This is a genomic window from Paenibacillus sp. FSL H8-0537 (assembly GCF_038051995.1).
GTDB lineage: Bacteria > Bacillota > Bacilli > Paenibacillales > Paenibacillaceae > Pristimantibacillus.
In genome coordinates this window covers 72,547-122,500 of the sequence record NZ_CP150290.1, presented here as the reverse complement: position 1 = coordinate 122,500, position 49,954 = coordinate 72,547, and the positions used below count along the sequence as shown (strand labels likewise).

At 50.5% G+C, this 49,954-nt stretch carries 44 protein-coding genes (1 of these 44 cut by a window edge); 2 read left to right on the top strand and 42 right to left on the bottom strand.

Annotated elements, in window-relative coordinates; translation table 11 throughout:
* Positions 1-66: 66 nt before the first annotated feature.
* The 37 genes from MHB80_RS00575 to mazG all read right to left on the bottom strand — a co-directional run bounded on the left by MHB80_RS00575 (position 67) and on the right by mazG (position 41,525).
* The gene (locus MHB80_RS00575) at positions 67-3,963 is read right to left on the bottom strand and encodes a glycosyltransferase family 39 protein (protein WP_341280367.1); all 3,897 of its coding nucleotides are present in this window, start codon (positions 3,961-3,963) and stop codon (positions 67-69) included.
* 227 nt (positions 3,964-4,190) lie between these two features.
* Entirely contained in the window at positions 4,191-5,714 is a 1,524-nt protein-coding gene (lysS, locus tag MHB80_RS00570; protein ID WP_341280366.1) for a lysine--tRNA ligase, read from the bottom strand.
* Positions 5,715-5,799: 85 nt separating this feature from the next.
* Positions 5,800-6,276 (bottom strand): transcription elongation factor GreA, encoded by a 477-nt coding sequence (gene greA, locus MHB80_RS00565; RefSeq protein ID WP_046234453.1) that lies wholly within the window; start codon positions 6,274-6,276, stop codon positions 5,800-5,802.
* 576 nt (positions 6,277-6,852) lie between these two features.
* Positions 6,853-7,851 (bottom strand): tRNA dihydrouridine synthase DusB, encoded by a 999-nt coding sequence (gene dusB, locus MHB80_RS00560; protein WP_341280365.1) that lies wholly within the window; start codon positions 7,849-7,851, stop codon positions 6,853-6,855.
* Positions 7,852-7,899: 48 nt separating this feature from the next.
* On the bottom strand, positions 7,900-8,121 hold the full coding sequence (locus MHB80_RS00555; protein ID WP_341280364.1) for a helix-turn-helix transcriptional regulator: 222 nt from the start codon (positions 8,119-8,121) through the stop codon (positions 7,900-7,902).
* Positions 8,073-8,624, bottom strand: a complete 552-nt coding sequence (folK, locus tag MHB80_RS00550) for a 2-amino-4-hydroxy-6-hydroxymethyldihydropteridine diphosphokinase (protein ID WP_046234450.1) — start codon at positions 8,622-8,624, stop codon at positions 8,073-8,075. Before folK ends, MHB80_RS00555 begins: the two co-directional genes overlap by 49 nt.
* Positions 8,602-8,988 carry a dihydroneopterin aldolase gene (folB, locus tag MHB80_RS00545; protein ID WP_341280363.1) on the bottom strand — a complete coding sequence of 129 codons (387 nt, stop codon included), beginning with the start codon at positions 8,986-8,988 and terminating at the stop codon, positions 8,602-8,604. The genes folK and folB overlap by 23 nt, the downstream gene beginning before the upstream one ends.
* 31 nt (positions 8,989-9,019) lie before the next feature.
* Positions 9,020-9,892, bottom strand: a complete 873-nt coding sequence (gene folP, locus MHB80_RS00540; protein ID WP_341280362.1) for a dihydropteroate synthase — start codon at positions 9,890-9,892, stop codon at positions 9,020-9,022.
* A 61-nt stretch (positions 9,893-9,953) separates the two neighbouring features.
* The gene (locus tag MHB80_RS00535) at positions 9,954-10,910 is read right to left on the bottom strand and encodes an aminotransferase class IV (protein WP_341280361.1); all 957 of its coding nucleotides are present in this window, start codon (positions 10,908-10,910) and stop codon (positions 9,954-9,956) included.
* Complete coding sequence (gene pabA, locus MHB80_RS00530) at positions 10,907-11,488, bottom strand: aminodeoxychorismate/anthranilate synthase component II (RefSeq protein ID WP_046234446.1); 582 nt, start codon at positions 11,486-11,488, stop codon at positions 10,907-10,909. Before pabA ends, MHB80_RS00535 begins: the two co-directional genes overlap by 4 nt.
* Positions 11,489-11,502: 14 nt before the next feature.
* Positions 11,503-13,134, bottom strand: coding sequence for an anthranilate synthase component I family protein (locus tag MHB80_RS00525; protein WP_341282815.1), 1,632 nt, complete (start codon positions 13,132-13,134; stop codon positions 11,503-11,505).
* A gap of 299 nt (positions 13,135-13,433) precedes the next feature.
* Positions 13,434-14,372, bottom strand: coding sequence for a cysteine synthase A (gene cysK / locus MHB80_RS00520; RefSeq protein ID WP_046234444.1), 939 nt, complete (start codon positions 14,370-14,372; stop codon positions 13,434-13,436).
* Between the two features lie 307 nt (positions 14,373-14,679).
* Complete coding sequence (locus MHB80_RS00515; protein ID WP_341280360.1) at positions 14,680-15,651, bottom strand: peptidyl-prolyl cis-trans isomerase; 972 nt, start codon at positions 15,649-15,651, stop codon at positions 14,680-14,682.
* Between the two features lie 18 nt (positions 15,652-15,669).
* Positions 15,670-16,569 (bottom strand): Hsp33 family molecular chaperone HslO, encoded by a 900-nt coding sequence (hslO, locus tag MHB80_RS00510; protein ID WP_341280359.1) that lies wholly within the window; start codon positions 16,567-16,569, stop codon positions 15,670-15,672.
* A 3-nt stretch (positions 16,570-16,572) separates the two neighbouring features.
* Positions 16,573-17,343: a type III pantothenate kinase gene (locus MHB80_RS00505; RefSeq protein WP_338553855.1), complete on the bottom strand. Its 771-nt coding sequence runs from the start codon at positions 17,341-17,343 to the stop codon at positions 16,573-16,575.
* Positions 17,340-18,224: a carboxylating nicotinate-nucleotide diphosphorylase gene (nadC, locus tag MHB80_RS00500; protein WP_341280358.1), complete on the bottom strand. Its 885-nt coding sequence runs from the start codon at positions 18,222-18,224 to the stop codon at positions 17,340-17,342. Before nadC ends, MHB80_RS00505 begins: the two co-directional genes overlap by 4 nt.
* Complete coding sequence (gene nadB, locus MHB80_RS00495; RefSeq protein ID WP_341280357.1) at positions 18,217-19,833, bottom strand: L-aspartate oxidase; 1,617 nt, start codon at positions 19,831-19,833, stop codon at positions 18,217-18,219. Before nadB ends, nadC begins: the two co-directional genes overlap by 8 nt.
* A gap of 38 nt (positions 19,834-19,871) precedes the next feature.
* Positions 19,872-20,810, bottom strand: coding sequence for a quinolinate synthase NadA (gene nadA / locus MHB80_RS00490; protein WP_046234439.1), 939 nt, complete (start codon positions 20,808-20,810; stop codon positions 19,872-19,874).
* Between the two features lie 417 nt (positions 20,811-21,227).
* On the bottom strand, positions 21,228-22,190 hold the full coding sequence (locus tag MHB80_RS00485; protein ID WP_341280356.1) for an ABC transporter permease: 963 nt from the start codon (positions 22,188-22,190) through the stop codon (positions 21,228-21,230).
* Position 22,191: 1 nt separating this feature from the next.
* Positions 22,192-23,286, bottom strand: coding sequence for an ABC transporter permease (locus MHB80_RS00480; RefSeq protein ID WP_341280355.1), 1,095 nt, complete (start codon positions 23,284-23,286; stop codon positions 22,192-22,194).
* A 5-nt stretch (positions 23,287-23,291) separates the two neighbouring features.
* Entirely contained in the window at positions 23,292-24,839 is a 1,548-nt protein-coding gene (locus MHB80_RS00475) for an ABC transporter ATP-binding protein (protein WP_341280354.1), read from the bottom strand.
* 117 nt (positions 24,840-24,956) lie between these two features.
* Positions 24,957-26,027, bottom strand: coding sequence for a BMP family protein (locus MHB80_RS00470; protein ID WP_341280353.1), 1,071 nt, complete (start codon positions 26,025-26,027; stop codon positions 24,957-24,959).
* A gap of 470 nt (positions 26,028-26,497) precedes the next feature.
* The gene (gene ftsH / locus MHB80_RS00465; RefSeq protein ID WP_341280352.1) at positions 26,498-28,492 is read right to left on the bottom strand and encodes an ATP-dependent zinc metalloprotease FtsH; all 1,995 of its coding nucleotides are present in this window, start codon (positions 28,490-28,492) and stop codon (positions 26,498-26,500) included.
* Positions 28,493-28,595: 103 nt separating this feature from the next.
* Positions 28,596-29,135: a hypoxanthine phosphoribosyltransferase gene (gene hpt, locus MHB80_RS00460; RefSeq protein WP_338553848.1), complete on the bottom strand. Its 540-nt coding sequence runs from the start codon at positions 29,133-29,135 to the stop codon at positions 28,596-28,598.
* 49 nt (positions 29,136-29,184) lie between these two features.
* Entirely contained in the window at positions 29,185-30,615 is a 1,431-nt protein-coding gene (gene tilS, locus MHB80_RS00455; protein ID WP_341280351.1) for a tRNA lysidine(34) synthetase TilS, read from the bottom strand.
* 78 nt (positions 30,616-30,693) lie between these two features.
* Entirely contained in the window at positions 30,694-31,617 is a 924-nt protein-coding gene (locus tag MHB80_RS00450; RefSeq protein WP_341280350.1) for a serine/threonine protein kinase, read from the bottom strand.
* Positions 31,601-32,326, bottom strand: coding sequence for a VWA domain-containing protein (locus tag MHB80_RS00445; RefSeq protein ID WP_046234430.1), 726 nt, complete (start codon positions 32,324-32,326; stop codon positions 31,601-31,603). The genes MHB80_RS00450 and MHB80_RS00445 overlap by 17 nt, the downstream gene beginning before the upstream one ends.
* A 400-nt stretch (positions 32,327-32,726) precedes the next feature.
* On the bottom strand, positions 32,727-35,219 hold the full coding sequence (spoIIE, locus tag MHB80_RS00440) for a stage II sporulation protein E (RefSeq protein ID WP_341280349.1): 2,493 nt from the start codon (positions 35,217-35,219) through the stop codon (positions 32,727-32,729).
* Between the two features lie 364 nt (positions 35,220-35,583).
* Complete coding sequence (locus tag MHB80_RS00435; protein WP_099517810.1) at positions 35,584-36,135, bottom strand: S1 domain-containing RNA-binding protein; 552 nt, start codon at positions 36,133-36,135, stop codon at positions 35,584-35,586.
* 103 nt (positions 36,136-36,238) lie between these two features.
* The gene (locus MHB80_RS00430; RefSeq protein WP_341280348.1) at positions 36,239-36,556 is read right to left on the bottom strand and encodes a septum formation initiator family protein; all 318 of its coding nucleotides are present in this window, start codon (positions 36,554-36,556) and stop codon (positions 36,239-36,241) included.
* 69 nt (positions 36,557-36,625) lie between these two features.
* Complete coding sequence (gene yabQ / locus MHB80_RS00425) at positions 36,626-37,228, bottom strand: spore cortex biosynthesis protein YabQ (protein WP_341280347.1); 603 nt, start codon at positions 37,226-37,228, stop codon at positions 36,626-36,628.
* Positions 37,225-37,509 (bottom strand): sporulation protein YabP, encoded by a 285-nt coding sequence (gene yabP, locus MHB80_RS00420; RefSeq protein ID WP_046234426.1) that lies wholly within the window; start codon positions 37,507-37,509, stop codon positions 37,225-37,227. The genes yabQ and yabP overlap by 4 nt, the downstream gene beginning before the upstream one ends.
* Positions 37,510-37,717: 208 nt before the next feature.
* Positions 37,718-38,485: a DUF817 domain-containing protein gene (locus tag MHB80_RS00415; RefSeq protein ID WP_341282814.1), complete on the bottom strand. Its 768-nt coding sequence runs from the start codon at positions 38,483-38,485 to the stop codon at positions 37,718-37,720.
* Between the two features lie 91 nt (positions 38,486-38,576).
* The gene (locus tag MHB80_RS00410; protein ID WP_341280346.1) at positions 38,577-39,185 is read right to left on the bottom strand and encodes a histidine phosphatase family protein; all 609 of its coding nucleotides are present in this window, start codon (positions 39,183-39,185) and stop codon (positions 38,577-38,579) included.
* 108 nt (positions 39,186-39,293) lie between these two features.
* Complete coding sequence (locus MHB80_RS00405; RefSeq protein WP_046234424.1) at positions 39,294-39,575, bottom strand: RNA-binding S4 domain-containing protein; 282 nt, start codon at positions 39,573-39,575, stop codon at positions 39,294-39,296.
* A 3-nt stretch (positions 39,576-39,578) separates the two neighbouring features.
* On the bottom strand, positions 39,579-39,851 hold the full coding sequence (locus MHB80_RS00400) for an HU family DNA-binding protein (protein WP_046234423.1): 273 nt from the start codon (positions 39,849-39,851) through the stop codon (positions 39,579-39,581).
* A 192-nt stretch (positions 39,852-40,043) separates the two neighbouring features.
* Positions 40,044-41,525, bottom strand: a complete 1,482-nt coding sequence (gene mazG, locus MHB80_RS00395; protein WP_341280345.1) for a nucleoside triphosphate pyrophosphohydrolase — start codon at positions 41,523-41,525, stop codon at positions 40,044-40,046.
* 195 nt (positions 41,526-41,720) lie between these two features.
* Here mazG and MHB80_RS00390 point away from each other — a divergent pair, with 195 nt between their 5' ends.
* Complete coding sequence (locus MHB80_RS00390) at positions 41,721-41,894, top strand: hypothetical protein (protein ID WP_341280344.1); 174 nt, start codon at positions 41,721-41,723, stop codon at positions 41,892-41,894.
* Positions 41,875-42,261 carry a hypothetical protein gene (locus MHB80_RS00385; RefSeq protein ID WP_341280343.1) on the top strand — a complete coding sequence of 129 codons (387 nt, stop codon included), beginning with the start codon at positions 41,875-41,877 and terminating at the stop codon, positions 42,259-42,261. Before MHB80_RS00390 ends, MHB80_RS00385 begins: the two co-directional genes overlap by 20 nt.
* Before the next feature lie 132 nt (positions 42,262-42,393).
* Here MHB80_RS00385 and spoVT read toward each other — a convergent pair whose 3' ends face one another.
* The 5 genes from spoVT to uca form a co-directional block, all read right to left on the bottom strand.
* Positions 42,394-42,936 (bottom strand): stage V sporulation protein T, encoded by a 543-nt coding sequence (gene spoVT / locus MHB80_RS00380; protein ID WP_341280342.1) that lies wholly within the window; start codon positions 42,934-42,936, stop codon positions 42,394-42,396.
* Between the two features lie 538 nt (positions 42,937-43,474).
* Positions 43,475-43,711, bottom strand: a complete 237-nt coding sequence (locus tag MHB80_RS00375) for a hypothetical protein (protein WP_341280341.1) — start codon at positions 43,709-43,711, stop codon at positions 43,475-43,477.
* 22 nt (positions 43,712-43,733) lie between these two features.
* The gene (locus MHB80_RS00370; RefSeq protein WP_341282813.1) at positions 43,734-44,480 is read right to left on the bottom strand and encodes an ABC transporter ATP-binding protein; all 747 of its coding nucleotides are present in this window, start codon (positions 44,478-44,480) and stop codon (positions 43,734-43,736) included.
* 268 nt (positions 44,481-44,748) lie between these two features.
* On the bottom strand, positions 44,749-46,584 hold the full coding sequence (gene atzF / locus MHB80_RS00365) for an allophanate hydrolase (protein WP_341280340.1): 1,836 nt from the start codon (positions 46,582-46,584) through the stop codon (positions 44,749-44,751).
* A protein-coding gene (gene uca, locus MHB80_RS00360; RefSeq protein ID WP_341280339.1) for an urea carboxylase crosses the window boundary here: on the bottom strand, positions 46,581-49,954 show its 3' portion. It continues 376 nt past the right edge of the window; 3,374 of the gene's 3,750 nt are visible here — the last part of the coding sequence; its start codon lies beyond the right edge, outside the window — the gene reads right to left on this strand; its stop codon occupies positions 46,581-46,583. The genes atzF and uca overlap by 4 nt, the downstream gene beginning before the upstream one ends.

The following is a 49,954-nucleotide window of genomic DNA, read 5'->3' as shown; positions in this document are numbered from 1 at the left end:
TGTTGCCGCTCCTTTGTCTTCCTAAACTTCTTCGTTTAAATGCTTGCATAACTCAGCTTTCTGGCACTAACCACTATAAAACACCCAACTTGGGAACCAGCGCAGAATATGAGCCACATAGGTTTTGCTGAAAGGCAATCCAGATAGAACAGGATAAAACATAATGAACAGCACGACTGCTGCCGCGACGTAGATGCCTAGATATTTTCTCCACTTCTTATTTTTTTCCTCTGCCGTCTGGAACATATAGAGTATCGCCATGATCATGAACGGCACCATCGCAAAATAATGATAAATAAACGTCAGCCTTGGCACAAGCATCCACGGCAAGTATTGCGACAGATAAGCGATCCAGACTATATACATACGTTTATCCTTGCGCTTAAGACTTATATAGAAGGCGCCTAGTAGCGCGAACAGCCCCGTCCACCAAATAAGCGGATTGCCGAATGCGGAAATCGACGACACATCATTAGGGTTTTCTAAATCCTTGCCGCTGTAATACCATACCGGCCGCTTCATAAACGGCCATTCCCACCACTGCGAGGAATAAGGATGCGTAGCAACCAGCTCGCTGTGATAAGAGTACATATGCTCCTGCTGACTTACAAGGCCTTCAATTGTATACTTGCCATCGCCTGCGTTCAGCACCGGCATAAAGGATAGGCTGTAAATGACAACTGGAATAGCGATGTACGTAATCAAACAGCTCGCGAGCGTTAACAGCGCATTGCGCGGGAAAGCCTTAATGACGCGCTTATACGTTTCCTTCTGCTCAGCACTCGCCGTACCAGATGCAAGCGCACGCTTGGAGGCTGCATACTGCTTATACCGGTCGAACAAGGATAATCCAAGCATAATGGCAAGCCCTGCCCCGCCGTAAATGACGATCCATTTGGACGCTGCGCCGATGCCGAATACGACCCCCGCAAGCGAAAGCGGAACAAGTGTCTTGCTTAACGCTTCTATATAGAAGTTCATTCTATAGTAACGGTACATGAAGTAGAACATCAGCATAATGAAAAATACGGCGTACACATCGATCGTCGCAATGCGCGTCTGTGTGAAATGCATGAAATCGGCTGCCAGCAAAATCGCGCCAGCGGCTGCATAAACCGTGCGGTAGCGGAACAACCGCAGCACGAATATATACATAAGCGGAATCATCGCAATGCCGAACAGCGTTCCAATGATCCGCCAGCCGAATGGGCTGAGTCCGAACAGCTTGATGCCGATGGCGATGAGTATTTTGCCCAGTGGCGGATGTGTATTTTCATATACTGTCAAATCCTCAAGGAACTCATACGCAGTACGTGCATGATAAATTTCATCGAAATATGAGCCGTTCCAATAGGTCGACTTGTAAGCTGCCGAGCTTTGCTCATCAAATAGATGCTCCACAGGCCCAAAACGCTGGTCCTCGGCTGCTGCCGCATTAGAGCCGATATAAACAATGTCTCCAATAGGCAGCGGCTGATCGCTTCCACTTGGATAAAAGGCCATTTCCTGCAGCGAGAAACCCGTTGAGGCAACTGTAACCTTGGCATATCTCGCGCTCACGTTAAGCGGCTGGACGACCCATTTTAGATTATCGCCGATTTTCAGCTCGACATCTACGCCGCCGCTCCAGGCATCCGGTGCATTTCCAAACTCCAGCTTGAGCTTGCCGGAGCCCACGCCGCCGAACATGTTGACCCGCTCCAGCTGCTGTGTTTGACCAAGGTCAACATAAAAGCTCTGGCCATTCTGCTGCGGCTTCCAGCCTGTATTCAGGCTGTTAAACGAGCCCAAATTAAGCAGCGCCACAATTGCATAGACAGCGGTAATGCCGCCCATCCACCACCAATCCTTGCGAGTGAGCTTATTGCCGCTCTTATCAGAGGAAGAAGCTTGAAGTTCCTTGCCCTTAGGGGCGCTCTGCTGCTCCAGCTCCTGCAGTGCCTGACGGTCTGCTTCGCGCAATTCTTCCTGTGTGAGTGGAGGAACTGGTTTTTGATCATTTTTCACATAGAGTGAATAGCCAACATAAAGCAAATAGGCGAACAAGCACAAATTCGTAATTGAGCACAAAATGACAATGCCGTCGGTCACCGTATGCTGGCCCGCCTCGCTAAATGCAAGCACGTAGCCTACATTAATGAAATGCGTGACGCTGAAGCCCATTAATAGGTGGAGCAGTCGCCGATCCTGAGACTCGATATAGGCGAAAACATACAGCAAAATGACGGGGAACAGGTAACGCTCATGCATTTTCGTCGCAAACAGAAAGACGATTGTGATGAGAATGATCGCAATAAAATAAGAGATGCCCAGATTGCGCTTTGGCTTGCCTTTAAAGGAGAACCAAAGTGCGGCTATAACCGCTAGTGCTATGGCTATGTTGCCCCAAGTTTTATAGGACAGCGCAAGCCAGCTGCTCTCCAGCGGTGCCCAATTCCCTCCCGTAAGCGCATATAGGTTGAACGCATTCAGCGTTGCGTAAGGATAGGAGGACAGCGTCGCTTTGTAAAGCTCAATAACACCGATCAAACCGCCATTGGTTAAGAAAAACGGAGCGGCAAACACCAGAAAAGCGATTATGCCATAAGCGACGCTCAGCAAGGCACGCTTCCAATCCCGTTTGTGCCAGTAAGCGAGCAATACGACCGGGGCGAAAATCAACGCCTGCGGTTTAATAAGTACGGCAAGTGCGAACCAGATGCCGCCTCGTTCCAAACGCTCCCCTGCCATGCTGCTAATGGCCATAATAAGGAACAGGGTGAAGAAGGAATCCACCTGTCCCCAGCCCGCTGAATTGATCCAGATCGCCGGGTTCCAGACATAGAGCAGGGCAAGACCTGCCGCTGCCGCTGGATTGAGCTTTGTTTTGGCAAAACGGTAAATGAGCCAGCTGGAAACCAAATCAGCCACAATGGCCGGCAGCTTGAACAGCAGCGTTGCTCCGCTTGTATCCGGATTTATGCTAAACCATGACTTGATGGCAGCAAGAACATACAGAATATAGACGTAGCCTGGCGGGTAATCTGCAAAGACCCCTTCTTCATAAAAATGCTGTACGCCATTCTGATAGGCGCGATCCGCCCAGTACATAAAGGTTTTAATATCGTTGACGTAGCCCGGCACCTTAATCGCAACCCATAGCCTGAAAATAAGGGCCGCCGCCATAGCGGCAATCAGCCAGCTACGGTAGGAGATGCGAGGCTTGCCGAGTGGCTGTGTCCGAAGCATTTTTCGATAAAGAAAAACAAACAAGAGGCCGAATAGGGCCGATATCGATAATACGGGAAAAGCAGATATCTTTTTCGGGTCCAGATTATCAGTTCCAGAAGCTGCTCCCCCGCCGCCTGTCAGCTTCGATGGTTCGAAGGAGATGATTTGGACGTTTTCTGGCTTTGCTGGAAGCTGCTCCATTTTCAAATCGTCAAACAGCGCTGTTCCCGTATTCAAGCTTCCGTAGCCGCCTAGACTGATGCCCATTTGCAGCTCTTTTTGCTCCGGGCCTGTCCGGCCGTAAAATTCAAGCAGCTTCCATTCGCCCGCAGTATCGGTCAACTGAGGAAATGGATCGCCAACTCCTACAATAAACAAATTAGCGCCGATTGCATCGCTCTTTGCATCTGAAACCTTGACCCAGCCACTCACATGGTAATAGGCGTCCGGACTAACCGTCAGCTTCTGTATCCACTTGGCATGGTTCGGTTGAAAATTTTGAATTTTAGCTGCGCCGGTACCCGCATAAACATCGGACTGCTCCAGCGTGAAGCGCGAGATGCTCTCGCCCGCTTCCCATACATCCTGCGTCCATGACAAGGGCACGCCAGACTCCGTACTTTCGAAGCCAGCATTATGTATAATATTAAATTCCTCCGCGAACACCTGCTTGCTGCCATAAGGCAAAAAACTGAATAAGAGCATTACCATGCATATGACCAATCGCAAACTTCTCATCGAACCTTTCAGCAACGTCTGTTCACCTCTGTTTTCTATAGTTAATACCTCGCTAAGATAGCTTTTTTTGTCTGAAAATACATATTCACTTTAAAGGAAAATAAGGCACGGGTCAATGGATGGAGGCGGCATCAGCCTATTGCCTAGCCTAAAGCACGCTCAAACAGCTATTCTAGCCTATTTACAGAAAAAAACCTGCTGAAGCCCTAGGCCTCAACAGGTTAGTAGAAAACTATGATTGGCTATTCGCCTGCCAGATTGCGCATATGCGGGAACAGCAGCACGTCGCGGATGGAAGGCGCATCGGTCAACAGCATGACCAGACGGTCGATGCCGATTCCTAGTCCGCCAGTTGGCGGCAAGCCATACTCAAGCGCGCGGATGAAATCATCATCCATCTCATGCGCCTCGTCATTGCCTTGCTCCTTCTCCAGCAGCTGTGCCTCAAAGCGTTCGCGCTGATCGATCGGATCGTTCAGCTCTGTAAACGCATTGGCATGCTCGCGCGCCACGATAAACAATTCAAAACGATCGGTAAAGCGCGGATCAACCGGGCTTTTCTTCGCCAGCGGCGAAATCGCAACCGGATGTCCCGTAACGAAGGTCGGCTGAATGAGCGTATGCTCGCAAAACTCTTCAAAGAATGCATTCAGAACATGACCGAACGTCATATGCGGCTCAACTTTGACGTTATGCTCCTTCGCAATGGCATGCGCTTCTTCATCCGTCATTTGAACGCTGAAATCAACGCCTTTGATTTCCTTAACCAGATCAACCATTGATATACGGCGCCATTGCGGCGTCAGGTCGACTTCCTGGCCTTGGTACATGATTTTGGTTGTGCCGAGCACATCCTGTGCGATATGCGCGATCATGTTTTCAGTCAATGCCATAATGTCCTTGTAGTCAGCGTAAGCCTCATACAGCTCCAGCATCGTAAACTCTGGATTATGGCGTGTCGACATGCCTTCGTTCCGATAAACGCGGCCAATTTCGTAAACTTTCTCCATGCCGCCAACAATGAGGCGTTTCAAATGCAGCTCAATCGCGATACGCATGTACAGCTGCATATCAAGCGCATTATGATGCGTGATGAAGGGGCGTGCGGATGCTCCGCCTGGAATGGTATGCAGCGTCGGCGTTTCCACTTCCAGATAGTTCTGGCCATCCAGGTAACGCCTCATCGATTGGATAATGCGGGAGCGGGAGATGAACGTCTGTTGAACATCAGGATTCACAATTAGATCAACATAACGCTGACGGTAGCGCAGCTCGACATCCTTCAGTCCATGGAACTTGTCCGGCAAAGGCAGAAGTGATTTCGTAAGTACGATCACTTCCAGCGCTTTTACCGATACTTCGCCGGTATTCGTCTTGAATACCGTTCCCTTCACGCCGATGATATCGCCGATATCAAGCAGGGTGAACGCTGCGAATTGATTTTCCTCAACCGTATCCTTGCGCGCATAAATTTGAATTTTGCCGCTTAGATCCTGAATGTGGGCAAAGCTCGCTTTCCCCATGCCGCGCTTCTGCATTATCCGGCCCGCAATGCTTACCTGTTCGGCTTTCTCCTCCAGCTCTTCCTTCGTAAACGACTCATAAGCGGACACGATGTCCTTCGCATTATGCGAACGCTCGAATTTGCTGCCGAATGGATCAATGCCGAGTCCTCTCAGCTCGTCCAGTTTGTCACGGCGGATTTGCAGCAGCTCGCTTAGCTCTTGTTCTTGTTCATGACCTGTCTTGGTGTTCTGATGTTCCAACTTGATTTCATCTCCTAAGGCACCGCTTTAACGTTCAAAAAGCTTCCGCTTAAGGAAGCTTTCTGAATCAGACACAGTGCAAACCTTATTTTTTAATATCGACGATTCTATACTGTATAACGCCGGCAGGTACGCTGACATCAACGACCGTGCCTTCCTTTTTACCCAAAATCGCTCTGCCAACAGGGCTCTCATTGGAAATCTTATTGTTAAGCGGGTCCGATTCAGCAGAACCGACAATCGCATATTCCATTTTATCGCCAAATTCTAAATCTTCTACAGTTACCGTGGAGCCGATGCTGACCACGTCCGTATCGATTTCATCGCTATTGATGATCCGAGCGTTGCGGAGCATCTTCTCCAACGTAATGATACGACCTTCGATGAAGGCCTGCTCATTCTTAGCATCTTCATACTCGGAGTTTTCGCTAATATCGCCGTAGCCAATCGCGACCTTGATCCGCTCAGCTACTTCGCGACGCTTGACCGATTTCAGCATCTCCAGTTCGTCCTCAAGCTTTCTCAAACCTTCCTGAGTCAGAATGATCTCTTTATCGCTCATCTTTCCGATTCTCCCGTCGTGTGACCAATTTTCATACCAGGTATGAATTCACTGTTAATTAATATATTACGCTCCTCTTGCCTCAGACCAGCTGAGGGAGCAGATAAGCCGTGTTGACTATAGTCATTAAGGTTATATTGCACGATTATATGCAATGTTCTCCTGAATGTCAATCAAAGCCAAACGACTGGAACGACTTTCGCATTAGGCCCCTTGAAAGCGTTGCCCACCATATATGTATACCTGTCTGCAAGGAACGCGCCGCTTGTAAAAGCGCCTGTGTCTGTGCCCACTATTGCAGTTGGCGGGACAGCCGCACGGCCCTTCTTTTTTATTCGTTATAAAACCGCACATTCCTTCCTAACTCGTTTACAAAAAACACAAAGTTCCAAATATATAAGCTTTTTTACATAACCTTTCCATTTTAAGGAGAAGCGCCTTTACCATCTTATATTTTGAAAAAAGGCAGGCCTCTGAACGTTCTCAGATAACCTGCCCGTTTATTTCATTTGCAAATCAAGTTTGAGACTGCTCGGCATGGCACACAGCCGTATCTGATCAGCCCGCTATTTCAGACTACAGGCTCGCAGCAGCAAGGCCCTGCTCTTCAAGCGACAACACATATCGATCCAAAATGTCCACCATCCGGTCGCGGCCGGTTTCTTCCATAATAACATCCTTGACACGCGCACCGCCCGGCAAGCCTTTCAAATACCAAGCCAAATGCTTGCGCATTTCCCGTACGGCAACCGCTTCGCCTTTTAGATCAATGAGACGGTCCAGATGCAAGGTAGCGACCAGCATCTTCTCACGCGGCATAGGATCGGGCAGCAGCTCGCCATTCGTCAAATACTGAATAGTGAGGTACAGCATCCAAGGGTTTCCAAGCGCACCGCGTCCGATCATGACGCCGTCACAGCCCGTATGCTCCAGCAAGCGTTTGGCATCTTCAGGTGAAAAAACATCCCCGTTGCCGATTACCGGAATCGACACCGCCTGCTTCACATCGCGAATGATGTCCCAATTCGCTACGCCTGTGTACTGCTGCTCGCGCGTACGACCGTGAACGCTGACCGCTTTACCGCCAGCACGCTCAACGGCGCGCGCATTTTCCACCGCATAAATATGCTCGTCATCCCAGCCAATACGCATTTTCACCGTTACCGGCTTATCAACGGCTTCCACTACGGCAGAAACCATCTCGTAAATTTTGTTCGGGTCAAGCAGCCAACGTGCTCCGGCATCGCATTTCGTTACTTTCGGTACCGGGCAGCCCATATTGATATCAATAATATCAGCATTGGTTTGCTTATCCACGACCTTCGCCGCCTCGACCAGCGATTCACGGTCACCGCCGACAATTTGCAAGCTAAGCGGCTTCTCACGCTCGTCCACGAACAGCATTTCCATCGTCCGCTTATTGCCGTGCAAAATCGCCTTGTCGCTCACCATCTCCGCGCATACAAGACCTGTTCCAAATTCCTTTGCAATTAGACGGAAAGCGGGATTACACACGCCGGCCATCGGTGCAAGCACAACCCTGTTCTTCATCTCGATGTCTCCGATTTTCAGCATGTTTCTCCGCACTCCTCCTTCTGGTTTGTTTCCTAGTACGTTAGTTTCTTACACGTTTCCGTTCGATCCCGAATCCGTCAACTCTTCATAGCTAATGCCAAGGGTGTTTGATATATGAATCAATAACTTGGCGTCCGCCTTGCGGGTTCCACGCTCAAGGGAGCCTAACACCGCTACCGACACGCCTAGTACTTTTGCTAATTCCTGTTGTGTGTAGCCCTTTAGCTTACGAAATGCCCGGACTCGCTGTGCCAATTGATGATTTTCCATAACATGATGCCTTCCTTTCCATCCTGAAGCGCTGAAGCCGCGGCCGCAGCCACCTGTTCCTTAAGCGGATGGGACTGCTCGATCACATCACCAAGCGGAACGAGCACGAAGGAGCGTTCCATCATTCGTGGATGCGGAAGCGTCAGCTCCTCGCCATCCATCACGACATCAGCATACAACAGCAAATCGAGATCTATAGTGCGCGGCCCCCAGCGAATATCTCTGACACGCCCAAGCTGCTGCTCGGTATCCAGCAGAACGTGCAGTAAAGCAAGCGGGGACAGCGTAGTTCGCACGGCGATAGCCATATTCAGAAAAGGGGGCTGATCCGTATAGCCGACCGGATCGGTCTCGTACACGCCCGAAACGCGAAGCACTTCGATGTCTGGGCGGCCACTTAACTGCTGGATCGCTTGCAGCAAAAGCTGCTGCCGATCACCTACATTTGAACCTAGAGCCACATAAGCATATGCGGGCGAGTTAAACGGTGACAACGCGTCCATCAGCATCCCGCTTTCTGCGCAGCTCTACCGTCACGCCATCAAAATGAATGTCGAACGGCGGGTTCGGCTTCGTCACACGAACCGTTACTTCATTTATCATAGTATAAGCCGACAGCAACTGGGTTGCAATGCTACCTGCTAAAGCTTCAATCAATTTAAACGGCGTTCCTTCGACAATTTTCTTCGTTAACGCATGCAATTCGGCATAATTCACCGTAGCTTCCAAATCATCCATCGTTGCCGCCTTCTCCAAATCCAGCAGCAGCTCCAGATCGACGCCAAACTTTTGGCCCAGCCTGTTCTCTTCTGCAAAAACACCGTGATACCCGTAAAACTGCATGCCCTTCACAAGCATTCTATCCATAAGCTTACGCCCCTTATACTTATATCTGAATCTATGAATAACGCGGATAGATAATCGCATCCGACATCACAGCTGTTCTTTTATTCGCGCGGACATCATGCACCCTAACGATTTGGCAGCCTTGCGCAATGCCAAGGGCCGTTGTTGCTGCCGTACCCTCTACTAGCTCTTCTCTTGGCAGATCCAGCGTCTGCCTAATGAAGCTCTTGCGTGAAGTACCCAGCAGAACAGGATAGCCAAGAGCATGCAGCTCGGCGAGCCGTCCTAGCAGCTCCATATTTTGCTCATAGGTTTTGGCAAAGCCAAGGCCTGGATCGAGCCAGATCTGCTCTTCATTCACGCCGGCATGTCTTGCTATTTCCATGCTTTCTTTCAAATCAGCAATAACGTCCTCTACAAAATCAGCGGCTAGGTAGACGGGATTCGTGCGATTATGCGTTAAAATAACCGGGCAGCCGTATGCTGCTGCGGCTGCCGCCATATCTGCATCGTATTTGAGTCCCCAAATATCGTTAATGATCGTAGCTCCTGCTTCGAGCGCATGGCGCGCTGTCTTTGCTTTATACGTATCTATCGATATCGCGATATGCGGCAGCGCGGCGCGGACAGCTTGAATGACCGGAATCACGCGGCGCAGCTCCTCCTCGGCATCGACCGGGACAAAGTTTGGACGTGTGGACTCGCCGCCGATATCAATAATATCCGCGCCCTCTGCGGCCATCTCCACAGCGCGGCTGACAGCCGCCTCCACTTCATTAAATTTCCCGCCATCAGAGAAAGAATCCGGCGTCGCATTCAATATGCCCATAATCAGCGTGCGCTTGCCCAGCTCCAGCCGATTGCCGCAAGCCAGCCCATAGCTCCTGCTGTAATATTCAAGCTTGCCTTCTCTTGCTGTATTCATAAGCTACGCTCACACCTTTAGCTATACTAGTCTTGATATGCAGTCGCCTGACGCTCCCGCGTTACTTGCTTCTCATCGTATCGGAGCGATAGGCCTTTAAAAGCTGACGAGTAATCGGACCAGCTGCAGTCCCAGCTTCTGCATCGACTTCAAACCTAGCCGCATTTCTTGCCGATTCGTAGCCCACGCCGATTCCCGCACCTGTCCCTTTGCCGACCTGCACCCGAGTACCGTCGGTACCAGATAACCGCGTCACCGGCACCAGCTCCTGTACGGAGCCCGTCAGCCATATTTCATCTGCCCCCAGCAGTTGATTCCAGCTGTAGTGTCCTTCTTCTGCCTGAAAGCCAGCCGCACGGGCCAGCTCCAGAACGCGCTCTCGCGTAATGCCGGGCAGGATGCCCGTATCTACCGCAGGCGTACGAATAATACCATCCTGGGCGAAAAAAAGATTGCTGACGATGCCTTCCGTCAGCAGGCCGTCGCCGCTCAGCATCAATCCTTCTGCTCCCGGCGAGGCATCGCTCGCGGCAAGCTCGCGCTTCGCTATAATATTATTCATATAATGCAGCGATTTAAGTCGAATCTCGCCCTCTGGCGTATTGCGCTTCGTATGCAGCAGCCTAAGCTCTCGGCCATGCTCATAAAGCGCCGCCTGATAGGGCGGCAGCGCCTTCATCAGGATCAACTCCTGCGGCTGCTCGTAATCGCCCACTGGCAAGCCTAGCCCGCCATCGCCCGCTGTAACGGTCAGCCGGACATAGCCGTCCTTCAGCTCATTCGCCTGAAGCAGTTTGGCAATGCTCGCCTCCAGCGCGGTTTGATCCGCTTTGTAGCGGATGCCCAGCGACAAACAGCCCGCTTCCAGACGCCGCAAATGCCGCTCCAGCAAATAAGCGCGGCCGCCATAGGTTCGAAACGTCTCGAACAAACCCAAACCGTACAAAAAGCCGTGATCATATATTGAGATCACAGCTTGCCCGGCATCCATGACAATGCCGCCCAACGCTACCTTCATCGCGGCGCGCCTGTACGAATTTTCAAAAAGTTGCGCAGCAGCGTCAGCCCATGCTCGGAAATAATCGATTCCGGATGAAATTGCACCCCTTCAATCGGGTATTCTTTATGGCGAAGCGCCATAATTTCGCCTTCCGCTGTTTCTGCGCTGATTTCAAGACAGTCTGGCAGGGTTTCTTTTTTCACGATAAGGGAATGGTAACGGGTTGCGGTGAATGGTGAAGGGATTCCTTCAAAAATCGTCTTGCCGTCATGCACCATTTGCGAAGTTTTGCCATGCATCAGGCGCTCTGCGCGAATGACATCGCCGCCAAACGCTTGTCCAATCGCCTGATGGCCAAGACACACACCGAAAATCGGAATTTTCCCTTTAAAATGCTCAATGAGCGACAGGCTGATGCCTGCCTCGTTCGGGGAGCAAGGTCCCGGAGAAATCAAAATATGGTCAGGCGCCAGCTGCTCAATGTCCGCCAGCCCCAGCTCATCATTTCTTTTGACCACAATGTCCTCGCCAAGCTCGCCTAAATATTGCACCAGGTTGTAGGTAAACGAATCATAGTTATCTATTACGAGAATCATCGCATGCGCCCCCTCTATTGTTTGCGCCCGCTTGGCGCAGCCTGCCTGAACCGCTCACTATACTCAATCGCCTTCCACAGCGCCTTGGCCTTGCTTAGTGATTCCTTATATTCGCGCTCCGGCTTGGAGTCAATGACAATGCCTGCTCCAGCCTGGATATGCACCATGCCATCCTTGACGACCATCGTTCGTATAATAATATTAAATTCCATATCGCCATTATAGTCAATCCATCCGAGCGACCCGGTATAAGGACCGCGCCTTACAGGCTCCAGCTCTTCAATAATTTCCATCGTGCGGATTTTGGGAGCGCCTGTAATGGTGCCGCCTGGGAAAGTCGCCGCAATGACATCATAAGCATCCTTGCCCTCGGCAAGCCGCCCCTCGACTTGGGATACCAAATGCATCACATGCGAATATTGCTCAATAACCATCAGCTCTTCCACTTTCACCGTGCCGTAAGCCGAAATCCGGCCCAAATCGTTGCGCTCCAGATCGACCAGCATAATATGCTCGGCGCGCTCCTTCTCGCTAGTCCGCAGCTCTTCCGCCATGAGCTCATTTTCTTCTTCTGTTCGGCCGCGCCTGCGCGTTCCGGCAATTGGACGGGCTGCAAGCAAGTCGCCGCGGCGCTCAACCAGCAGCTCCGGCGAAGCCGACACGAGTTGAAAATCAGGACAGCGCAGAAAGCCCATATAAGGAGAAGGATTAATGAGACGCAGCCACTCGTACAGCTCTTCCGGCTGCGCAACCAGCGCCCGGCTCTGGCGTACCGATAAATTCACCTGAAATACATCGCCTTGTCCGATGTAACGCTGAATTTGCCGAACTGCCTCTTCAAAAGCTTCCTTCGAAAAACGCGTGCTGATCCCATCCAGCGCGTCCCCCTTGCTGTGAAGGGAATCATCGTCAGCGAGCTGCTGCCGCTCTTGCCGCACCCGGCGGCTATCGCTTGTGCTTTCAGCATTATTCTCGCCTCGCTGGCCGTTCGCTGCGCTCCCGAACCGCTGCTGCCAATAAGCGGCCATCTCGCCGGTCCGCGAGCAAGCTTGCGCATAAAGCAGTCGCAGCTCCTCTTGACCTGCTTCACTTGGCACAGGTGTATGCACAGCGCAATATAGCTTCTTGTCGCTATGATCGACAATCCAAAGTTCATTTAAACGCAAAAATAAATAATCCGGCACATTCAAATCATCTTCCGTCAGCTCCGGCAGCCGTTCAATCGAACGAATGACGTCATAGCTCCAAAATCCGACGCACCCGCCCGTCCATTTTGGCGTGCCCGCTGCTTCAAGCTTTGGCGCGCGATATGGCTCCATCCAGCTCCGCACCACTTCAAGCGGCTTGCCCTGGTAGCGCAAAGCCGAATTAGCATCATCTGAAGCTTCAGCTCCATCTGTCCGCAGCGTCCGGGCTTCCGCCTCCAAACCTTTGCCGCGAATAACGCTTTCCGGCTGCAAGCCGAGATACGTATAGCGCCCGCCCTTACCGCTCTCCAGTACAAAAGCATACGGCGATGCATCCCGCCATGCCTCTTCCCATGAAGCAACACCTTCTTCTCCAAGCGGCAGCTCCCGCAGCAGTGGAAAAGTCGTATACTTCCGCTCGGCGTGCCACCCTAACCAATAGTCAAAGGCGGTGAACATCACCTTCCAACCCCCGATCGACAAGCATGTTTATTTTGCCTAGTATACAGAATACCCGCCCAAAAGGAAAGAGCGCTGCCGCCATATTCCCATGGCTATTTACGCACATCAAGCGTAAACGGCTGCAGCCGTCCTCTGGCGGCAAAGCTACCGTTTCGAGGGTGAATGATAAGCGATTTATAAGGGTGAAACTTATAAACGGCTTATAATTGAAAAAAGCCCCCCACTCAAATGAATGGAAGGCCAGTCAAACGGTATACCGATCCTACTAAAGGCACGGCCCCGATTGGACATAAGTGTTAGTTCTCGAAGTTGAACAGCGGCGTACTGAGGTAACGCTCACCATTACTTGGAACAACCGCGATAACGCGCTTGCCTTTGCCAAGCTCCTTCGCCACTTTCAAAGCAGCATAGATCGCAGCACCGGAGGAAATTCCGCACAAGATGCCTTCTTCTTTCGCAGCACGGCGTGCGTAGTCGAATGCATCATCATTTTCAACCGTAATGACTTCGTCATAAATTTCGCGATCCAAAATCGTCGGCACAAAGTTAGCGCCAATCCCTTGGATTTTGTGAGGTCCAGGCTGTCCACCCGAAAGCAGTGGGGAAGCCGCAGGCTCAACCGCGTAAATTTTAATATCTTTAAAGTTCTTTTTCAGCACTTCGCCAGTACCCGTAATCGTACCGCCAGTACCAATACCCGCTACGAATGCATCCAGCTTGCCGTCCAGGGAGTTGATCGCCTCAACGATTTCCGGACCCGTTGTCTCGCGATGGATTTTTACATTGGCTTGGTTATTAAACTGCTGCGGGATAAAATAGGACGGGTTTTCTTTCGCCAATTCCTCGGCTTTGCGAACAGCTCCGTTCATGCCTTCCGAACCCGGCGTCAGAACCACTTCTGCGCCATAAGCACGAAGCAAGTTGCGGCGCTCAATACTCATCGTCTCAGGCATAACAAGAATCGCTTTATAGCCTTTAGCTGCTGCTACCAAGGCAAGACCGATACCCGTGTTGCCGCTCGTAGGCTCAACAATTGTATCGCCTGGCTTGATGATGCCTTCCTGTTCAGCTACTTCGATCATGCTGATTGCGATACGGTCTTTTACGCTCGCACCTGGATTTTGATATTCAAGCTTTACATAGATTTCAGCGCTGTCCTCAGGAACAAGACGATTCAAGCGAACTAGCGGTGTATCACCAATTAGATCAGTAATGCTTTGCACGATTTTTGCCATGTGTCATACTTCCTCCTTATTCCGACTAATTCAGTTGGTTTTTAAACTAATTCCATCTTATCAATGAGTTGTATTCGTTGTCAATACCTTCATTTCCTTCATGCGAATACGGCTGGCTAACGCCATCCCTGACCGATAAAGCATCAATTTGCGCTGAAATATAAGCCTGATATAAGTGGAAGCCTTATAAATGCTTACATTTTGAAAAAGAAGGATTGTTCGCCCATTTTCCAATCGTCTGGCGAACATGACTATATGATGCTCCAATATAATGGAAGCTTATAAACAAACCTAGAATTTCTTATATTTATGGAAAGGTGACAGCGTCATATTTCTCCAATAGCTGCTGCTCAATTTGGCTTAGGGAAGGAGCCTGTGATAATGCCAGCTCTTTGCGGACCAGCTCATACAGCTGCTGTCCCTGTGGCTTATCCGTTGTGTGGCGCTCCATCAAACGAATGATGGCATACCCTTCGGCAATCGATATCGGGCCAGCGATCTCTCCCGTATCCAGCTTGCTTGCCGCCGAAAGAATCGCCCGCTCATGAAACGGGTCATTGGCATCAATAAGGCCTAAATCACCGCCAGCATCTGCCGTAAAAGCATCTATCGAATATTTAGCTGCTGCTTGCGCAAAGTCTGCTCCCTCAGAGAGCTTATCCAGCACGCGGTTCGCCTCTTCCATATTTGCCGTCACAATCCAGGATAAGCGATATTGCAGCTTGTCGCCGTATTGCTCCTCATGATCCGCAATGTAGCGTTCAACCTCAGCATCAGGCACATCCACTTTTTGGATCGCTATTTTTTCAGTCAACAGCCTGTACTTCGTATCCTTCAAAACTTCCTCTTTGGACATGCCCAGCTGCTGATCCATGATGCGGTAAAAATCCTCTTCGCTATCATATCCCTCTGCCTGCTCCTCAACAGCTCTCTGCTGCTCCTCAGCGGTCACTTCAAGCTGCTGCGAGGCAGCCTCCTGGTCAATGGCGCTGTGAATCATCATCAGCTTGAGGGTAGCTTGGCCATATTGCTCGCTAAGCGCATTCATCAGTTCGCTTTCCCTGATGCTGTAATCGCCAATTATGGCAACAATTTTATCATTATCCAAGCTGCCTGGTACAACCTCATTGCCTGTTTCAGTACGTGTTCCCGAATCTGGCTCATGGTCCGGCATGCCTTCAGAAAAAGGCGACAATCTCACTACAACAACTACACTTAGCACGATCATACATAACGCCTGAATGACGACGATCGTCCTCACTACACCGATTTTATTCATTGCCCGGTAGCCTCCATATTAATGGATCGGCTTCGGTTTGGCTTGTTCGAGCAATTGCTCCAGCTCTACGCGGTTAAACTGGTATGCTTCATTACAGAAGTGACAGACGACCTCTGCTTTACCTTCTTCTTCAATCGTTTGTTGCAATTCCGATTCACCCATGCTGATCAAGGTCTGCTCTACGCGATCGCGCGAGCATTTGCATTGAAAACGCAAGTCCAGCGACTCATGAATGACAACATCATCACCGACGACCCATTTAAGCAGCCCTTCTGGCGTCTCCCCTTGATCAAGCAAGGCTGTGACCGGAGGCATCGCACTGAGCGCTTTCTCCAGCTTAGTAATTTCCGCATCCGTAAGTCCTGGCATCAGCTGTACGATAAAGCCGCCCGCATGAATGACGCGACCGTCTTCATCAACCAGCACGCCCAGTCCAACTGCGGAAGGCGTCTGCTCCGATACAGCAAAATAATAGGTGAAGTCTTCGCCAAGCTCGCCGGAAACAATTGGAACGCTGCCGCGGTAAGGCTCTTTCAACCCAAGATCCTTAGTAATATGAAGATAGCCGCTATGGCCTACGGCACCTGCAACATCAAGCTTTCCCTGCGCATTGCTTGGAAGCAGAACGAGTGGATTGTCCGTGTAGCCTCGCACTTCTCCATGAGCATTTGCATCGACGACAATTTGTCCCATTGGGCCTTCGCCCTTCACTTGAATCGTCAGCTTTTCATCGCCCTTCAGCATGGCGCCCATAATAGCTCCAGCCGTTGCCGTTCTGCCAAGTGCTGCAGTTGCAGTCGGCAGAGTGCCGTGCCGGCGCTGCAGCTCATCGACCAATTGCGTCGTACGGGCTGCAAAAACACGAATTTTGCCTTCCCATGCCGTGCCACGCACCAAAAAATCTTTCCTTTGCTCCATCGTCTATCCCTCCTGATTCCGTTCATATATAATACGCAAACCTTCTAATGTCAGAAGCGGATCAACCTCATCTATCGTTTCCGATTCTGAGCTAATTAACTCAGCCAAGCCGCCCGTCGCGATAACACGCGGCGAGACTTTAAATTCCTTGCGGATTCTGCGCACGATACCGTCCACTTGTCCTGCATAGCCATATATAATACCCGCCTGCATGGAAGTGACCGGATTGCGGCCGATGACGCTTGGCGGCTTCACCAGCTCAATGCGCGGCAGCTTCGCCGCCCGCTGATAAAGCGCCTCTGTCGATATTGCAATGCCCGGCACAATAGCGCCGCCCAAATAGCTGCCAGCGGCATCAATGTAATCAAACGTCGTTGCCGTTCCGAAATCGACGACAATAAGCGGACTGCCATATTTGACGATGCCCGCCACCGAATTCACGATGCGGTCAGCGCCGACCTCGCGGGGATTTTCATACCGGATATTAAGTCCGGTTTTCACGCCTGGACCAACGATAAAAGGAGTCTTGCGCAAATACTTCATGCACAGCTGCTCCAACGTCCGCATGAGCGGCGGAACGACTGATGAAATAATGACACCCTCCATCTGCTCCAGACGCATGCCGGCAAAATGAAACAAATGATGAAAGTTGATGCCATATTCATCAACTGTAGCGGAACGATTCGTGCTGAGCCTCCAGTGATGAAGCAGCTCCTTGCCTTGATAAATGCCCAAGACTATATTCGTATTTCCGACGTCAATGACGAGAATCAAGACATGGTCCCTCCCTTCTTCGCAAACAGGTCGAGACTAATATCGAGTGATTGAAAGGAATAGGTGAGGCCTCCTACCGAAATGACATCGACACCGCAAGCGGCTATACCGTGTATGGTATCAACCCGCACATTGCCGGAGGCTTCTACAATAACATGTGGTGCGTGCTGCTTGATTTGCTTTACTGCGGCTTTCATCATCTCATGTGGCATATTGTCCAGCATAATAATATCAGCGCCGCATGCAATCGCCTCATCGACTTGCTCCAAGGACTCCGTCTCCACCTCGATCTTCATCGTATGGGGAATACCCGCTCGAGCTGCTTCCACTGCTTCCCGAATACCGCCTGCGCCCTTAATATGATTATCCTTGATCATAACGGCATCATACAAGCCAAAGCGGTGATTCGAGCCGCCGCCTACGCGAACGGCATATTTTTCAAGCAGACGATGGCCTGGCGTCGTTTTGCGAGTGTCGACCAGTCGGACCGGCAGGCCTTGCAGCGCCGCTACAAACTCACTAGTCTTCGTCGCCACGCCGGACATCCGCTGCATTAAATTAAGCGCTAGACGCTCCCCTGTAAGCAGACTATGGATGCTGCCTTCTACTTCAGCGAGTACAGTGCCTTTTTCTACATACTGTCCATCCTCGACCTTTGCCGTGAAGACCAGCGATTGGTCAACGATTTCAAACACAAGGCGCGCAATTGGAATGCCCGCAATCCGCCCATTTTCCTTCACATGAATGACGGCCTTTGCCTGCGCTCCACGCGGAATAGTCATAGCCGTCGTTACATCGCCGCTTCCGATATCTTCAGCGAGCCAGCCGCGTATTTGCGCGCGCAGCGCTTCATTATAGCCATCCAGCGTTGTCTCAAACATTGGTTAACCGCTCCTCTGTCCTCCCGTATACACGGTGCATTACGGTATGCTTGCGCCATACTTGATCATTGCGCTCCGGGAAGTCCTCACGGTAATGCGCGCCGCGGCTCTCCTCCCGCTGCAAAGCGGATTCCGCCGTCAGCAGGGCGCATGTCAGCATATTGGCAAATTCAAACTCTTCCCGCTTGGTCAGCATCGCTTGAAAAATAGTCAACTGGCGCCGCAGCTCCTCCAGCCCCTTCTCGAGGCCCTTGGCATCGCGCTGCAAGCCCGCATACCTGACCATCACTTTTTGCAGCTTCAATCTCCGCTCCACCACTGCCTGAATCGGCACACTGCTGCGCGGTACGCTGCTCTCTATTATAGGCTGAATCTCTGCATGCTCTGCAAGTTTATCAATCGCCTCGACGATACGCTTGCCGAAAACGACCGCTTCCGAAAGCGAATTGCTGGCCAACCGATTCGCTCCATGAACGCCTGTCGAGGAAACCTCGCCGCAGGCGAACAGCCTTTTAATATTGGTTTCTCCATCGAGATCGGTTTTAACGCCGCCCATCATATAATGTGCAGCAGGGGCGACCGGAATCCAATCTGTCGTCAAATCCAAACCGTATTGCAGGCAAAATTCATAAATATTCGGAAAACGATGCTTCACCATATCCGGCGACTCATGCGTCACATCCAAATAAACAAAAGTTGATTTCGTAGCTTCCATCTCGCTAATAATTGCGCGGGCCACTACGTCACGCGGCGCCAGCTCCAGCTGATGGTGATAGCGCTCCATAAAACGCTCGCCTCGCGTATTGCGGAGGACGGCTCCTTCGCCGCGTACAGCCTCTGAAATCAGAAACCGTGGCGCTCCAGGATAGCATAGGGAGGTCGGATGAAACTGGACAAACTCTACATCCTGTATAAAAGCTCCTGCCCGGTAAGCCATAGCGATCCCATCGCCTGTGGCCACCTCAGGATTCGTCGTATAACGGTAGAGCTGGCCTGCGCCGCCCGAGCATAGAATGGTCGCCTTGCCGCGTACAAGCAGACGCGAGCCGTCCGGCTTTTGCACAACAGCGCCCACACATTCTCCATCATTGGTAACCAAATCGATGACAAAGTGGTCGTCCCATACTTCAATACCCGGCTTGGATAACGCTTTCTCCGATAAGGCTCGTACAATTTCGTAGCCCGTCGCATCCCCATTCGCATGCAAAATACGACGCTGGCTGTGAGCGCCTTCCTTCGTCAGCGCAAACTCGCCATTTTCCAAATCGAACTGTGTGCCCATTTCAATGAGCTGATTCACACCTTCCGGCCCCTCATGCACGAGCACATTGACCGCATCCTCCGAGCACAACCCCGCTCCCGCAATTAGCGTGTCCTCGCTGTGGTAAGCTGGTGAATCGTCCTCCGATATGACCGCGGCAATGCCGCCTTGCGCATAGCGGGTGTTGCTGTCGAGCAGCGACTTCTTCGTAATCATCAGCACGGAATGCCGATCACTGGCCCGAAGTGCGGTAAAAAGACCGGCAATGCCGGCCCCAATCACAATAACATCCTTCTCGATTACCGGCAGTTCGTCCAGCTTTATGTCTACAAGGTATCTGGGAATCATTTCTGCGCCTCCAGGCATAGGAGTAGCGCATGCTGCTCCTATTTCACGAGTAACATGCGCTCCAGGGACAAGCGTGCTTGATCCGCCACATGCGGCGGTACATAGATTTGCGGCTGCATCGTTTCAAGGCATTTAACCAGCTTCTTCAGGTTATTAACCTTCATGTTCGGGCAAACCAAATATTTAGATGCAAACAGGAATGTTTTGTCCGGGCTGTCCAATCTCAGCTGATAGCCTGTGCCATCCTCCGTGCCGACAATGAACTCCTTGCAATCCGATTCCTTGCAATATTTAATAATCGCTGTCGTGCTGCCGACAAAATCACCCAGCTCCACCACTTCAGGGCGGCACTCAGGATGCACAACAAACTGCGCATTCGGGTGTTTCGCCTTCATTTCCTCTACATCCTTTACCGTCAACATGTCATGCGTGTTGCAGTAGCCTTCCCAGATGATCATGTTCTTATCGGTCTTCTGCTGCACATAGTGCCCAAGGTTCTTGTCCGGTACCCAAATGACGTCTTGGCCTTCAACGGAATTTACAACGTTAACCGCATTCGCCGATGTACAACAAATGTCAGTCTCTGCCTTAATTTCGGCGGAAGAGTTAATATACGTAACGACAGTCGCATTCGGATGCTGGGCTTTCAGCTTGCGAAGACCATCGACATTGACCATATCGGCCATCGGGCAGCCTGCACGCTCGTCCGGAATAATGACGGTTTTATTGGGAGCCAAAATTTTGGCGCTCTCCCCCATAAAATGCACGCCGCAAAATACGATGACATCCGCATCCGTCTGAGCCGCTTTCTGAGCTAGCAAAAACGAGTCGCCGCGAAAATCCGCAACCTCTTGAATTTCATCACGCTGATAATAATGAGCAAGAATGATGGCGTTGCGCTCTTTCTTCAATTGCATTAGCCGTTCCCGCAGTTCGCGGTTCTGCTCCGCCTTGCGTTCCAGTGCCAGTGCTTCCACAGTTAATCCTCTCCTCTTATGAGGGAAGGGCAAGCTGATTGCCCATTCCAGATATGGCTACTACCGACTTTGTGAATTGATGCACAAACCTAAAAAGTCGTTCGCCTTTCATTTGACCTTTACGGTAAATTCATTTGATAAGGTTTAATTTACTCCAGGCAGATCATGCTGTCAATGCGTTTATGACAAAAGTGTGAATTCCCTTTGAAAATAGCACCTGCCACAGCTAAACTTTCCATCATTGGCGGCTATTGTGTATAAATGCAGCGTTTACGCACATGGTTATCCACAAGTTATCCACAATCGTGGATTTTCTGTGACTAACCTTGTGTAAAGGGTTAGAAAACAAAAAAACTTCCCATGGATGAATCATCACTTACGTGATAGCCATGGGAAGTATGATGCTTCTTGTTTCGATTAGCGCTTAGCTGGATCGTATGGTTCGCCAAGCGAGCCTGGAGCGGAAGAACGTCCTACTGCACCAACGAGTACAACGAGCGTCAATACGTATGGCAGCATATAGAAAAACTCGGTCGGAATTTGCTGCGACCAATCGAACAGTTGAGCAAAGTTCCGAATCGCTTGCGCGAAGCCGAAGAAAATAGCAGCTCCCGCAACGCCGAGAGGATTCCATTTTCCGAAAATAACAGCCGCGATAGCGATAAAGCCTTGGCCCGAAATGGTATTATGGGCAAAGTTGCTCGTCGTTGTTAACGTAATGGTCGCACCGCCAAGACCTGCAAGTGCTCCGCTGAGCAGCACGCCGATATAACGGTATTTTGTTACGCTGATACCCACTGTATCTGCCGAGCTTGGGTATTCGCCAACTGCGCGAAGGCGCAAGCCGAAGTGCGTTTTGTACAGCACAATATAGCTGATAATGACAAGGATAATAACAACATAGGTCGTCGGATAAGCTTTAAAGAACGCCTCTCCAAAAAACGGAATATCTGATAAATAAGGGATTTCCCATTTGTTGAATACATGAGTCAGCGTTGTCGTCTGTCCCGAACCCTCATACAAGCTTTTCGTCAAATAAATCGCGATACCCGCTGCCAAAATATTAATAACGACACCGACTATCGTCTGATCCGCCTTAAATGTAATCGTGGATATCGCATGTAGAAGGGCAAATATCACCCCATAAATCGCTGCCCCCACTAAGCCTATCCACGGAGCAGATTCCTCATAACCAGCTTGTATCGCATAGTCGGTAATGACTGCTGCCGCGAACGCGCCAGACACCATTAAACCTTCGAGACCGATATTTATAACGCCAGAGCGCTCAGAGAATAGACCACCAAGACCGGTAAAAATAAGCGCCGTAGAAAATACAAGCGTAACGTTAATAAGTTGACCCAATATCTCTAGTGCATTCATATTAGATCGCCTCCTTACGCTTGTCTGCACGTCGTCCAAGGAATGGTTTTAAGAAAAACTTTACTATGCCATGCGAAGCAATAAAGAAAATGATCGAACCAATAACGATTCGAACGAGCTCTGGCGGTACGCCCGCTCCAAAGCTCATACCCGCAGAGCCATAGCTGAGACCACCGAACAGTACAGCACCGAACAATACGCCGATTGGCGTATTGCCGCCAAGCAAAGCAACCGCGATACCATCAAAGCCATAGCCCCATGGCGCTGACAGAATCGTCTGATAGCCAAATACCCCCAGCGTCTCAAACACGCCTGCCAGTCCCGCAAACAATCCGCTAATAAACATCGACTTTACAATGGTGCGATTGACATTAATCCCTGCATACAGCGCTGCGTCAGGGCTTTGTCCCACTGCTCTGAGCTCATAGCCCTGCTTCGTTCTCCACAGTATAATATAAAACACTCCAATACCGAGCAAGGCAATAACAGTACCCCAATGCATACGGGCATGATCCATCGCATCGGATAACCAGCCAATCGATACGAGTGCTGACTCTTGAATCGGATCCGATTTCTGCTGCCCTTTTGCCACAAAAAACGCACGAATAATGTAATTGGATAAATAAAGCGCAACCCAGTTCAACATAATCGAAGAAATAACCTCGTTAACGCCGCGAACAGCCTTTAAATAGCCAGTCAATGCCGCCCATAAGCCTCCACACAGCGCTCCGACAATAATAGCAAGCGGAGCATGCAGAAACCAAGGGAGGTCAAGCGTAATCCCTATGACGGTTGCACCAGTCATACCCATCATGAACTGGCCTTCTACCCCGATATTAAACAGGCCTGTACGGAAAGCGAAAGCAACCGCTGTACCTGTAAATATGAGCGGGGTAATCGCACGAATAGCCTCACCCATATCGTAAGGGCTGCCAAATAGCTTTTTAATCAGTGATTGGTAAGCTAGAATAGGATCAAACCCGCCTGCCAGCATGGCTATTGCCCCGCATAACAGACCCAAAATGATAGCCACCAAGGGGACGAGGAAGGATGTTTTATTGAATATTTTGTCCGCAATTCCTTTGACTTTATCCATGGTTGCTATCTCCCACCTTTGCTCGGCTGCTTCGCCGCCAAATTGCCTGCCATCATTAGACCCAGCTGTTGATCGTCACGCTGATCAGCATCGGCATAGCCCATTATTTTACCTTCATACATAACCGCAATGCGATCAGATAACGCGTACAGCTCATCCAGCTCAAAAGAAACGAGCAAAATCGCTTTGCCTGCATCCCGCGCTTCAATTAACCGCTTATGCACATATTCGATCGCGCCTATATCCAGACCGCGAGTCGGCTGTACAGCGATGAGCAAGGACGGATTTTTCCATATTTCACGGGCAATAATGGCTTTCTGCTGGTTACCGCCCGACAAGGAGCGAGCCTTGGCCCCAATGCCTGATGAACGCACATCAAACTCAGTCACGAGTTGATTCGCCAGAGCGTCTATAGCTTTAAAATCAATAAAGCCATGTTTGCCGAACTGTGGATCAAAGTACGTATCCAGCACCATATTTTCGCTGAGTGTGAAATCAAGCACCATTCCATGCTTGTGACGATCCTCTGGGATATGGCTGACGCCTGCAACAGACATTTGGCGCGGCGTTTTATTGATCATTTCCTTACCCAAAAGCTTCACAGAACCACTAGAAGCTTTACGCATGCCAGTAATAGCCTGTACCAGTTCACTTTGTCCATTGCCATCAACACCAGCAATACCCAAAATTTCGCCTGCACGGATATTAAAAGCGACGCCATTTAGAACGAGCTTATTCTCCTCGCCTTTCATCGTAAGGTTTTCAACAGATACGATAAGCTCTCCAGGCTCTTTCTTGGTTTTTACCGCCTGAAAATTAACGTCACGGCCAACCATAAGCTCCGCAAGCTGCTGCTCGTTCGTTTCTTTTGTCGTAACGGTTCGAACCACCTTGCCCCGACGAATAACCGTCACCGAATCTGCAAGCGCCATAACCTCTTTGAGCTTATGCGTAATCAAAATAATGGACTTGCCTTCTGCAGCCAAATTACGCAAGATGCCAATCAGCTCTTCGATCTCTTGTACGGTAAGCACAGCAGTAGGCTCATCAAAGATTAAAATTTCAGCGCCACGGTATAAGGTTTTCAAAATTTCCACACGCTGCTGCATACCCACCGTAATATCTTTAATCCGCACCTGCGGATCTACTTTCAATGCATAACGTTCCGAAATGGAACGGACTTTATCATTTGCTTGCTTATAATTGACGAATGTGCCAAATTTACGCGGCTCATTGCCAAGCACAATATTTTCAGCCACTGTAAATGGCTGTACCAGTTTAAAGTGTTGATGTACCATACCAATTCCAAGCTCAATAGCTTTTCCTGCACCTTCAATAACCGTTTTATTGCCGTTGACCCAGATTTCCCCTTCATCAGGCTGATACAATCCGAACAAAATGTTCATCAACGTAGACTTCCCTGCACCATTCTCGCCCAGCAATGCATGGATTTCGCCTTTCTTGAGCTCAAAATCAATCGAATCATTGGCTACAAGCCCGGGAAAGCGTTTCGTAATCCCCTTAAGTGTGACAGCCGCTGCACTTTGTTTCATCCAGTTATCCTCCCCGGTTTGTTAGCTCCCAATCTCAAAAAAGGACAAGACCGGCTTGAGGGCAGGTCTTGTCGGCTGTACATAATAAACAAACGACATTAAATCATAAGTTTAAAACTATTTCACTTCAGTTGGAACTACAAGCGAACCGCTAATAATTTGTTGTTTGTAGTCTTCAACCTTTGTCATAATTTCTGCAGAAATGTTAGGGTTGTTCTCTGGCAGGCCTACTGCGCCGTCTTTCAGACCAAGAACAACCGATTTGCCGCCTTCCCATTTGCCGTTAATCAGGTCAGTGGAAACTTGGTGAATGGCAGCTTCAACGCCTTTAAGCATGGAGGTAAGCGTAACTTCGTTGCCGAACTCGATCGATTGGTCTTTATCAACACCGATTACCCATACATCTTGCCCTGCTTTTTTACGAGCTGTAGCTTCGTTGAATACGCCGTTGCCAGTACCACCAGCAACTTGGAAAATAATATCTACGCCGTCATTGTACATTACAGTTGCTGCTGCTTTACCTAAGTCTGGTTTGCCGAATTCGCCTGTGTAGTTGCGGATAACCTTCGCTTCAGGGTTTACTGCCGCTACACCTGCATTGAAGCCTGCTTCAAATACAGTAACGCTCGGAATTTCCATGCCGCCTACAAAACCAATTTTATTTGTTTTTGTTGTCAAGCCAGCAACTACACCTACTAGGAACGAACCTTCGTTAGCTGCGAAGTTAACAGAAACAACGTTTGGTGCGTCAACAGCGGAGTCGATGATGCCGAACTTGGAGTCCGGATTGTCTTTCGCTACTTTACCCATTGCATCTTGGAACAAGAAGCCTACGCCCCAAATCATATCGTATTTCTCAGAAATGAATGCACGCAGATTCGGTTCCATATCAGCGTCGCCTTTACTTTCCAAATATTTCGTTTCGGAGCCTGTATCCTTCGTTACACGTTGCAGGCCATCCCAAGCACTTTGGTTGAAGGATTTATCATTTACGCCGCCTGTATCTGTAACCATGCCGATTTTGAGTTTAGCTGCTGTACCAGTATCTGATGATGCTTCTGGTGCCGCAGACGCCTCAGGCGATGCTGCTCCGTTTGTGCCATTGTTTTTGCTGCCGCCACCACAAGCAGACAATACTAATGCGAACATAAGAACAATAGACAACATAAAACCTAAACGTTTTTTCATCTTCGATTTCTCCCCTTAATATAGATGTGTTGTAACTGCAACCTACTTGCTTATATTATTGTTGTTGTGCTTGGCTGCTATTCTCTTTATTATAATTGCTTATCCACATACGTCAACTTTTTTACGTCATGTAACATGACACAGAAATTTTGTTCACGCCTATATCTCACAATTATTTAACATTTGTGCCAAACACACCATTAAAACCTTACACACACCCGACAAAACCAAATAATTCCTGAGTTTTACCTCTATTATTATAGGCTAAATCCGAACATTAATAAAGTAAAATTAATCAAGCGTAAACGGCTGACGCCGACCTATGGCGGCAAAGCTACTGTTTCGCGATGAAATAAAAAACAGCTATTTTCTCGGTCACTACTGAGAAAATAGCTGTCTCCATAAACAACTGGCGAGGACGAAGATTCAACGACCGACAATGTCGGTTTTCTAACGCGTCCTCATCCTGTTTATTTCGGTTCTTCCCCATCGTTCGGTTTATCATCAGATTTATCCAATGAAGGGATTTCTCCTGCTTCTCTTGATTGAATACGAACCTTAACGTCGCCAATCGTATCGACGATTGGTTCAGTTGTTGGTTCAACAGCAACACTCTCTGCTTCACCTTCCGCCAATTCAAGCGTGCCTGTCTCGATCAAACGTTTGATTTGATCCATTTCAAGCGTCTCTACAGACAGAAGCGTCTCCGCAATCGTGTGAACCTCTTTCGATCTCTCGGTGAGCAATTTTTTCGCACGCTCATAACAAGCTCCGATAATCGCCTGCATTTCTTGGTCAATTTCATAAGCGATCGCATCGGAGTAATTTTGTTCATGGCCGATATCACGTCCAAGGAACACCTGTCCTTGCGAGCTTCCGAATTGCAATGGACCAAGCTTGTCGCTCATTCCGTATTCCATAATCATCGCACGAACGATACTCGTCGCTTGTTTAAAGTCACTGTATGCGCCTGTGCCGATTTCGCCGATAAACAATTCCTCAGCTACACGTCCGCCAAGCAAGCCCGTCACTTTATCAAGCAGCTCCTGCTTCGTTACCAGCATCCGGTCTTCCTTCGGCATCATGATGACGTAACCGCCAGCTTTGCCACGAGGAATAATGGTCACTTTATGAACGAGATCCGCATGCTCCAGGAAGAATCCAATAATCGTATGTCCAGCTTCATGGAAAGCAACAATACGCTTCTCACGATCGCTGATTACGCGACTTTTCTTCTCTGTACCTACGATAACACGGTCAATAGCTTCATCAACCTCTCTCATTGCAATATCTTTCTTATTGCGACGAGCAGCAAGCAACGCTGCTTCGTTCAGCAAGTTTTCAAGATCTGCTCCGGAGAAGCCTGTTGTACGTCTTGCGATAATATCCAGCTTGACGTCCTTGTTAAGCGGCTTATTGCGGGAATGAACTTTCAGCACCGCTTCACGGCCTCTCACATCTGGACGGTCTACCGTAATTTGACGGTCAAAACGTCCCGGACGCAGCAAGGCAGGGTCCAAAATATCAGGGCGGTTCGTTGCTGCAACGATAATGATACCTTCGTTCGCTCCAAATCCGTCCATCTCGACGAGCAATTGGTTGAGCGTTTGCTCACGCTCATCATGACCGCCGCCAAGACCAGCACCACGTTGACGGCCAACGGCGTCAATCTCATCAATAAAGATAATACAAGGTGCATTTTTCTTCGCATTTTCGAACAAATCACGGACACGGGATGCGCCGACACCGACGAACATTTCCACAAAGTCCGAACCCGAAATACTGAAGAATGGTACGCCTGCTTCACCGGCTACTGCACGGGCAAGCAACGTTTTACCTGTTCCCGGAGGACCATTGAGCAGAACACCCTTAGGAATACGGGCGCCTACCAGATTAAACTTACGCGGATCTTTGAGGAAGTCAACAACTTCAACCAGCTCTTGCTTCTCCTCATCCGCCCCTGCCACATCCTCGAAAGTGATGCGCTTCTTCTCTTCATTGTAAAGCTTGGCACGGCTTTTGCCGAAATTCATGACTTTGCCGCCACCGCCTTGCGCTTGATTCATTAAGAAGAAGAACAGAACGAATATAATCACAAACGGAATGATGGAAGTAAGGAGTGTAAGCCAGACACTTGGCGTATCCATTGGTTTATACTGTAACTCAAAACCGTTTTTCACTGCGGCTTCACGCAATACCTCGCCTGAATCGATCCCTGCACGCGATGTGAACTGTATGCTCTTCGCGTTTTCGGGCTGTTTAATGTATTTACCAGAAATATAATAAGACTGACCATCGTACTTTATCATCATTTCCGCGACGTTGTTCTCATTAATAGCAGCGCGAAGCTGATCATATCGTATTTCGACGGTAGTATCATTCTGATTGCTGATAAACTGAATAATCCCGACGGTTACCAAAAAGATGATCAAATAAAATCCAGTGTTACGGATGATCCGATTCATCTCCTACCTCCTCTCAAGACGCTTTTCATATTTTAACATAGCATGACTTTCCATCACAATAGAACCACTTGGAGGACAGGCATACTGGTTAAGCCCATTCAAATTACTTCTCGTACACTTCCGGTTTCAAAACGCCAATGAACGGCAGGTTGCGGTAACGCTCAGCAAAATCAAGCCCATAACCGACAACGAATTCGTCCGGCAGCGTAAAGCCCGTATAGTCTGCTTCGAGATCTACTGTACGGCGTGCCGGCTTATCGAACAGCGTAGCCACCGTAACCGATTTGGAATTGCGGCGCTCCAAAACATCAATCAAGTAGCTTAGCGTCAAACCGCTGTCAATAATGTCCTCAACGATGAGTACATCGCGGCCTTCTACCGATACATCAAGATCCTTAATAATCTTGACCACACCTGAGGACTTGGTCGACTGACCATAGCTCGACACCGCCATAAAATCAATCTCCAGCGGAATCGTCATTTCCTTGATCAGGTCGGACATGAAAATAATGGCCCCTTTAAGGATACAAATAACGAGAGGGTCACGCCCTTCAAAATCCTGACTGAGCTTCTTGCCCATCTCACGCACCTTGGCCTGAATCTGCTGTGCATCGTAAAGCACTTCTTGAATGTCGTTTAACAACGGATTAATCCCCCTACAGTACTTATGTTTATGAGTGTAACAGTGCTTCTTATTCTTTCGTCATACGAATGAATAATAGTTCCTTCGTGCTTGGGCTGATAAGCGCATGGCTAGATCGCCTTATGCCTGGAATCCACAGCAGCCGCCCATCTGCATCGAAAAGCAGTGGATAGCGTTCGCGCTGTGAAGGAGGCAGCTTTTCGTCAACGAACATATCTTGCACTTTTTTAGACCCATTTAATCCTAAAACTTGAATTCGGTCACCACGGCGCCGATTTCGTACAGTCAGCGGAAACGCAAGCTGCTCCAAATCGAAACAAGCTTCATGGCGGCCCGCCAGTTTTCCAGCAGCCTGATCATCAGCTGTCCGCCGCTCAAACGCGAGCTTCCAGCCGCCCGCCTCTACCTCTATGTATTGCTGGGTCAAAGGTACAACATCAAGCGCATAGTCTGTATTCGCTTCCTCTTGTCTCGGCATCCTGACAAAACGCATATGGTCGTATTCACGCAAGCAGCGCAAACCGTTTCCAATATCCATACGCCAAGTGCTTGAACTTTCGGGCGCTGCGGCAAGCCGCATAGACTCGATATGCTCGAAGGAGACCACATCAGCATCCCTCGAAAGATAATCTAATATTAGTTTAATCAATCTCCTTTGTAAAGCGACATGAAGGCCCGCCAAACGACTGCAGCTTACAGAACATTCCTCCGGCTCCGTATAGGCTAACTCTTCGAATAAAGCTTTTGTCTGCCTATCCAGCCATTCATCCTCGGCGCCCGCCACTTCAGCAAGGCGGCCAAGCGATTCGGACAGCTGCGGATTGAAGCTGGATAACTGCGGAATAACATCCAGACGGACAACATTGCGAAAGTAATGGCGCTTTTCGTTGCTGCTGTCCTCGCAATACGGAATGCCGTAATGACGGCAGTATTGTAAAAGGTCTGTTTTGTTCTTACGCATGAGGGGGCGAATGAGTTCCACGTTTTTTTCCTGCCTGCGCAGCGACATGCCAGAAAGTCCCGAAATACCGCTGCCGCGAATCAAATGCATGAGCACCGTTTCCGCTTGGTCATCTGCATGATGGGCAAGGGCAATCGCCTGTGCGCCCCACCGCTGCGCAACCTCATGCAAATAGGCGTAGCGTTTTTCGCGCGCCGCCGATTGTGCGTTCATTTTTGTTTCTTCTATATAAGCAGGCAAATCGAGTTCTGTCAGCTCAAAGGGCAGCCCAAGCTCCCCCGCATAACGCCGAACTACCTCTGCCTCCAGCGCCGACTCCTTCGGCCGGAAGCCGTGATTCACGTGAGCCGCAACAACGTTTAGCACCCCGCGTGACTTCAGGCGGCTCAGGAGATGCAGCAGAGCCATAGAGTCCGGTCCCCCGGAGACAGCAACAACAACACAGTCCCCTTCGCTCCATAACCGTTCCACTGCTGCCAGCTTCTGAACATCGGGAAGCATATCGATTCCTATCGTCATTTCCTCTTCCCTCATTCCCTTCTGGCCGCCGCCTTCAACAAAATAGCTGGCGAAACCTTGCTATAACAACTTATGTCATTACATACCCACGCGAAGCAGCCAATAAACCGATACAGCCAGCATAATTGCCGAACCCGCAACTAGCCCTTTGAGCCAGAAAGGGGTCGGGGCAGCTTGCTTGCGGTTCGTTCCATGCATCAGCACACGCCACGCCTCCGCGCCTTCAGCAGCATCTGCAAAACGTCCCGCAAGAGCTTCTGCAAGCCAGCCTGCAATCGGCTTCAGAGAAGCATTGGTCGCAATCAGCTGCTCTAAATCATCGGTCGAACGATTTTGCGGGAGCAGCGTCAAGGTAAGCTGGTGCAGTCTCTTCGGTTCGTGCATTTGGATGCACAGCACCGCGAAAGAAAATAAGTCGTATTTCAAATCAGCAGCCCGGGAACCTGCGTTCCAGTAGCCACGGTCATAAATTTCAGTAAACTGGCGAATGCTCTTCCCTACCGCCGTCACCCCGCCGTAATCCACCAGCTCGACATGCCCATAATCAGCAACCATCACATTTTCCATCTTTAAATCGCAGAATACCCAGCCCTTGCTGTGAAGCTCCGCCAGTTTATTCAACAGATTAAGGCTGACCAGCGGGAACCATTCCTTGCCGTTTTGCAGCAAATACGCAGACAAGTTCACCCCGCGCACATACTTCATAATATAAAAAGGGTAATCGCGTCCATCGGAGCCTTGCAGATCATCCACATCATACAAAAATGCAGGCGCTTGGCGCCTCCCCTGCTTCGCAAGCGTCTGAAGCACATTGATTTCCGATTGCAGGTCTACTGCGTCAGCGCCTACCTTAAGCGCAACCCACCCCTGGTCGGAATGGACCAAGTACACTTTGCCATTGGCGCCTTCCCCAAGCAGACGCTCGACCCGATACTTACGGCGCTTCCATTTTCCAGTCACCACAGTGCCACGGCGGAGACTGATTCTAAACGACGTAGTCACTCATCATCCCATCCGTTTCTTCTCTGCTCCTCCTACCATAATCCCCCTGACGATAAAAATCAATCACCTGCATCAGCGCAGGACCCGTTGGCGTCGTGCCACTCATTTGCAATTTCGGAAAAATCGACTGCGCTCCTGTCAAATTATCCGTCCAGCCCAAATCCATTTTGCACTCTTCTCCATGCCTTCCGCCCGGAAAATGAAAGACAGCGATTTCGCTTTTCCCTTGCCTTGCTTGCAGGCTCAGCATCAAGTCGCGGATCGCCTCTTCTACCGCAATCAGCTTTGGCTTCATGCTAGCGCTGGCGTCGATAAGCAGCGCCACCTGCAGACTGGAGCTTTCCCCCAGCTCATCCATCACCCTCACGACCTCACTGCGCGTCTCCGGCGGCAAATCCTCAATCGCCCCGCTGCCAAGCACATGTTTAAGCTCCTTCTGTACAGCTAGCTGAATCGTCTGTACAACTGTCTTGCGCGTCATCATCTGGACAGTCTGCGCCAGCTGGCGCGTATGAACCATCCGGCTGATGCCGCCGCCAGCCCTTGCAATCTCCTCAATTTCCATGCTGCCTGACTCGCCTGCATCGCCGTGATCAAGCACCCCGACGACATTGACTGCAATACCCTCCGCCTTCGCATGAGCCGCTGCTACAATCGGGCTTAGCCCTACATTCGAACAACCATCGGTTATTAGCAAAATTTGTTTCATCCCTATCAATCTCCCTTCACAAGCGTAAACGGCTGAAGCCGTCCTTTGGCGGCAAAGCTTCCGTTTCGCGTTGAAATATAAGCCCATTTATAAGTGTGAAACTTATAAATTCTTATATTTGCACAAACAGCCACAAACCAGCATGCCGCCCTACTTAGAGTGACAAGGAGCTGATTCTATCAGTTTTGCCCATTTTAAGAGAGATAAACGGCTATACGCAGAAAAAACCAGCGTTTATTCATAGCCGCTTCCTTTGAAGCACGCTATGAATGAACGCTGGTTTGGTTAACCACCTCCAAGAGAACATTCTAATTAGCTACCGCTTAGCCGCTTCACCTCCAAATTAGTAGGTGAGCCAAGGTAAAACGGCTGCCGCCGTCCCTGTCGGCCCTCCTATATGCTAGCTTACCGTCCGCGGGCGCTCCATTCGCGTCATCCCCGGCCAGCGGAATGCCGCCCACTCTGGCAAATGCTTGTCCACACGCGCCACCAGCACGGTCATGTCATCGATAATCTCCCCCTTATGGTAACGCACAACGGTGTCCAGCAGCACATCGGCCATTTCCTGCGGGTCCTCCGTCTTCAGCTCATGAATCATTCGTTTCATCCACATCTCCTTATTGACCGCATGTCCTGGCGCATCATAAATGCCATCGCTCATCATAATGAGCGCATCCCCGGGCTGAAGCTGCATCGAAATCATATCCACATCAATATCCTGTAAAATGCCGATTGGCAAATTATTGGCCGTAACTGGAATCACTTCCTTGCCGCGCTTAATAAAGCTCGGCGTTGAACCGATTTTCATAAACATTGTTGAGGCGGTGTAAAGATCGATAATGGCGAGATCCACGGTTGCGAATACTTCATCTGACGAACGCAGCAGCAGGATGGAATTGACCGATTTGACCGCGAGCTTCTCGTCCATACCCGACTTGAGCAGCTGCTGCAAAATCGACAGCGCTGCGCTGCTTTCCTGGCGCGCCCTCTCTCCATTTCCCATGCCATCGCTAATTGCCACGGCAAATTTGCCGTTGCCAAGCTCCACCATGCTAAAGCTGTCGCCTGACAGCAGATCGCCCCCTTTTGCCGCACCAGCAACGCCCGTTTCAATTTCAAATACTTTGGCGGAGCCAAATACGACCCTTGTTGCTTCTCCATTTTTCTCTGGTTCCTCCTCGAGTTTAACTGCAATATGCTCACCTAAAATATCCGTAAGCAGCGGCGCAATAATTTTGCGGCACTCATCATATCCCTTGCTAAATGTATGGTACAGCTCAATATCAACATTGCCCTCCTCCAAATTAATCACTTCAATTTCTCGAATCGACAGGCCCAGTCCCTCCAGCGCCTCCCTAATCTGCTCCTCCTGCAAATGCAGCGTTTGCCCCTCGCGGCGAATTTCCTTCGCCAAATCCTCCATGACCTGGGACACGCCAGTCAATTGCTCGGCCACCAGCTGACGGGAGTCGAATATTTGCTTCTTCCAGTGCATATTATTTTGATATAGCTCGTACTGCTGCTTCATGACAGACATCACCTGCGTCGACTTGGAGCAATGGGCGGTCCACGTTCGCGGCATATCCTTGGCTCCAGGGGCACGCTCCTGCTCTACCGTCGTCATCATCTCCGTCATCACTTTATAGGTCTGATAAAATTTATCCCCCCAGCATGCATTTTGCCGATGGCAGCTTGCGCAGCTTCGTGCCGCCACCTCATTCATAAAATGAGTGATCTCATCTTCGCGATTCATCGCCACAGCGCCGCCGTTTAATTGCCCAAAGCTTCGCGAGAGCTGCCGGAACATCTCCGAATATTGTGTGACCCGCTCAGCCGTCACCTCACGCACCCGCTTCGCATATTCATGCTGCGAATTCGCATGCTCATTCGTTCCCGGCACATAGCGGGATATCGTTCGTATCATGACGCGCGGCGTCAAAATCAGCATAATAGCCGCTGTAACCGATTCCCAGGTGGATGCCATCACATCGCCTTGACCGCCTACATATACGGCTAGAATGGACGTTCCAAGCAGCATGCCGAAGGCTACAGCCATCTTCCCTCCATCCCGCAGCAGCCCCGCCAGCAAGCCCGCAAACGCCAGCAGACTCATCTGCACAATGGCGTTAAAGTCCGCAAGGCTGAGTATGAGTCCAGCAATGACCCCGACCGATGCTCCAAGCGGCGCGCCCCCAGCAAGCGCGAACAGCACCAGCATATAACGCGACATTATATGCTCCACCGACATGCCGTAGATCACCCAGCCAACCGCCCCTGTCATAACGGAAGCGAGCAATATCATCAAGCATATGATTTCCTCGCTGCGCAGCGCCGTTGTCTTCTTAGACATAGTCAGCACCGGAATGGCTTGGATGAACACGAGCGTGAGAACAAAGCCGAGTGCCGCTTCCACTACAACCAGCATGATGCTGTACCAGGTCAGCGTGTCCAAGGTGAAGGCATGAAACAATTGGACGAGCAAGGTGGCGGTAAATACGAGCAGCGGAGCCGAAGCAAGCTCAGCCTTCTCGTAGGCTTCGAGCCCCTTGAACAAAAGAAATAATGCGGCAATTTCCATCGCAATCCAGACTGGGGAGGGTGTAACCGCAAAGAAGCTCCCCACCACCACTGACAGCCCAACCCAAGCAACCGCATCCTTTCGAAGAAAATAAATGACGGCAAAATAAGCGGCGGCAAACGGCATAAGCGACTCCAAAATGACGGCTCGTCCGAGCAAAAAACCAACAGCGACAAGCAGGAAGGTCCATTTTTTCGCCAGCACCAGCTGAATAAATCGCTGCGAGGCAACACGCTCCTTGACTTTACCGATTCGAGGCTGCAGCCATCCCTCTTTCTTTCCTCTGGGAAATACGAGTACACTTTCCTTGTTCATCCGCAGACACCACCATTTCCGAATGTATTGTGTTTCCCATTATAGGAGGTCGTCCATAGGAAGTTTGTCAGTTTAACGTAGGCGGCCCAAAAGTTTTTTCCGACAAAATCAACTGCCCTCGCAGTCCTTGTCAAAAGCAAATTTTCGCTTGCCCCGTCTGGGCTCATGCCGCCCTCTTTGCAGCCAGTGCCTCGAACAGCTTCAACAAAAACCGTCTATTGGCACTTCCATTTGTTGGCGAATATGCAGGTGAATGTGTCGGTATTGAAAGAGTAGGGGAGGAAAAAACTTTGAGGCGGCACATAAACGCAAAAAAAGCAGAACCATAAAGGCTCTGCTTTTGTCATTAAAATATAGCTCTTGCTTAAACCCGCTTGGCTCCGCGTCCACCGCGTTTGCCTTCGGTATTCTTCTTCAGGGAGGAAATGCGTTCTTCACTGTCTTTCAGGAAGCGCGACACTTTATCCTCAAAAGTTGGTTTTCCGTAAGCTGGTCTCCCGGCCTGCTGCTTGAATGGACGTCCACCACCGCCGCCACCGTGTCCTCCACGGTCGCCACGATCCTGACCGCCACCACTGCCGCCACGATTAAAGCGTTCTCCGCCGCCACCACCACCAGGCCCGCCACTTGGACGAGTGCTTGGACGTGATTCGCGTGCAGGAGGCAGTTGGCCTTCTGGTCGATCAATTGCCTGTTTAATGGAAAGTCCAATTTTTCCGTCTTTGTCAACGTTTATCACTTTGACCTTGACCACGTCTTCAATCTTCAGGTGATCTTTCACGTCTTTGACGTAATTATCAGCAATTTCCGAGATGTGAACGAGACCTGTGACACCTCCAGACAAATCAACGAATGCCCCGAAATGCGTAATGCCTGTCACTTTGCCCTCTAACTTCGCGCCTACTTCAATTGCCATAAAATAAAATGTTCCTCCCTAAAAGTTTCGCTTAATGTACTATTAACGTGATTATAACCGAACGGAAGAAGGAAGGTCAACAGACGTTCACCCGTTTGTGCGTCTATTTAACCACCTGTATCTGTTGTTCGCCCTCTTTAACCATGCCTTGACCTTTGGTTGCAAGCTGCGCAATATATTCTGGATCGTTAAGCCGCTCAATTTCCTGTTGCAGCTGCTGCGCCTGATTTGTGGCATCTTCCTTCTGTTTCATTACAGCTGCAAGCCGCAGTTCGGTAGCGTTTTGCTGCTGGATTTGTCCAAAGAAGGTATAAGCCGCCCAGCCCATGAAGAGGACAATAAACATCATCCACATCTTGATCCGACGCTTGGAGCCTGGATTAACGGTTAACTTGTTTGCTGCTGCTGCTGCTGTCGCCAATTGCTTGTACCCCCTTAAGAAATAGAACCAGATGCATCCATCACTCGATCTGCTCCATGCCATGAAAACTTAGAATAACTTCCGCCAAAGCGCAACTACGCGTGCAACCGCTGCCTTAAAGCGCTCTGTAAGCTTAAACTTATCGGCGTACTTCATAAATAGGCGGTTCAACGGTCGTATGATAGGACCTAATACCCACCATAGCAATAGCCATAATGGACGAGTCAATTTTAACATAATTTTTAGCACAAAAATAGTGAAAGCAGTCCCAAATCCCAGTGCTACAATACCTATTTTGTACAAAAGAAGGATCGGCTTAATAATGACAAATTCCACCGTTTTGACGATTCCTCTGATCAGTGCGCGGATTGCGCGAATAATGCTCTGCACCAGCTTGATAACCGGCTTGCTAAATAGAAAGTAATAGCTGCTCACACCTATTGCCAGCCCTAGAAAGACGTACGCCCGCACCTCGCCATTGTTGCTTGCGTACAGCACACGAAACACGATAATCGACGCTGCCAGCCAGTATATAATGTCCAGAACCGGCAGCCACCAACGTGGAAACCGCAGCTCATTCGACACCACACGATAGCCGTCAAAGGCGACTCCCATGCCGATTCCTGACAGAAGCATCATCGCGAGCGTGTACCACTGCATCGTCAGTGTCACTTAAATAATTTACCAAACAGGCTTTTGGATTTGCTCGGGGCATTGCCGTCCAGATAGGCGAGCGAATGAACGAGCCCCTCTATAGCGACAAAGCCTTGCTCCAGGCTGAGATGCTTAATATGCAGGTTCTGTCCTTTAATCGTCAGAAAGCCCAGATCCGTTTCCAGCAAAAACTCCTCGCTGTCAAAGCTCTCCACGTTTAATACCCCGGTAATTTCCAGCAGCTTTCGATTGAGCATCTTCACTTCCTGACGCTTTTGCCCTTTATTCTGATCCACCATTGACCCGTCCCTCCACTTCAAAAACGCAGCTTATGCTAAAGCTTATGGGAGTGGGACGAACTTTAGAACCTGTCCAGAAGGACAAACCTATGGAATCTATGAAAGGGCTCATGAAAATATAGCGGCTACCGATATATACCCTATTCTATGATTTTGAAACAGCAGAATGCCTTGCACGGATACCTATTAGATGAAAATGCCATTGCGCTCAGCGGGCGCTTTTTACCCGTTTCAACTGGGCGACAATAATAATGCTGATCACGACGAGCAGCAGCCACGAGCTGATTTTGCTCACATGGACGAGCGTCCATTGCTTTTCCTGATCCGGATAGGCCCACGCCCCGAAGAAGGTCATAATATTTTCCGCAATCCAAATAAAAAATCCGATTAGAACAAAAGCCAGCGTAAGCGGCATCTTATAGACGACTCCCCCAAGCGTGAAGTGGACACTAGAACGCCAGAATACGATAATCAGCCCCGCCATCAGCACCCATCTGAAATCCCACAAATAATGATGGGTAAAAAAGTTCAAATAAATCGCTGCGCTGATCGTTACCGCATACGCCATTTTTGGCCAGCCGACCATCTCCAGATTGAATCTGCGCCAAGCCTGGCAGATATAGCTTGCTACGCTCGCATACATGAAGCCGCTGTAAAGCGGAACGTCGAATACCCTTGACCACCCCTCGCCCGGATACGTCCAAGAGCCCATCTTCACCTTATATACCTCAAGGGCCAGACCGATAATGTGAAACAGGCAAATGACCTTCAGTTCATCCCACGTCTCCAGCTTTGTAGCTACCATAACAACCTGCATGACCAAGCAGATGAGCAGAATTAGGTCATACCTTGCTATGCCCGGCACCTGGACGTAATGTGTAAGAGCCATGGCCCCGAAGATCGTTACCGGAAATAGGCAATTGAGCGCCTGCAAATACCCAAACAGCAGCAGTTTTTTTAAAATATAGAAAAGTATATGATTCCGCCATCCTTTCTCTATATTTCTCGGACTGAAACGCCGCGCGCCGCCAGAGGACGGCGACAGCCGTTTCACCTTGGAAAATGAATCATTTCGCCTCTACTTCATCAGCCACGCCGCTCAAATGCAGCGCACAATTAAACTTTTCACAGGACCAGCCACCTGCCGCATTCGCATAAATCGTCGAGATGGACGTGTTTTGAAGCGGCTCGTTCTTATAAGCGTCCGGCACAAGCTCCTTCAAGCAGCGGCCGATGAGCGCTCCGTGGCTAACAATAAGTATATTTTGACCCGGATGGTTATGAGAAATCTCCCTCAGCACCTCGAAACCGCGGCCTATAACGGATTCATGGCTTTCACCCTGCCAATCCACTTTGCGCCAGTCGGCTCCCCACTTCAGAATACGCTCCGCTTCCGTCATGCCTTCCAGAAGGCCGCCTCCCATTTCCCGCAGCCGCTCATCCTGCTTGACCGCCATGCCGCCGCCCAGGCGCGCCGCTACCGTCTCTGCTGTCACAAGCGCCCGCTGCAGATCACTGGAGTAAATATGATGCCATTCCTCCTTGCTCAGCCGCTCAGCCAAAACTGCCGCTTGCCGCTTGCCCTCCTCATTCAGCGGAATATCCGTAGAGCCCTGCGCTCTCCCCTCGATATTCCACTGCGTGACGCCATGCCTGATCCAACCGATTCTTGTCATGCTTCGTTCCCCCTCCTTATTCTTTTTCCATCCATGCTTATATACGTATATTTATAAAAAAAAGGTTGCTCCCGCACGTTGGTATCATGCGCAAGCAACCCTTTATCTTTATTGCCATTCAAGATCATTGTCACGCGGACGCTGTTCTTCCTTCAGCACCGTGTAGAGCTCACCGGCTTCATCCTTGCGGGTCGTTTCGGCAATTCGCTCAATTCGAACGGTTACTGTCTTCTGCCCGTATTGGATAGCAAGCTCATCCCCAACCTTTACGGCGCTGCTCGCTTTCGCTTCGCGGCCGTTGATCCAGACGCGCCCCTGCTCGGACACATCTTTGGCGACTGTGCGCCGCTTGATCAGGCGGGATACTTTGAGAAACTTATCCAGACGCATGAATTATTGGATAGCTTCTTTCAGCTTGTTGCCTGCTTTGAATGCAGGAACTTTCGATTCTGGAATGTTAATCTCTTTGCCTGTTTGTGGGTTGCGGCCAACACGGCTTGAGCGTGTGCGCGTTTCGAAAGTACCGAAGCCGATCAATTGTACTTTGTCTCCACCAGCAAGAGCATCTGTTACTTCACCAAGAAAGCCGTTAAGAACAGCCTCTACATCGCGTTTAGTCAAACCGCTTTTTGTTGCAATGTTGTTAATCAAATCTGTTTTGTTCATTCTAAAATCCTCCTAATGATAAGCTTAGCTAATAGTATAGCCGCTCAGCGCGGCCTACGTTCGTGAAAGTATGAAACTGTTACACTTACGAAGTTAACTTATTCTGCTTGCCGACATGAATTCCTGCCGCTGACCGCAAATTTTTTTCACGAAAAGTGAGGAATCGTTGCTGCTCTTAGCGAACCGCGTCCCTTACTGTCGCTTTGCTTCTTCCCACCAGCGGTCCATTTCTGTTAAATCAGTCTGGTCAAATGTTTTGTTGTTTATACGAAGCTGCTCTTCAATATAAGCAAAACGCGACTTGAACTTCCGGTTCGTCATCGTCAGCGCTTCCTCTGGATCAGCATGAATGAATCTCGCTGCATTGACGACGGCAAACAGCAAATCGCCTAGCTCGCCCACCTGCTCGAGCTCATCCTTCGAGGCAATCGCTTCGCGAAGCTCGGAGAGCTCCTCTTGGATTTTATCCAGCACAGGCCCGAGGTCATCCCAGTCAAACCCTACCTTCGCCGCCTTCTTCTGAAGCTTGTATGCCTTCAACAGCGCTGGAAGGTCTGGCGGAATGCCATCCAACTGAGATTGGCGGCTGGCGGCTGTGCCATTGCGCTCCTTCTCCTCAGCCTTCATTTGCTCCCAGTTGCCTAGCGCTTCATCAGCATCCGTGGCACTGCTGGCGCCAAATACATGCGGATGACGGAACAACAGCTTCTCGTTCAGCGTCTCAATGACATCATAGACGGTGAACGCGCCAGTCTCCTCCTCCATCTGGCTATGCAGCATCACCTGCAAAATCACATCGCCAAACTCCTCGCGCATGCCGTCCGGATCATCATTATCAATCGCTTCAAGCGCCTCGTAGAGCTCTTCGATAAAGTTTTTGCGGATAGACGAGTGCGTCTGCTCCCGATCCCACGGACAGCCCTCGGGGCTGCGCAAAATCGTCACAATCTCGTGCAGGCGGTCAAAAGAACGGTTCAGCACCGCATCCTCCGTCGTACGCGGCACGAACAGCAATGAAAGATTGCCAAAGCCAGGTGTGCGATCCAGCTCATAAAGGGGCACCCGAATAATTTGCTCCTCGCCGGCAACGCCAAGCGCATGGCCAATGACAACCTCGAAATCATCAGGATAACGCTCCATCAGAGCCAGCTTTACGTCTGATGCGGTAAACGCATCGTAAATTTGCCCAATAATCGTATGTACGCGCGGTTGAAGCATGGCGGGCTGAAGCTCTGCGGCATCCAGCAGCGCAAAACCCTCGATCGGATCGATGCCAAGCCGAATAAACGCTTGATCCAAGAAGCTTTCTCCACCGATAATGTCAAGCTGCACGCCCGCATCCGTACAACGCTCGCGGAGCAGCTGAACTGTACGTTCTGCGACCATCGGATGCCCCGGAACGGCGTACACGACCTCTCCCTGCGACGATTGCGCCCCTAACAGCAGCGTGGCCGCTATCGCCTCATACACCTCTGGGAACGTATCATGCTGTTCGTACACCGAATCAAACGAGGTATACGCAAGCTGATGCTCCTTAAGAAGCGTTATCGCCGGGTGCTGCTCCGTCCTGACATAGACGCGGGCCGCCTGCTGGAGCCTGCGCCATACGCCAAGCGTCATTTGATCGGCGTCGCCAGAACCAAGACCGACAACCGTAATATGTGGTTCACTCATTTTTCTCCCACTCTCCTACAATTAGCTTCTCCCATTAGTATACTAAAGAAGGCGCTGGAACTACACAAAGGCTGACAACAACATTTTTAAATTCCCTCAATTGGAAAAATGAAGTAATATTCAATAAAGTGGTTCAGATTTTCTAATTTTGCCCTTAATTTACAGACTATATAACCTGAAAGGTGGAGAGTTAATTTGAAAAAATCCTTAGCTTTAATAACGACTTCGGCAATTATTTTAGCCGCTATTCCAAATGCAGCATCCGCAGCGGAAATCACAAAACCAGCCGTTATCACCATTGATTCCGAGAGGTCTTCAAGTACTGCCCTTATCAAAAACGGAAATTATAATGAAAAAGACCTATTATAATTTAAGTGCCAACGAACAAAAATTGCATAAATTCTCCGGTATTGCCTCATCACTGCTTTATGGCTCCTTATTCGGCTACTCGCTTAATAAAGACATTTTTTTTATTTGGCTCATAATGATGCTGTGCGGCGGAATCGCTCTTTTACATGTGAAAAAGTGGATTAGGACGGAGCTGCGAGCAAAAGTTATGACCCAAATCATCGTGTTTACCGTCCTGTTGGATGTTTGGATCGTTTCTGACTTCATTCCTGTGCCTATGCTGATTAAACAACTCGTTTTTTTAATTGCTTTTTGTATATTGGGCTACAAATATTTCAAGCTGCTTTATGCAGGCGAGCTCGCCGTACAAGATGATGACGCTTTTTAAATATCAGAACAAAATGAGCTCATATATGCTCAGACATCCATTCCCCAGCAACACAAACACACAAAAGCCCGGTGCTTAAACAGCTAACCTGCTCTGTGCACCGGGCTTTTGCGTTTGAAGGGAGAGCCTGTTTTACTGCTCCATTTGCTTCGCTAAAAAGCCAGCAGCAGTCTCCGCCATTTTTTGCTCCATAATCGACATTTTCACAGTTTCATCCTTGCTTAGCAGCACAACGGTACCAATCGGGTCTCCGCCTGCAATAATCGGCGCTATAACGAAGGCTGAGAACGTGTCACTTATATCTTTAATCATCTCATAAGCCCCCGGAGTCGTTTCAGCTACAGCTTTGCGGTTCTCCATGCAGCTTTCCAGTATCGGCCCAACCTGCTTGTCCAGCAGATCTTTCTTGGAGGCGCCGGCTACCGCAATAATCGTATCCCGGTCAGAGATGAGCGCCACATGATTCGTGCTCTCAAACAACGATTCTGCGTATTCTTTGGCAAAATCCCCGAGTTCGCCAATAGGAGAGTACTTCTTAAGAATAACCTCCCCGTCGCGATCCACAAATATTTCAAGCGGGTCACCTTCCCGAATGCGTAGTGTCCGGCGAATTTCCTTCGGAATAACTACACGCCCAAGATCATCAATGCGGCGTACAATTCCAGTTGCTTTCATTTCATGTTGCCCCACTTTCCTAGAGGATTTTAAGTCTACTGGGTACGATCTGCCTGTCTAATAGCGTAAACGGCTCTCGCCGTCATTTATCGGCAAAGGCTCGTTTTGCGCTGAAATATAAGCGGGTTATAAGCAGGAACTTATAAAGTCTTATATTTGAAAAAACACGGCTAACAGGGGAAATCCTCGAATGCTGAAGCAGTCGTTTTCCGATGCATGACGAAGGCCGCCACTCGAAGGAACGTTCTTTACTTGATCAAGCCAGGCAATGCGTTTGCTGTGAATCTGACCATAGTATTCATCCGCTCCCAATTTCTTATGCACGAACCTTGAACAGCAACCCTTTAAACTATTTTACCCTTTACATCCCCTTCATTAACACCGCCTTTCAGCACTCCTGAAAGGCGGCGCGCAGATCGTTCCCAGACTAATTTCCTAGTTCCAGCGGGTGAATATCCATGAAATTTTTAAATATTTGTCGCCCTATCCAGCTCTTGGGTTGAGTAGCGTCTGCAAAAAAATATTTGACTACAAGAGGTTAAACCTGCCTCTCTTGCTCTCCTCGGGCCTCCGATTGTTGTCCTTCTTCTCCCCGAAAAGCAAAACATCCTGTCGCTCCATTAAGAGCGGCAGGATGCCTGAATAACATGATGGTAGCAAGCAAAGCCATAGCCGCAAGCAATTTGGGACGAGCCTTGAGAACCTCGGCAGTAGGGAAATTCCGCTGATCTTTCTGATCCTCTTCCAGCACAGCCCTAGTCAGTTTCTCCATCATTAACTCCTCCTTTAAAAATAAATCAATCATGCTTCAGCAGTTCGGCAAGCTCCCGCTTTAAAGCTAAAAACGCTTTGTGCTCACGTACCTCCGGCGAGCGCTCTGCAGGCAAATTCACTTCAAATTGCTTTAAAATCCGCCCTGGGCCAGCCCCCATTACGACAATGCGCTGCGACAGAAAGATCGCTTCATCAATATCGTGCGTAATGAAAAGCACGGTGGTTTTCTCCTTTTGCCACACATCCAGCAGCATCTCCTGCATCTCCAGCTTTGTCTGGGCATCCAAGGCGCCAAATGGCTCATCCATCAGCAGTACCTTTGGACGATTGGCAAGCGCTCTGGCAATGGCAACCCGCTGCTTCATGCCCCCAGAAAGCTGCTTTGGATAAGTCTTGTCGAATCGCTCAAGACGAATGATTTTGAGCCAATAATTGGAGATGGCACGGCGTGCAAGTGTTGGTATCCCTTGCAGCTTGAGACCATATTCAATATTTTCACGCACCGTCAGCCACGGAAACAGCGTATAGCCCTGAAATACCATGCCTCGCTCAGCGCCCGGGCCGACGATTTCTTCTCCATCCAAGGCAAGCATGCCGCTCGAAGGCTCATCAAGCCCGGCGACCATGCGAAGCAGCGTAGATTTGCCGCAGCCGGACGGGCCAAGTATCGTTAAAAATTCATTGGAGCCGATGGTGAGCTGAATATCGCGCAGCGCTTCAAAGCTGCTTTTTCTCGTCTCGTATACCTTATGCAGATCGCGAATTTCAATCGTTCCGCTGCCAGCTGCCGGAGCGGCAGCTTCCGCTTTTTGCGCCAGTGCCTTCCCCTGCGGCTGTTCCTTTGCTGTTACCGTCGCTGTATTCAACTATGATCGCCTCCAAAAGCGTTCAATTTGCGCCGCCTGCTCCGCTTACATTCCAGCAAGCGGGCTGGCAGCGAATTTAGCTAAGCCGCCGTCCCTTTTGTTAGATAATCTAACAATTTCAATTAGAATACCGTAATTTTTTATGGTTTGTCAATTTATATGTTAGGTTTATTTACATTAGACTCATTGCTCGCCGATATTCCCTCCAGCCGCCATACTCAGAAATCCGCTCCGCCCGCTCAAGAGCATAACCTTCACAGATGAAGCCTGGCACCTCTTCACCACCTTCCAGCTCCACTTTCCCTATCCCCAGAGGTGCCGGTATAAGGGCTGCAAACGCACCGAAACGCGAAAGCGGCATTCGCCAAAGCTCCACCGCGACCGATGCACCGCCCTGCTCCAGCTTGATCATGCCAGGCTTTGCAGGCGTCGTATCGAGCTTGATCAGCTCGTACTTAGCCGCCGTGTTCGCTTCCCTGACAAAGCTCGCTTCGAAGGCGAGCATTTGCTGCTCCAAAGCAAATCCGCGCATATGGAGACCACACACAGCGACGAGCGTCGTCTGATCGGAGTCGAATGCTTCAGATGCTTCAGATGACACCTTTGCAATAGCGTTATTCAGACTGCATTTCGCTCGTTCCGACGACCTAGACTCCATTGTCCGGTCGGCATACAATCTTCCCAAGCCTTCAAGCAAATGCTCTTGATCTGCTAAAGCGAACAGCGTTATGCCAAAAGGAAGCCTTTCCGCCGCCTCTCCCGAAGGAAGGGCAACCGCGCTCAAATCAAGCAAATTGCAATGGTTTGTATAAGCTCCCATTGCCGTATTCGTCTGTATCGGCTGCTCGCGAACCTGCTCCCGCGTCCACGTTCCGCCACAGGTCGGCATTACCAGCACCGCATCACCGAGCAGGAATTTCGCCGCCAGCTTGAAAGCCTGCAAGCGATGCATGGAAGCAAATACAGAAGCTGCCGTATGGCGCTCTGCCGCTCCCGAACGAAGCACCTGCTCCGTTGCAGGCACTAAAGCCCCAGGGTGGCTTTCGATAAATTCGCTCAGATCAGCCCAGCGCTCCGCTACCCAAGGACCTTCATACAACTCAGCTGCCGCTTCTGCAAACAAGCTGCAATCCACATATTCAATGGAGATCCCAAGCGCTTGCAATTGCTGAATTGAGCCCTCCCATGCCCGGGCATATTCGTCAGCGAATGGTCCGTAAAAGGCTGGACGTTCCTGAGGCAAATACAGCTTGGACGGCAGACCACTGGCAGAGCGTACAACGTCCCTTGACCATGGATCGGCAGGATCCAGGCCGCGAGCGGAGCTGTCCACGGCGAGCGCATCATCTATACTGTGGGCGAATACCGTCACACAGTCCAGACTGGCGCAGGCAGGCACGACGCCCTTAGTCGGCCACGCGCCAAGGGTCGGCTTAAAGCCGACAAGCCCGTTCAGCGCGGCAGGCACACGGCCGGAGCCAGCGGTGTCTGTGCCAAGCGAGAATACCGCTTGGCCGCGGGCAACAGCGACAGCCGAGCCGGAGCTCGAGCCGCCGCTGATCAGCTCGGGGCGCAAAGCATTATGCGCCTCGCCGTAAGGGCTTCTCATGCCGACCAAGCCGGTGGCAAATTGGTCGAGGTTGGTTTTGCCTAGCGGGATAGCCCCCGCCTGAACCAAACGCTCCACTACAGTGGCGTTCTCGCCTGGCGTATAGGCAAATTCCGCACAAGCTGCCGTTGTCGGAAAGCCCGCAACGTCGATATTGTCCTTGACTGCGAAAGGGATGCCCCAGAGCGGCGTTTGTGCCGGATCAAGCAGCGCGAGCCGCTCCAGATAAGGGCGCAGCTGCATAAGAGAAGGCGGCGTAATCCAGATATTCATAGCCGCATCTCGCTCGGAACGGCTGATGATTTCTTCAATAACCGCCTCAGGCGCAAGCTGCTTGGTGGTATATTTTTCACGCAGCCACTGCATCGTGAGCACTTCAGGAAAAGTAACAGCCGTCATACGAGCGACACCTCTTTCTGGACTTGCATAATGCCAGCAACAAGCTGGCCGGTATGAACCTCATCACCAGGCTTGACATAGATCGAGGCAACAACCCCATCACAGGATGCCTGCTGGGAAAACTCCATTTTCATGCTTTCTACAATAATAAGCGTATCGCCCTTTTTCACTCGAGCGCCCGGCTGTACAAGCACCTTCCACACACTTCCCGGCATATTGCAGCGAATGGCCTCCGCCCCAGCAGGCAGCTCCTCTTCTTCGCTTTGAGCCGCGCCATCCTGCTCGGAGACATATTCCGCAAGCCCTAGCGCCTTCCAGCTCTTGCGCTCGGCCTTGAACGCAGCCTGCTGGGTAGCACGGAACGACTCCGCATCTTGTTCAATAGAAGCGAGAAACGCCAAATAGTCTTTCAGCTCGAAGGTTGTCTCCGTAATTTCGACATCAAAGCGCCCGCGTGGAAAGTCTTCACGCATCTTCAACAACTCATCCGCAGCAACCGGATAAAACTGAATTTGGTCAAAAAACCGCAGCAGCCACGGCTTGCCCGCCGTAAAGCTCTTCGTCGTTCGCAGCTTGTTCCACATTTGAATCGTGCGCCCAACAAATTGATAGCCGCCCGGCCCTTCCATGCCATAGACACACATGTAAGCTCCGCCAATTCCGACGGCATTTTCAGGCGTCCACGTTCGCGCCGGATTATATTTAGTCGTCACCAGACGATGCCGCGGATCAATTGGCGTCGCAACAGGTGCGCCCAAATACACATCGCCCAAACCTAGCACAAGATAACTGGCATCGAAAACGATTCGCTGCACATCCTGCCTACCATCCAAACCATTGATGCGCCGAATGAACTCTATATTGCTTGGGCACCAAGGAGCATCCGGACGCACCGTTTGCTGATAGCGGTCTATCGCCAGCTGCGTGGACGGATCATCCCACGAAAGCGGGAGCCGGACAATTCGCGACGGAACTTCAATGGTTTCAAGCGGCGGCAGCGCGCTATCCAGCTCCAGCAAGCGGCGGCAAGCATCGTAGGCCGTGATGCGAGTGCGATCGATATGCACCTGCAGCGAGCGAATGCCCGGCGTCAGATCGAGTACAGGAAGCGAAGCATCCGCCCGAATCGCCTCCATCAGCACATGCACCTGAAAACGGAGCAAAATGTCCAGCTTCAGCTCGCCATATTCCACGAGCAAATTTTCATCCCCGCTGCACCGAATGGAGATAGGAAACCGCCGCCCCGCCTCCTCGCTAACGAGCAGCGGATAGGATGGAGAAAGCAACTGCTTCCTAGGCTCAGGAAGCGTCAGCTCTTGCAGAAACGCCGTGTCTCCTTCACCCAGCGCCCGCAAATTAGCTTCCTGCGCATCGCGCAGCGCATCAGCCTCTTCAAGCGTCAATAGCTGAAAATAAACCTTGTCGCCGGGATGCAGCTGCCCCAGCTTCCAAAACTCAGCGGAAGCCGTCGTGACCGGGCATACGAAACCACCCAGGCTCGGGCCATCGGGCCCCAGCAGAATCGGCATATCGCCCGTCAAATCAAGCGTTCCCACAGCATAGGCATTGTCGTGAATATTCGAAGGATGCAGCCCCGCTTCTCCGCCATCCTCTCTAGTCCAAAGCGGCGCAGGACCAATTAAACGCACTCCTGTACGGGAGCTGTTAAAGTGAACCTCCCACTGCGTATCGGTTAATTGCTTTAAATACTCCGGCCGCAAAAATTCCTCTGTACAATGCGGTCCCGGTATGACACCAATCGTCCATTGTCTCCCAATAGCCGGACGGTAAGCAGGAGGAAGCCCCTCTGCCAACGGTACGGATAAACCGTCTCGCGGCAGCTCCGAACGTTGTTCAGAAAGCTGCTCAGATTGCTGTTCAGATTGCTGTTTCGGCAGTCGTTCAGAGACCGCTATTTCATGAGATAGCGTGCTGCCAGCACCGTGAACTCTCAGCACATCACCAGCTCGCAGCGCCCGGCCGCCATGACCGCCAAAGCCGCCCAGCGTAAACGTTGCGGCACTGCCCAGAATGAGCGGCATATCCAGCCCGCCTGCAATCTGCAAATACGTCCGCAGCCCAGCGGCTGCCTCGCCGAAGCTGAGCACCTGCCCCGCCTTCGCCAGTAAAGGCGCATACAGCGGTACAAGCTCGCCATCCAGCTTCGCCTGCATATCAGCACCCGTCAGGCAAAATCGCATCGCATCGCGGAAGCGATAAGAACCGCCACGCAGCGTCAGCTCAAGGCCCGCCGCCTGATCCGAATTGCCGAGCAGCTTGTTGCCTAGGCGGAACGAGTAAGGGTCCATCGGTCCGCATGGCGGCACACCAACATCCCAATGTCCAACTCTTCCGGGCCAATCCTGCACCGTCGTCTGCACGCCGCCGTCCAGCACCTCGATGGCTTGCTCAACTGGCGCAAAATCCTCCAGCATCCGCGTATAAACAAGCCCCTCCTTGCAAGCTGCATCCGCAAGCAGCGCTTGCACGTACTGTAAATTCGTCGTCAGGCCGTACATCCGCGTCTGCGCCAGCGCCCCACCCAGCTTCCGCAGAGCATCCTCGCGATCCGCACCATGCACGATGATTTTTGCCAGCATCGGGTCATACAGCGTCGTAATGGTCATGCCGTCCCTCACCCATGTTTCATTGCGCGCCTGCTCTGAAAATCTCGCTTGATCCAGCTGCCCCGCACTTGGACGGAAGCCCTGCAAGCAATCCTCCGCATAGATGCGAGCCTGAATGCTATGTCCCTGCGGCTCCCCCACTAATGATTGCAGCTCGCGCAGCTCACCCGCCGCTTCCCGCACCATCCATTCCACCAGATCGAGCCCAAGCACCTCTTCCGTCACGCCATGCTCCACCTGAAGCCGTGTGTTCACTTCGAGAAAATAAAACGCAGCCGTTTCGGGGTCATATAAATATTCCACCGTCCCCGCACTGCGGTAGCCCACCTCGGCTGCAAGCCTCGTTGCCGATTCCATCATGGCCGCGCGAACGGCAGCGGGCAAATGGGGAGCCGGACTTTCCTCCAACACCTTCTGATTGCGCCGCTGCACGGAGCAATCCCGTTCACCAAGTGCAACAATCTCACCGTAGCTGTTACCGAAAATTTGCACCTCGACATGACGTGCCTTGGCGATGTATTTTTCCAAAAACATCCCGCCGTTCTTGAAATTCGTCTCCGCCAGATGACGAACACCCTCATAGGCAGCAAGCAGCGCCTGCTCATCGTCACACACCCGCATGCCGATACCGCCGCCGCCTGCCGTGCTTTTCAGAATAACCGGATATCCGATTTGCTGTGCATGCAGTACTGCTTCCTCCACACTGTCAATCAGGTCGGTTCCCGGCAGCATTGGCACGCCAG

Bases quoted from the DNA above. Each gene is read 5' to 3' on its own strand.
- hslO (WP_341280359.1), bottom strand. From the start codon at position 16,569: ATGGAGCAAAGGAAAGATTTTTTGGTGCGTGGCACGGCATGGGAAGGC.
- dusB (WP_341280365.1), bottom strand. From the start codon at position 7,851: ATGCTGAAAATCGGAGACATCGAGATGAAGAACAGGGTTGTGCTTGCA.
- cysK (WP_046234444.1), bottom strand. From the start codon at position 14,372: ATGGCAAAAATCGTGCAAAGCATTACTGATCTAATTGGTGATACACCG.
- tilS (WP_341280351.1), bottom strand. From the start codon at position 30,615: ATGACGATAGGAATCGATATGCTTCCCGATGTTCAGAAGCTGGCAGCA.
- folB (WP_341280363.1), bottom strand. From the start codon at position 8,988: ATGGATAGAATGCTTGTGAAGGGCATGCAGTTTTACGGGTATCACGGT.
- MHB80_RS00405 (WP_046234424.1), bottom strand. From the start codon at position 39,575: ATGCGTCTGGATAAGTTTCTCAAAGTATCCCGCCTGATCAAGCGGCGC.
- mazG (WP_341280345.1), bottom strand. From the start codon at position 41,525: ATGAGTGAACCACATATTACGGTTGTCGGTCTTGGTTCTGGCGACGCC.
- MHB80_RS00480 (WP_341280355.1), bottom strand. From the start codon at position 23,286: ATGGATAAAGTCAAAGGAATTGCGGACAAAATATTCAATAAAACATCC.
- MHB80_RS00525 (WP_341282815.1), bottom strand. From the start codon at position 13,134: ATGTTCACCGCCTTTGACTATTGGTTAGGGTGGCACGCCGAGCGGAAG.
- MHB80_RS00400 (WP_046234423.1), bottom strand. From the start codon at position 39,851: ATGAACAAAACAGATTTGATTAACAACATTGCAACAAAAAGCGGTTTG.
- MHB80_RS00445 (WP_046234430.1), bottom strand. From the start codon at position 32,326: ATGAAACAAATTTTGCTAATAACCGATGGTTGTTCGAATGTAGGGCTA.
- MHB80_RS00470 (WP_341280353.1), bottom strand. From the start codon at position 26,027: ATGAAAAAACGTTTAGGTTTTATGTTGTCTATTGTTCTTATGTTCGCA.
- folP (WP_341280362.1), bottom strand. From the start codon at position 9,892: ATGAATACAGCAAGAGAAGGCAAGCTTGAATATTACAGCAGGAGCTAT.
- spoIIE (WP_341280349.1), bottom strand. From the start codon at position 35,219: ATGAACAAGGAAAGTGTACTCGTATTTCCCAGAGGAAAGAAAGAGGGA.
- MHB80_RS00475 (WP_341280354.1), bottom strand. From the start codon at position 24,839: ATGAAACAAAGTGCAGCGGCTGTCACACTTAAGGGGATTACGAAACGC.
- pabA (WP_046234446.1), bottom strand. From the start codon at position 11,488: ATGATTCTCGTAATAGATAACTATGATTCGTTTACCTACAACCTGGTG.
- MHB80_RS00485 (WP_341280356.1), bottom strand. From the start codon at position 22,190: ATGAATGCACTAGAGATATTGGGTCAACTTATTAACGTTACGCTTGTA.
- yabP (WP_046234426.1), bottom strand. From the start codon at position 37,509: ATGGTGGATCAGAATAAAGGGCAAAAGCGTCAGGAAGTGAAGATGCTC.
- greA (WP_046234453.1), bottom strand. From the start codon at position 6,276: ATGAGCGATAAAGAGATCATTCTGACTCAGGAAGGTTTGAGAAAGCTT.
- MHB80_RS00375 (WP_341280341.1), bottom strand. From the start codon at position 43,711: ATGATGGAGAAACTGACTAGGGCTGTGCTGGAAGAGGATCAGAAAGAT.
- MHB80_RS00385 (WP_341280343.1), top strand. From the start codon at position 41,875: ATGAAAAAGACCTATTATAATTTAAGTGCCAACGAACAAAAATTGCAT.
- nadB (WP_341280357.1), bottom strand. From the start codon at position 19,833: ATGATTCCCAGATACCTTGTAGACATAAAGCTGGACGAACTGCCGGTA.
- MHB80_RS00535 (WP_341280361.1), bottom strand. From the start codon at position 10,910: ATGAAGGTAGCGTTGGGCGGCATTGTCATGGATGCCGGGCAAGCTGTG.
- spoVT (WP_341280342.1), bottom strand. From the start codon at position 42,936: ATGAAAGCAACTGGAATTGTACGCCGCATTGATGATCTTGGGCGTGTA.
- MHB80_RS00515 (WP_341280360.1), bottom strand. From the start codon at position 15,651: ATGAATAAAATCGGTGTAGTGAGGACGATCGTCGTCATTCAGGCGTTA.
- MHB80_RS00435 (WP_099517810.1), bottom strand. From the start codon at position 36,135: ATGGCAATTGAAGTAGGCGCGAAGTTAGAGGGCAAAGTGACAGGCATT.
- MHB80_RS00410 (WP_341280346.1), bottom strand. From the start codon at position 39,185: ATGACAAGAATCGGTTGGATCAGGCATGGCGTCACGCAGTGGAATATC.
- nadC (WP_341280358.1), bottom strand. From the start codon at position 18,224: ATGTTTGAGACAACGCTGGATGGCTATAATGAAGCGCTGCGCGCGCAA.
- MHB80_RS00555 (WP_341280364.1), bottom strand. From the start codon at position 8,121: ATGGAAAATCATCAATTGGCACAGCGAGTCCGGGCATTTCGTAAGCTA.
- atzF (WP_341280340.1), bottom strand. From the start codon at position 46,584: ATGACGGCTGTTACTTTTCCTGAAGTGCTCACGATGCAGTGGCTGCGT.
- ftsH (WP_341280352.1), bottom strand. From the start codon at position 28,492: ATGAATCGGATCATCCGTAACACTGGATTTTATTTGATCATCTTTTTG.
- folK (WP_046234450.1), bottom strand. From the start codon at position 8,624: ATGGACGCGTTGTCACCGTTTAACTCGCCCGCATATGCTTATGTGGCT.